The sequence below is a fragment of the Mycobacterium sp. SMC-4 genome (genome assembly GCF_025263265.1).
GTDB lineage: Bacteria > Actinomycetota > Actinomycetes > Mycobacteriales > Mycobacteriaceae > Mycobacterium.
The window spans coordinates 1-56335 of sequence record NZ_CP079871.1 but is presented as its reverse complement, the minus strand read 5'-3'; the positions used below and the strand labels follow the sequence as shown (position 1 = coordinate 56335).

Sequence of the window (56335 nt, the reverse complement as noted above, 5' to 3'; positions counted from 1 at the left end):
GGGGTTGCGATGGGCCGGTGTAGGCCAGCGTGGCGGGGTCTTCGCCGGTCAGGGCGCAGCGAGCAGCGGTGTCGGGCACGAATCGGGCGACCAGTTCGTCGGCCAGGTCGATGACGGCTTGTCGGCTGGTGGTGCACATCGACTCGGGGTGGGCGGCTCTGACCTCGGCGTCGGCCTCGGTCTCGTAGAGGTCGTCGCGGGCGAAGAAGTAGGCGCAGAGCAGTTCGCGCAGGGTGTCGTCGGGGATGGTCGGCAGGGGGAGGGTGGGGGTGGTCATGGCTGGGTTCCTCTGGGCGTCAGGCGGCGTTGATGTAGGCGTGGTCGGTGAACAGTGCGGCTGGGCTGGTGGCCACGGCGCGGCCGGTGGCGGCCAGGTAGAACTCGGGACGTTCATGCGGGCGGTAGACCAGGCGGGCGGGGTGGTCGAGGGTGATGTCGGCCAGGCGGCCGGTCACCCAGGCGTGGACCTCGCGGGCCGCACCGGCGGCGATGCGGGCCTGAGCGGCTCGCCCGACGTGCATTGCACAGTCGAGCAGTCCGACGCGGTCGGCGTGGGCGACGATCTTGCCCTTGTGGGGGCCGTCGAGGGCTTTGATCGACCAGGCGCCCTTGTGCAGGTTCTTGTACACCGCCACGCGGCGGCTGGCGTAGGGATCGCGGCCCTGCACGGGGTGAATGGTGTTGGTGCTCATGGTCGGCTCCTGACTGGTGGCGGTGCTCATGACCCGATGGGGTGCAGTTCGGCAAGGTCGAGGAAGGCTCCCTGTTCACCGGCGGCGGCCTCGGCGATGATGTCGGCCATGGACAGGTCGGCGCGGAAGCGGTGCCCGGTCTGGGTTTCGACTGCGGCGTAGCGGCGGGCCAGTTCGGGGTTCAGCCGGGCTGAGCACACCAGGTCCGCGCGGCTGGCCAGCACGCAAAATCGGCAGGACAGTCGGGACATGCCTTCCAGGTAGGCGGGGTGCGGGCGGGTGCCGGCAGAGCGGACCCGCTGCCAGACCTGGGTGGTCGACAGTTCGTGGATGGGGTACCAGTCATCGACGCGGCGGCGGCCGTTGGAGGCTGAGGGATTCGGGGCGTAGGGCTGGCGGCGGGCGCGGGCGCTGCTCTCCTCGGCGCGCAGCCCCATGACGTTGAGCAGATGCACCGGCCGGCCCACCACCTGGTCGCTGTCGCGCAGTTCTGCGACGAGTTTGGTCATCACTTTGCGGATCGGTCCGCGCTTGAAATCTGAAGTGCACCAACGTTGTTGGCTGCTCGGCCACATGCCGCGCTGCTGGACGTGATCGAGGATGGTGTACAGGGCTCCGTCGCGTTCACGGCGGGCCAGCTCAAAGCGCAGTCCGTAGTGGGCGGCGTGTTCGGCGGCCAGTTCCGGCACGCCGTCCCACTCCGCTTCCCCGAGGTCGGCGTGCACCACCACGACCCGGTCGAGGGCGCCAGCCTGTGAGGCTGCCTCGGCTACGACGTCGAGGGCAGCTTGCGAGTCCTTCCCGGCGCTGGAGGACACCAAAATCCAGTCATAGGAACGCAAGTCGGGGCTGTCGCCTGCGGTGACGGTTCCTCGGTCAGTGGTCGCGCTGGTGGCCATCGCCCCTCCTAAGTGGTTGTTTTTAGTCTACCACTAATGGTGGTGTTTAGACAACCACTTCGGGGCGGGGGTGGGACGCGGGTCTCAGCCCGCGTGTCATATTCTCAGCGGGTTTGTCATGCGGCTGTCGTTTGTCTCAGCGGTTTGTCGTCTGGATTCGTCGCGACGAGGAGCAGAAGCCGTCACCGGGCCTTCAACGCAGACCTGGGCGCTGGCACTCCGGGCGTAGTTCGTTCCCGAAGGGGCGTCGGCAGCACCAGCGCGGGGCGGGGGCGACGCCAGCGGGCGCCTACGTGCATCCTCGCCCCCACCAGGTGGGCGCAACGGTTGCTTGCGCGACTGGGTGCGCCCGGCGGCAGCGCACGTCGAGGCGCGGGGCGCTGCGGGCCGGGCGCGGCTGCTAGCAGTCGTGCGGCTGGTCCTGGTCGGGGTTCTGCGCAGCCAGGTCAACGAGGTGGTGCTGGCCTGTTGTGGTGTCGGTGACAGTGAAGACAGTGGCCGTGGTCTGGGGCCGGGTTTGGGCGTCGCGGGCGAACTGGGCGGCCTCGACCGGGGTTGTCGCATCGAGTGCGTCGATCTGCCAGGTGACGGTATAGCGGCATTCCGGGGTGGCGAATTGGCCCCGCTGGGGGCGTTCTTCGATCTGGTGGAATGTCCATCCCAGTGCGACAAGATGGTAGAGGCCGTCGGCGTCTGGAACCAGCGTGACGGCGTCGGTGTGGCGTCCGGCGGGGTCGCGGTCGGCGACGGTGGCGATGGTTCCGTCGAACTCCAGGGTCAGGCGTTGCCCGAGGGGATCTTCGTTGGCGATCAGGGCGCACAGGGTGGCGCGGCTGACGATGGGTGTGGCCCATCCGTTCCAGGGGATGTCGAATCCCGCCGCGGGGTAGGTGTGCAGCCCGGCGTCGAGAGCAAAGGTGCCGGCAGTGGTCATGGGTGGTCTCCTTATCGGTGGTGATGTGAGGCTCTGGCGGGGGTCGCTGGGCTAGCCGTCGCTGCGGCGGCCGTTGTGGTGAATGGCCAGCAGTCCGGCCTCGGTGGGCCAGTAGCTGCCTTCCTCCGGCGTGGCCGCTGCGGGGCGGCCGTCGTGGATGCAGGTGTCGTTGAGGTTGACTCGGACGGGTCCGACGTTGGCGTCGGTGTCGATCTGGATGACCGTGACACCGTCGGCGGCGACGTACTCAGTGGCGCGAGCCGGGCGGGCCCGGCCGTTGAGGGTCGCCAACACGTCCACGGTGTCGGCCAGCGCTTCGCCGAGGGCGTGCAGGTCAGCGCTGAGGGTTTCGACCGCCCGGCTCAGGACGCGGACATCTAGGACGCCGAGGTCGGCGCGAAGGTCATGGGCCAGAACGAGGGTGGCCCTGGCTTCGTTGAGCTTCTCGCTGGCAGTGGCTACGGCTGCGCGTGCACTGTCGAAGGTGTAGTTGCGGCGCAGTGCGCTCAGGTAGGCCGCTCGGGGGTTGCCGCTGTCGTCGCCATAAGTCATTGGGTCGACCTTCTTCCTCGTGCTCGCCGGGCACCGCCTCACCTCGAGGCCGGTTGTCTTTAGCCTACCAGTTTGGTAGTCTAGAGACAACAGCATCTGATCGATGGGGGGGACAGCATGAGCCGCACGGCCACAACGGAATTGGAGATCCCAGGCATCGTCTCCGGTGAGCACCGCCCGAAAGTTGTGGTCAGTTACGGCCTTGGGCTTGACTCCACTTGCTTGCTGCTGCGGTGGCTGACCGAACCGGAGACTCGGGATTTCGACCTGGCCGACATGGTGGTGCTGACGGCCATGACGGGTGACGAATTCCGTTCCACCTCTAGGGATGTCGAGACGTACATCCTCCCATTGTTCAGGCGGTTCGGTGTTCGCTACATCCAATGTGCCCGCTCTGAGCGCACTCCGACCGCGAACGGCAACGGGGTTGTGGTGCTTGACGATTCGACCTGTCCGCAGAAGTTGTACAGCGACGGCGCGTATCGCCTTTCTACCGAAATGCTTTCTGCTGGAACGGTTCCGCAGCTCGGCGGCAAGCGTGCCTGCTCGATCCACGCCAAGGGCTGGGCACTGGATCCGGTCATCAAGAAAATCACCGATGGTCAACCCTACCGGCACGTGATCGGGTTCGAAGCCGGCGAGCAACGCCGCGCCGCCAAGGACCAACTATTCAATACCGAGCGGCGGCGAGGCTGGTACCCGCTGATCGAGGCCGGGATGGATCGTCAGGCGTGCGCGGACTACGTGTTCACCAAGCTGGGCGTGTCCTGGTCGAAATCCTGCTGCTCATACTGTGTTTTCGCGTTGAGCACCTCCTCGGGACGGGCCAACATGGTCGAGCGCTACCGCCAGGAGCCACAGGCCGGAGCGCAGGCCATGCTCATCGAAGCGACATCGCGGCGGCTCAATGAACGCCAAACCCTGATCGCCGGTGGGAGCGTGGCGCAGATGATCACCGAAGCCGGTCTGGTGGAGGTCGAGGTCGCCTTTCGAGAGATGTTCGATGCCGCGGAGTTCGCTGTCTACGAGGTTCGCCGGGTGACACCTCCGGGGCGGGAGGGCCGGCGGGGGATCACCGCGCGGTCGGTGCGGCGGCTGGCGCGCGGGACGCGAGCCGAGATGGATGCCCACCTGAGCGGACTGCCCGGCCGCCGTGAGGTCGGCGCGGATCACATCGTGCGGCACCACCTTGCGGTGGCCGACAACTGCGAACATTTCTTCGTCGTGGCTCCCGCTGTCGTCGACGACAAGCAACGTCCGGCGTTTGAGACTCACTGGGCTCAGGCCAATGGAGCCGCACTGTTCTAGCCCGGCCCGGCCCGCCCGGCCAGTCCCTGTCCGTGCGTCGTTGTACGGCAGGCAAGCACCACTGTGACTGAGCACAACTGGCGAACCCGCGGGCCGGGCCTGCGTGCAATCAGACCCCTTCACGCACGACCCGATCTGCGGGGGCGGTCGGACCGGCCACGGGCGCGTCGCGCTACCTGTTCCGACACCGCCCGGTCTGGGGAACCCGCACCGTGGCCCACTGCGGGGTGGAGCGGGATGTGACGGGTGACCTGCACCGCGGCGAGCCGGGCACCGCAACGACTGCCGGTGCCGGTGTCACGACATCGTGACGTGGCGGGCAGCTAATATGCTGCCATGCCGGTGGGGGTGGGAGAGCACTTTGCTGGGTACCGCATTGTGCGGCCGCTCGGGTCCGGTGGGATGGGGGAGGTCTACCTCGCCGAGCACCCTCGGTTGCCACGGTATGACGCGCTCAAGTTGCTGCGAGCCGACATCTCGATGGACTCCAGCTACCAGGTCCGGTTCGCGCGCGAAGCGGATCTTGCGGCCAGCTTGTGGCATCCGCATATCGTCAGTGTCCTCGATCGCGGGGAAGCCGACGGCCGGCTGTGGATCGCGATGTGCTACGTCGATGGGCTCAACGCCGGCGAACTGCTGGCACAACGGTATCCCGGTGGGATGCCGACCGACCTGGCGCTGCGGATCATCGGTGCCGTGGGGGAGGCCCTTGATTATGCGCACAGCAAGGGGCTGCTGCACCGCGACGTCAAGCCGGCCAACATCATGGTGTCGCACCCGGATTCGCGGGGCGAATCGCAGGTCATGCTGGCCGACTTCGGCATTGCCCGCAGCCTCGACGACGTCAGCGGCTTGACCACAACGAACATGACCGTCGGCACCGTCGCCTACGCGGCACCCGAGCAACTGCTGGGCCAGGACGCCGACGGCCGCGCCGACCAGTACGCACTCGCTGCCACCGCCTACCACCTACTGACCGGGACTCAGCTGTTCCCGTTCGCCAATCCCGCTGTCGTGATCAGCAGCCACCTCTCCAGTGCGCCTCCCCGCCTGGCTGACACGCGTCCCGACCTGGCTTCGCTGGACTGGCCCCTAGCTGTGGCGCTGGCGAAGAAGCCCGCAGACCGCTTCGCCAGCTGTCGCGACTTCACCCAGGCACTGATCCAGCACGCCGGCCCCCAGATCTCACCGGCCGCACCCACCCAGTCGGCCTCGCTCCCACCGCCGAGCACCTTCGCCCCTGCGCCTTCCGCGCGGCGCGGGCGCCGCATGGCCAGGGTGGCAGGGTTGGCGGCCGCGGCCACCCTGGCTGTGGCCGGGGTGACGGTACTGGCCATCGAGCAACCCTGGGAATCGAGTTCCCCACCCTCCAGCGAGAGTGTCAGCCCTGACGTATCCGTCGCGGAGACTGCACCCGCGCCCAATACCGGTCCGCTGACCGGAACCTACGCGGCGGACTTCGGCCCAGAGACACACATCACCACAGGTGAGGTCTTCGATCCCAAGCGTCGGCAGGGCACACTGGAGATCCGTTCAGCGTGCTCCCCGTCGGGGTGCACCGCGATTGCCGAAGCCGTCGCCGGCCCCACCCTCAATTCCAGTCTTGTTTTCGATGATGTTGGCGGGCAGTGGATTGCGGTGGGGACCGTGCCGACGAGTTCGGCGGCGATCACGCCCGCGCTGCGCGATGATTGTCGTGACCGCGAGTTCGCCCCGGAAACCTGGGAAGTCATCACACTGACACCTCACGACGATGGCACCCTGGCCGGTGAGTACCGGGTGATCAACGGCAGCAACTGCAGCACGTCCTCGACGGTGGCGCTGACCCGTGTCGCTGATACCGACGTCGCGGCCATCGCTGATCCCGCCGCGTTGCCCGCCCGCCAGCCTGTTCCAGCAGAGGGGTTTCGTGGCCGCTACACCATGACGCAGACGCTCTTGAACGGTGCCGGTGGCTCCGTCGAAGTGGACTTCCGAACGTATTGTCTTCGGGCACAGGCGCGGTGCGTAAGTTTGGGGGTGCTTCAGCCGCTCGACGGAAGGGGCGGGGTCTATACCTTCGCCGACGGCCGGTGGACGAGCCGGTTTGAGGGGAACCCGCCGTGCATCGTCGACGACGTTCCAGCACCGCTGAAGCGCAGCGAGGAATTCGACTTGCCTCGGCCGGCGCCGAATCCGATCCCGGTCATTGAGGGCCGCGGCCAGGAGGAGGTCTTGGACGGAAGCTGCGTCAAGCCGCTCACTCCGTACCGGCTCAAGATGGAGCGCACCGGCGACTAGCGTGCTGAGCCCGCGGCGTTCATCCGGTGCGTAGAAGGTCGGTGACGCGCCACTGCACCGCGGCCCAGTCTTCGTCACTGAGGGCGTCGATCGCGGGGGACCAGCCGGTGTCGGCGTCGAGGTGGTAGCGCAGCTCGGTGAAACAGGCAACGGGGCTGACGGCGCCGTCTGCGACCAGGGTGCTGATCTGGGAGACAATCTCGCGCGCATAGCCGTCGATGCGCATCCAGTGCTCCACGGGCTGGCCGGTCTCGCGGTGGACGTCGATGTGCCGCACGGTGTCGCGGCCGACGAAGGTCTTGCCGTTGGTGTAGCGGACCCGCGCCAGCGGTTGGTGGTCGGAGGGCGACACGGCATCGAAGGGTTTGACCGTCGCGATGTACAGCTGGCCGCTGGCGGGTGCATCAGGGGGGTGGTTGTAGTCGAACGGATTCATTGCCCTGCGCCTTCCCGTCGAGGTGTGCGGGTCTGCGGCGATCTATACCAGCTGGGTCCGACAAGCACGGCCACGGTGATGGTCGCGGGCAGCCCGAGCGCAGCCATGCTGTTAGGTCCCTTTGGTCAGCGCCTCGACGGTGGTGTCGAGGGCTTCTGCGATCTTGGCCAGGACGATCACAGTGGGGGCTCGGGTGCCTTGTTCGACTTGGCGGATCCAGATGCGGTCGACGTCGGCATTTTCTGCCAGTGCCCGCTGCGACAGCCGCAGGTCTTCCCGGCGTGCGACGATGTTGGCTCCGATGATCGGGAGAATGCGTTCACCGACGGCGGCGTTGCGACGTTCAAGTTCAAGTTTCCTGGCGGACTTGGCGTCCGTCGTGGTGTCGGACTTGGCGGCCGGCATGGTTCGGTCCCTTCGTTGCCCGGTAGACCTGTAGTGCATAGTCTACCTGAAAGTGGATGGCTAAAAACATCCGAATGACGTGCGAAACGGTGGGACCCGCGCGTATGCTCGAACGTAAGCCATCGGGGGCGTCGTGATGAGACATAAGCGTATTGTGCTGCTGGCAGCGACAATTCTGGTCGCAGGTTGTGGTGGTGACGGTCCAAGCGGATCACTGCCCGGCTTTCCTAGCGCGGCGGAGGTGGTTGAATCCGCTATCGCAGGGACAGGATGTGTCGATTCGGCCGGATCCAATTCCACCCCAGAGCAAATCGCGGACGCCTGGCTGTCGATTCGGCTGCCAAGTCCGTACACCGGTGATCTGCGAACCCAAGATGAAGACCACCTCGCCATGAGCGGACCGGAAGAATTCTTGCCGTCGAAGAACCGCGACTACTTAATCTCTACATTCTACGACCGCGTGCCGAACGGCGGGGACTCTGCATTTGCCTCCGCCGTGTGTGACCTCGAAAAGGGGTGGGCGGATGCCTACATATGGGACCACGGGATCACTACTGATGCGGCAGCCGAAATCATGGCCAAGACACCACACTTCATCCGAGGCCTAGGTGTTCTTCACGGGTAGGTTGTGAACGCGTAGGCGCTCGATTGGTGTCATTCCGCCGATGCCGGTGTGGGGTCGGTGGTGATTGTAGTGATGCAGCCAGTGCTGGTAGGTTCCGGCGCGTTCGGCCTCAGAGCGGTAGGTCTGCGCATAGGCCCATTCGGTGGTCAGGGTGCGGTTGAATCGCTCGACTTTGCCGTTGGTCTGTGGCCGGTAGGGCCGGGTCCTCTTGTGGGTGATGTCGGGGCCGAGCGCTTCAGCGAAATTCTTTGACCGGTAACAGGATCCATTGTCGGTCAACACTCGTTTGACGGTGATGCCGTGGTCGGCGAAGAACGCGTTGGCGCGTTTCCAGAATCCCGCGGCGGTTTCTTTGCGTTCGTCGGTGAGGTCCTCGGAGTAGGCCAGCCGGGAGTGGTCATCAACGGCGTGGTGCAAGAACGTGTATCCCATGCCGCAGCGGTTGCGCCGGCCGGCTTGGCGACCCAGCTTGCGATGGCCGCCCCCGTCGGGGATGCGGCCCAGTTTCTTGACGTCGACATGGACCAAGTCGCCGGGAGCCGGGTGCTCATAGCGGCGGGGTTTGGGCCGGCGTACCGGTAACCCGGTGTTTTGGTCCAGGTGCCGCAGCAATGGCATCCGGTAGCGGCGCAGCACCGCCTCAACGGTCGAGCGTGGCAGGTGCAGGTAAGCGGCGATGCGATGTGGGCCCCAGCGCCGGGTGAAGCGCAGGTTGACGATGCGCCGCTCACGTCGTTTCGGCAACCGCAACGGACTGCGATGCGGCCGGCTGGGCCGGTCTACCATCGCTGCTTCGCCACCGTCGCGATAACGGTCGGCCCATTTCTTGGCTGTGGCCACCGAACATTGGAACCGCTCAGCCGCGCGCCGCAAACTCCAGCCCTGATCAACAACCGCCTGCGCAAGCCGCAACCGCCCACGAGGAGTCAACGAAGCATTAGCGTGGACCATGAGGACCTCTCGGTAATCGGATGTGCGTGTTTGGTAACCACACCGATACCGGAGGTCCTCACCTACTTCCGCTCACCACGCCGTTCACAACCTGTCTGGGAGTTACACCTAGGCCGCCACGTTTGTTGGGCGATGCCCGGCGGCGGCGCTAACAACACAATAGCGCCAATCACACTAAGCGCTCGGGCTAGGAGCATCGAGGACATCAGATCAAATCCCAAGAAATGGAAAAGTCAAGTAATTGCCACAGCCGATTCCGTATACGATGGCATCGCGATAGAAAGTCCTGCGTCAAGGCAAGCGTTCGAATCTCATCAGGCAACGCGGCGAAACGAGATGAATAATACCCCTCCTGAAGCGTTTGTCACCGCCGCAGAGCAATACTACAAACTGCTAGTTGCAGCCCACACGCATCAATGCCCGGAATTGAATGCGGAATAGAACAGAGACAGTAACCGCTCAGCCGGAGGGCATGGCTCGCCGCGGTTGGAGTCCAGGATGAGATAGTCAGAGAATGACCAACGGAGGTGGCGAGGCCTGGAGCGCCCAGCCTCCCGAGACAATCGCCAATGCCGAGCGTGTCCCCTTGCAGCGCAACCACCTGAGTTAGGACATCGATCGGGGATCTGAGGGGTCTTATCGCTGTGACCTGGGGTTTCGTGTGGTGATTTGGGGCACTAGGGGCACTAACGGGGTAGGTTCGGGCGGTGGCGTACGTGCGGAAGGTGCGCACTTCCTCCGGTGCGGTGGCGGTGCAGGTGGCCCGCAAGAACCAGGGCAAACACGAGATCCTGGCTCATCTGGGGTCCGCCCATACCGACGTTGAGCTGGGGGTTCTGCTGGAGCAGGCCCGCCGGATCGCCGATGGTGATCAACAGGGTCTGGATCTGGAGGTAGCCCGCAAGGTCGCCCGTGTCGGCGAGGTCGCCGACTGGCGGCCCGCCGATGAGACCGTGGCGCCGGCGTCGGCCGGCCCGGGTCACATCACGGGCACCTCCTCGCGGTTACTGCGTGAGGTCCTCGGGCACGTGTATGACTGGCTCGGATTCGATGTGGTCGATGACGCGGTGTTCCGGGATCTGGTGAGCGCCCGGATCGTGGAGCCGACCAGCAAGCTCGACTCGATCCGGGTGCTCGAAGACTTGGGCGCTACGACGGTGTCGTATCGGACCATCCAGCGCCATCTGGACGTGATCGGCCCGGGTGGGTATCGGGATGCGATCGCCGCGAAAAGTGCAGTTGAGTCCCGCATAGTGGTGTAGCGCGGTTGCTGGGTTCGTCATCGTGTTGGTGATGGACGTGAAGCGGCCACCGCGTGATCCTTCGAGTCAACCTTCCACAGAATCCTCGAGGAGCATCACGATGACCGCACCCCACATTGTCGACCCTGCCGGCCTTCTTGGCGAGGCCCTGTCAGAAGCGTCACCGGATCTGATGCGCTCGCTGTTGCAGACCGTGATCAACGCCCTGCTGTCGGCGGATGCTGATGCCGTGGTGGGCGCTGAATGGGGCCAGCCCACACCGGGACGCCGTGCCCAGCGCAACGGGTACCGCCACCGCGGACTGGACACCCGGGTCGGGACCATCGATGTCGCGGTTCCCAAGCTGCGCAAGGGAACCTACTTTCCCGACTGGCTGCTGGAGCGACGCAAGCGGGCCGAATCCGCCTTGATCACCGTGGTCGCCGACTGCTACCTGGCCGGGGTGAGCACGCGGCGGATGGACAAACTGGTCAAGACGCTGGGCATCGATTCGCTGAGCAAATCGCAGGTCAGCCGCATGGCCACCGACCTCGACGACCACGTCGAACAGTTCCGCCACCGACCACTCGATTCTGCCGGCCCGTTCACCTTCGTCGCCGCTGATGCGTTGACGATGAAGGTCCGCGAAGGCGGCCGGGTCGTCAACGCGGTGGTGCTTTTGGCCACCGGCGTCAACGGTGACGGACACCGCGAAGTCCTGGGCATGCGCGTGGTCACCAGCGAGACCGGCCCCGCCTGGAACGAGTTCTTCGCCGACCTGGTCGCCCGCGGACTGGCCGGCGCACGACTGGTCACCAGCGACGCCCACGCCGGCCTACGCGAGGCCATCGCGGCCAACCTGCCCGGCGCAGCCTGGCAGCGGTGTCGCACCCACTACGCGGCCAACCTGATGAGCATCTGCCCCAAGAGCATGTGGGAGCAATGATCAGAACCTGTGGATGAGCCTCGGGATGGGGGCGTGAAAGTGGGCGCACCTTCCCGAGGATGATCTGAAAGTCAGTAGGTCCGATCATGAGCCGGCGTTGGCGCGCTGGTTCGGGAAGGTACGCCCATGCTCACCGTAGTTCACGACGCCGAGGACGCCAACGGCCACGAGGCCTCTGGGCGCTCGTTGTTGGACGAGATCGTCCGCGACGGTGCCCGGCAAATGCTGGCCGCGGCGTTGCAGGCCGAGGTCGCCGCGTATGTGGCCCAGTACGCCGATCAGCTCGACGACAACGGGCACCGGCTGGTGGTGCGCAACGGCTACCACCAGCCACGTGAGGTGTTGACCGCAGCCGGTGCGGTGCAGGTGAAAGCTCCACGAGTCAACGACAAACGCGTCGACCCCGACACTGGTGAGCGGAAACGGTTTTCCTCGGCGATCCTGCCGGCGTGGGCGCGCAAGTCACCGCAGATGAGCGAGGTGCTGCCGCTTTTGTATCTGCACGGGCTGTCGACCAGTGATTTCGGGCCGGCCCTGGAGCAGTTTCTGGGCTCGGGTGCCGGGTTGTCGGCCACCACGATCACCCGGCTGACCAGTCAGTGGCAAGATGAGGCCCGCGCGTTCGCCGCCCGGGACCTGTCGGGCACCGATTACGTCTACCTGTGGGTGGACGGCATCCACCTCAAGGTCCGCCTGGACCAGGAAAAGCTGTGCTTGCTGGTGAAGCTGGGTGTGCGCGCTGACGGCCGCAAAGAACTGGTGGCGATCACCGACGGCTACCGCGAATCGACCGAGTCGTGGGCTGATCTGCTGCGCGACTGCAAGCGACGCGGCATGACCGCCCCGGTGCTCGCGGTCGGCGATGGCGCACTCGGGTTCTGGAACGCGGTGCGTGAGGTGTTCCCGGCCACCAAAGAGCAGCGGTGCTGGTTTCATAAGCAGGCTAATGTTCTTGCCGCGCTGCCGAAATCAGCGCACCCGTCGGCGTTGGCGGCGATCAAGGAGATCTACAACGCCGAGGATATCGACAAGGCCCAGCTCGCGGTCAAAGCCTTCGAGGTCGACTTCGGGGCCAAGTATCCTAAAGCGGTCGCCAAGATCACCGACGATCTGGACACCCTGCTGGAGTTCTACCACTACCCGGCCGAACATTGGATTCACCTACGCACCACGAATCCGATCGAAAGCACCTTCGCCACAGTGCGTTTGCGCACCAAGGTCACCAAAGGCCCGGGATCACGCGCGGCCGGACTGGCTATGGCCTACAAGCTCATCGACGCCGCCGCGGCCCGCTGGCGCGCCGTCAACGCCCCACACCTGGTCGCTTTGGTCCGCGCCGGCGCGGTCTTCCACAAGGGAAAGCTGCTCGAACGCCCCACCGAGATCACCCCAACACAGCCGCCCACCGACGGCGCCGAACAACCCGGAACGGAGGTCGCCTGAACAACCCGATCCACAGGTATTGACAATTTCTCCATGTGGCCAGCGGTCAAAGCCATGCTGCACAGCGTCTATGACCAACCGGACGCACCCGCGGTGGCCGCGCAGTTCGACCGGCTCATCGACTACGTCACCGACAAACTGCCCGCCGTGGCCGACCACCTGGCCGCTGCACGCGAAGACATCCTTGCCTTCACCGCATTCCCCAAAGACATCTGGACCCAGATCTGGTCCAACAACCCCGCCGAACGACTCAACAAAGAGATCCGCCGCCGCACCGATGCGGTCGGCATCTTCCCCAACCGCGACGCCATCGTCCGCCTCGTCGGCGCCGTCTTGGCCGAACAGAACGATGAATGGGCCGAAGGCCGCCGCTACCTCGGCCTCGACATCCTGGCCCGCTGCCGCCTAACCACCATCACCAACGACAACCCCGAAATAGGAGCCGACGACATGCCCGCACTCACCGCTTAACACACCGGATCACGCAGCACTACACCACTTCCCGGGACTTGACCCGAAGTGCTTTGACTACTCCCGTGATTGCGGTGGGCTGTCCCTGTTGCTCTATGACGTTACGACCTTGTATATCGAGGCTGAATCGGAGGATGAGCTGCGCAAGGTGGGGTTCAGCAAAGAACGGCGGGTCGACCCTCAAATTGTGGTCGGACCGCTGGTGGATCGCAGTGGTTTCCCTTTGGAGATCGGTTGTTTCGAGGGAAGTACCGCCGAGACGACCACTCTGGTGCCGATTATCGCCGGCTTCGTCGAACGCTGACGAGGCTCAGGGAAACTCCCCAGTTGTGCTCGGCGAAAATCCCCACCTATGAGCGGTCCTCACTGTAGCGGTTGTCGGGTTCCGGTGGTCGTTCTACGCAGTTTTTCTGCTCGGGCGTTGTGGTCGCGTAGGCGGTAGGAATCACCGTCGAGGTTGAGCACGACGGAACGATGCAAGAGGCGATCGAGCATCGCTGCCGCGACGGTGTTATCGCCGAGCACCTCACCCCATGATCCGACGCCTCGATTGGTGGTCATCACGATTGACGTTTTCATATAGCGTTGGGAGACGACCTGAAACAACGCTGCTGCCGCCTCGCCGGGCAGCGGCAGATAGCCCAGTTCGTCAATCACCAGCAACGTAGGACCAGCGTAGAACCGCATCGTGGTCGCCCATCTACCTTCGATCGCGGCGCGATGACACCGGGCAGCGAGGTCGGCAGCAGTGGTGAAATAGGTGCGATACCCGGCATACGCTGCAGCCCTTGCCAATCCGACCGACAGATGGGTCTTGCCGACCCCCGGCGGGCCGATCAGCAACACGTTCGTTGCGGTCTCGAGGTAGCGACCGGTGGCCAGCTCATCGATGACCTTGCGATCAACGCCGACGGCGGCGTCGTAATCGAAATCCTCCAGCGAGGCAGGGGTGGGCAGGCAGGCAAAGCGCAGTCGACCCGCCAGACGTCGCGCTTCGGTGGCCTGCACTTCGATCGAGAGCAGCCGGTCCAGGGCGGCGGTCATCGACAGGTCCTCTGCCGATGCCTGATCCAGCACCGAGGGCAACGCCTCGGCCGCATCGTGCAGTTTCAGCACTGCCAGATGCCCACGCAGACGTTGGTATAGGCTCGCCGATTCCGCGGTATTCGGAGGGGGTAAACGGTCGCCAGATCCGGTTGTGGTGCGTGTGGTCATGACAGGGTGTTCCTTCCGTGGGCGGCGCGCTCGTAAACCGAAAGATCGTAGAGAGCCGCAGGTTCGGTATCGGACTGTGTTGTGCTGGGAGGTGATTGGGCCTCAGAGCTGATGGTGGTGGTGGGGTCTGCGCGGTCGATACGCAGTACCGCGGCCGCGGCAAGAGCCTCGGGTCCTGGTGGGATACGTTCCTTGCGGCGATGCGGCCGTCCGGTTTTCGCCCCCGCCATCGCGGCCTGCTCCAAGGCGTAGACGTGGCCGTGATCGCGCACCATCGCCCCGGTCCCATCGGCGGCCAGACGGTGCCGGGCGATGGTGATCCCCGAAGCGGTGACCACATCGATGACGCCGGCGCCGAGGACCTCGGTGATGTTCACCCGCGCCGAGGCGAGCTCTGGGGGCACCGAGTACCGGTTGCCGCGATAGGAGATCAACGCCTGCCGCGATACCACCCGCTCGCAGGACATGATCGCCGGATAGGCTCGCGCCGGCATCGGATGCAAGCCCTCGCTGCCGGCCACGGTCGCCACAGTGGCTTTCCCGTCGGCGGTGGGCCGCAACCGGGTGTCACCGCGCAGCCGGCAGAACTTGTCGAGACTTTCCTGCGCCTGCTCAACAGTCACATCGTCTGGCAGTGTCCGCCACCAGCGTTGGGCGGCAGTGTGATTGGACTTCTCCACCGCGCCTTTGCGGTTGCCTCGCCGCGGTGGGCAGATCGCGACCGACACCCCGTAATGCTTGGCCACCCCGGCGAAGCTGGCCGTCACCTTCCCCGACTCCGGGTGACAGACCGTGGCCATCCGATCAAAACGCCACACCCGGCTCACCCCGCCCAAGCCGCGGCAGACCCGGTCCAGGCCCTCGATGACCCTGGGCTGGGTCATCTCCGGGGCCAGCACGCCGCGCCACTTGCCCGAGCACGCCAGGGTGCCGACGAACAAGTGCGCCATCGACCCCCATCCCCACGCCGCCGGAGGAATTGTCAATACCTGTGGATCGGCGTGTTTCAGGCGACCTCCGTTCCGGCTTGCTGATCGCCGTCTGAGGGCGGTGTCGGTGGGGTGATTTCGGTGGGGCGTTCGAGCAGTTTGCCCTTGTGGAAGACCGCGCCGGCGCGGACCAGGGCGACCAGGTGTGGTGCGTTGACGGCACGCCAGCGGGCCGCGGCGGCGTCGATGAGCTTGTAGGCCATGGCCAGACCAGCCGCACGTGATCCCGGCCCCTTGGTGACCTTGGTTCTCAAACGTACTGTGGCAAAGGTGCTTTCGATCGGATTTGTCGTGCGTAGGTGGATCCAGTGCTCGGCGGGATAGTGGTAGAACTCCAGTAGGGTGTCCAGATCGTCGGTGATCTTGGCGACCGCCTTGGGGTACTTGGCCCCGAAGTCGACCGTGAAGGCCTTGACCGCGACCTGGGCCTTGTCGATATCCTCGGCGTTGTAGATCTCCTTGAGCGCCGACAACGCCGACGCGTGCGCTGATTTCGGCAGGGCGGCAAGCACATTGGCTTGCTTATGAAACCAGCACCGCTGTTCTTTGGTGGCCGGGAACACCTCGCGTACCGCTTTCCAGAAGCCGAGTGCGCCATCGCCGACGGCGAGCACGGGTGCGGTCATGCCGCGTCGTTTACAGTCGCGCAGCAGATCAGCCCACGACTCGGTCGATTCCCGGTAGCCGTCGGTGATCGCCACGAGCTCTTTGCGGCCGTCCGCGCGCACGCCGAGCATCACCAGCAGACACAGCTTTTCCTGGTCCAGGCGGACCTTGAGGTGGATGCCGTCGACCCACAGGTAGACGTAATCGGTGCCCGACAGGTCCCGGGCGGCGAACGCGCGGGCCTCGTCCTGCCACTGGCTGGTCAGCCGGGTGATCGTGGTGGCCGAGAGCCCGGCACCCGAGCCCAGGAACTGCTCCAGAGCGGGGGTGAAGTCGCTGGTGGACAGCCCGTGCAGGTACAGCAGCGGCAGCACTTCGCTCATCTGCGGTGACTTGCGTGCCCAGGCCGGCAGGATCGCCGAGGAAAACCGTTTCCGCTCACCGGTGTCGGGGTCGACGCGTTTGTCGTTGACTCGCGGTGCTTTCACCTCAACTGCCCCGGCTGCCGTCAGCACCTCGCGGGCCTGGTGATAGCCGTTGCGGACCACCAGCCGATGCCCCTTCTCATCGAGCTGATCGGCGAACTGGGCCACGTAGGCGGCGACCTCAGCCTTCAACGCGGCGGCCAGCATCTGACGGGCGCCGTCGCGGACGATCTCGTCCAACAACGACCGACCAGCACCGCCAGTGCTTTCGTTGGCCTCGATGGCATCGTGAACTACGGTGAGCATGGGCGTACCTTCCCGAACCAGCGCGCCAACGCCGGCTCATGATCGGACCTTCGGATATTCAGATCATCCTCGGGAAGGTGCGCCCACTTTCACGCCCCCTCACCGAGGCTCATCCACAGGTTCTGATCATTGCTCCGACGCCGCCGGTGGGTTCGGTAGATCCAGCCAATCCCATTGTGTCTCTTCACCGGGCGGATGTTCGATGACGGCGTTAGGTCGCTCGGTCGCGGTCAGGCAGGCCTGGCACACCGGGCGCAGCTTGCGGTCGCGGATCTGGCGGGTCACCGTCTGATACGACATCGTGTACCCGAGCTCTTCGAGTTCATCGCACAGCGTGCGCACCCAGAGGTGCGGATCGTCGAGCAAACGTGCGGTGATGTAAGCGACGAACACCTCGAACGCGTCCACCGCGGAGCGTTTGCGCACTCCAGGGGTGCTGGTGCCGTTCAGATACGCCCGGACGGTCTTGCGGTCACGCTTGGTATGCCTGGCGATCGCCGAGATCGTCCAGCCTCGTTTGCGCAGGGCATGTACTTCCACATCTTCCTCCCATGTCAGCATGAGAAAGCGGGTCTCCTTTGATAGCAGATGCGTGGTCAGAGACCATCAGCATCAAGGGAGACCCGCCCTCATTGGCGGTGCCACACAGGTGGGGAATTTCAATGAGCGTTACTGGGGAATTTCAGCGAGCGCCGTCAACGCCACGGCCTCGCCGGCACACCGCTGGTGGTGGCTGCTGATGCCGGGATGCTCTCCGCGGCGAACCTCACAGCCCTCGATGAGCTGGGGCTGTTGTTCATCGTCGGCTCCCGAGTGACCAAGGCGCCCAAAGACTTAGAGTCCCACTTCCAGAGCAATGATCAGAACCTGTGGATGAGCCTCGGGATGGGGGCGTGAAAGTGGGCGCACCTTCCCGAGGACGGTATGAAGGCCTCTGGGAAAAACTCCACGCCACGCTGCCGAAACTTCCTCCGTCGAGATTCAGATCGTCAAATCTTGGCGGAGGATCGACGAGAGTGCCTCGAGAGGGATATGGGTTTGAACGGCCCCGCCGTCCATCGACCACACCAACTGGTTGTGTGGCATCGGGTTCTCGCGCGACATCGGTCGATCAGGCATGAAAAGAATCAGTTCACTCGATGTCAACGCAAATGCTCGGTAATTCTCTGAGTAGCCTGAGCCATCAACCTGCGGTTCGAACCGGTCGACGATGAAAGGGTATGCGCCGACAACGTGTGGCGGCCGTGCCGTGGCGAGCGATTCTTCGAGAAACGGCCGGGCCAGGGGCGGTAAGGCCGTGAGCGGGTCGATTCCGGGCTTGAACAGGTCGGCAAGCGATAGTTGATTGCCGGTGCCGAGGTCAAAAACGAAACTCCTGACAGCATTGTTTGCGTTGTTGCCTACGGTCTGCTGAGTCTCGCGAAATACGACGGACCTCAGAGCTCGATGGGAGTGCGCGCTGTAGTCTATTGAGACATCGCTAGCACGAACCATGCTCGAACCCGCTGTGCGCCAGGACAAGACGCGATCACGCAAATACTCTACGATTGGTGGCCCCATGTGCGGATGGCCGACCAGGTCTTGTGGAACCACAACTTTCAGAGCGAGGACAGCTTCCCGTTGCGAACGAATGAAGGTCGTACAGTTGTCGTCCTGCGCTTCCCATTGGCCTCCGAACACCGCGTTGCACAGGGTGTCGGCGTGAGCTGATGATGCGCCGGCAACCGCAGTGACGCATGCAATAGCGAGCGCGATCCGTAAGCCAGTTGTACCCATTGCGCTACTTGATATCCACTTTACTTGCGAGCCAGCGGTTATCGATGCGTTCGAGAACGATCGTAACCCGGCTACGGTCGATCCGCGGCTCTGGGTTGACTGCATTGCTTATTGATTGATCTATGAAGAGGAGCACTTCCACCTTGTCAGGGGTGACTGACTTGACCGCTGAATCCACGACCACGCCGTGGCTTACAGCTTTGTTGTCGATAAGCAACTGCCGAAGTTGGGCAGCCGACTGGGTGTAAAGATCCTTGAACTCGCCAGTTGCACCCTGGAGTACCTTCGCGTAGTTCTCATCGACCTTGGCGCTGTCGATACTCGTCAGGGTAACCCCATAATCATTGGCAACTGCGAGTGCTTCACGACCCGTCGCGACTAGATCGTGTTGGCGTTTGACCTGCCACCCAAAGAAAGCCGCCGTGCCCACTGCGAGGAGCAGCGCCACTAGCAACACGGCGCCGATGAGGGTCGTCCGGGAACCCCGACCAAGCCGACTCTCGGTAGCAGGGTCGTCTAGGTCGACAGATTGGTGTTGATCATCGGGATCGTCCGTGGGATCAACGCCTGTCACCTCACCTGCATCGTGGTTCTCGGGTGATTGATCGACGTCCTTGTCGCCGGAACTATGCTCATTCTCGTCACAGTCGTTGCTCCCGTTGATCTGATCGAACACATCCTTGGTTCTGGTCCGGCTGAACATCGTGCCTCCTATGCGTTTTACTTCGGCGGTGGCGCCAGGTTCTTGGGCGGCCCCCCATAGGGTGTCGGGATAGTGTTGGGCCCCACGGGTGCTGGGTCGGTGGTTGCGAGGGGATCGTGGCCTGGCGGTGGCCGATCAGTGTCGTCGCCGGGAGGCCGCGGCGCATTGCGCGCGCCCCGAATAAGTACCGCGGGATCAGGATTATTGCAGTACGTATACCTGTACGGCTCGGGAAAGTCCGCCTGTGATGGGGGACGTCGCGGCAGGTTGTAGTCGCAGGAATAGCGTGGGTAGGGGTCGACGATCTCCCAGACTCCTCCATCGCGGAAAGTCGACGCTACCGCATCGATCACCGAACCCCGTTGCTCCAGTGGCGGGAACAGAGCTTTGAGCGCAGGTACCCTCACATAGGACAACTGCGCGATGGTGGTCAGGTTGCCGAGCAACTGGACCATGGTTTCGGAGTTGTCCGCAATGACAGCGTCCAGAGCGGTGAGTGGCCGACTTCCCGTACCGACCAATTGACGGTAGCCCCCCTCCATCCGGTTGGCTCCCGCTACGATTTCACGGACGTCCGTCGCCGTTTCGAGCAGCTCGGAATTGGCGTCGGACACCATCGTGAAAATCGTACGGCTATTGCGAATGACCCGAACGGTTTCTGGGAGGACAGAATCCAGTGTCGAAATGAGGAAAATTCCGCCATCGAAGATGGCCGAAAGCTTCTCCGGTCCTGCCGCCCCTACGCCCATCTCCTTCGTCATTGCTGAGAGCTTCGCTGGATCAAGCTGTGCAAGAAGGCCTTCAGCGTCTGTCACCAGACGATGAAACTGCACGGGGATGTCAGTCTGAGTTGCGCTGACCGTGTCGCCGTCACGAAGGAACGGCCCGGTACCGTTTGCGGGCCGGATGTCTAGGTACTGCTCGCCGGCGGGAGAAAGGCCGGAGACCCGGAACGCCGCGTCCTTGGGAATCTGGAGGTCTGGGTCGATCTCGATCTCGGCTACCACTCCATCGCCATCGACTTGTACAGCAAGGACTTTGCCAATCTGGACGCCTCGCAGTGTCACATCTTGACTGGCGAGGAGCCCGCCTGACTCTGACAGCTGAATGCGCAGACCAACTGTCGCGCGGACCGGATTGTATCCGAACGTACCCAACGATATGTAGCCGAATGCAGCAGTGAGAGTGAGGAACAGGCCCGCAAGAGCGACCGCTGTACGACGGGCGCGTATGGCTTGCACTGAGTCGACGGCGGCACCGGCGCATCGCTGGAAGATATTCGGCACGCTCATCGCTGAGGCCCGTAAATTCTATTCAGCAAGAGATTCCATTGATACCGCAAACTACCGATCATCGCATGCCAGTCGGTGCCGTCCGGACCGTGCGTCATCGGATCACCTGGATAGTTCATATCTGGTAGAGCGCCAAGTGCGATCTGTTCTACGTCCCCTGCGGCATGGAGGTTGGCGCCGGAGGTCAACTTGAGAAGCCTTGGGACGATTCGATTGATGGTCGTCAGCGACGTGTTGGGGTCGATGCTTGCGTCGTTGAATGCGTCACTCAGCCTATTCAAGTCGGCAATGAGGCTGCGGGAATCAGTGCCTTGTAACGACGGAAATCGCGATAGTTGCCGCGTAGTGCGGGCAACAGAACCGATCAAAGTCACGATCTGATCGCGGTTATCGGAGATCACTGCGATCGCTGGATCTGCAGCTGCGAGCGCAGCATTGATCGTGTGCTGACGTGCGGACAAGCTAGACGCCAGTTCGGATGTGCGGTGCAGGGCCTCTGTGATCTCATCTGAGCGTGCGTTGAGTTGTGCAATCAATCTGTTCGACTGATGGAGCAGGTCGGCGATCTTCGTTCCACTGTCCCCGACGGCCGAGCCGGCGCCGTTGAGGATGTGGGTTAAGCTGCGGATCACCCCGCCATTGACAAGCACAGCAGCTGAACTGAGCAACTCCTCGACGGTGGCACCAGCCGATGTTGCAGCCAAGGGAATGACGTCTCCGTCGGCCAACGGTGTGCTAGCCGACTGTTGGTCCGGATGAGGCTGGACTGCGACGAAGAGATCGCCGAGGGGCGTGGCCGACCTAAGCTCAACGGTTGCGCCGTCGTAGATCGAGACGTCCTCACGTATGCGCATAGTTATCTGTGCGGTGAACTCCTTGGCTTGAATCTTCTCAACCACGCCGATGTCAGCGCCACCGACCTTCACCTTCGCATGAGCCGGCAAGTTTAGTGCATTAGTGAAAACCGCAGTCAACGTGTAGGTCTCGCCACCTACTGAAGGAGAACTCAGCGGGAGGCTTTCTAGTCCGGACGAACAACCGGACAAGACCGCGATCAGCCCGATAGACAGTACGTTGCGATAGCGGCGAGTTACGTGGGTGCCCAGCAGAGACGTCATTTCTCCACTCCCGCCATGAGTTCCAGCATTCCGGTGAGGCCGAAATCGGGTCCGTAGTCGCGGAGTGTGCCTGTGGCGCAGCCGAGCTGTTTGAGGCCGATGAGATTACACATTTCTTTGCTGAGCTGGCTGTCGAAGAGAATCTTGTCGGCGAGGGCGTGCAGTCGGACGGCGCCATTGTCGACGTCGATGGCATTCCAGACGTTGTCGAGTGTCATTGGCGCGAGGTTGAAGAACTCTGCGACCTCACGTTGGTAGTCGACCAGTGCTTGGGTGATGGCCCTTGAGTCGGCGGCAGTCGTCTTCAGTCCGTCACGTCTGGATTCCAGCACCGATGCAACTTGCATCAGAATTTGGTTGATCTTGGAGCCCGTCGTGCCAGTGCCTAGGCTTTCGTCGGCCAGGATGTCGCTGAGCTGGTGCACGTTTGATCCGAACTCTCGGATCGTCTGCTCGTTCTCTGCGGCGGATTGCGTGAGTATGTCGAGGCTGGTGGCAATCGTATTAATGTTCTCTTTGGTGCGGGCCCCGTGATCGGTCTCGAGCCGTAGGGCTGATGACAGTTCGCTCAGCGTGCTCTTGAGATCCTCACCGTTGTCCGTCGCGATCTGCGCGCCGACATTCACCAGATCGGCCAACGGCCCAGAGCCCTCGCCGTTTCCGCGGAGGGCGACTGCTAGCCGGTCGATCATGGCAAGTGTCCTGTCGAATTCCACGGGAGTACGGGTACGCCCGAGGCCGATGACGTCTCCGTCGCCTAGCTTCGGACCTCCGCGATAGGGGGGCGTAAGTTCAACATGTCGGTCTGTGAGAATCGACGTGGACACAGTGACTGCCTGAACATCAGCGGGTATGTCGACCCCGTCGTCGAGCACGAGCGTGACTTCGACGGAATCACCCTTCGTCGTGATGCGGTCAACATGTCCGACCTGCATACCTAGCACAGCAACGGTGTTGCCTTCGTAAAGCCCGATCGCGTCCTCGAAATGAGCAGTCACCGTGATTGGTTGGGTGCCAGCGCGGTTGGTTATCAAAGTCGTGGCAACGGCGAGGGCGGCGGCAATCACGGCAGTGAGCCAGACCAATGTCCTTCTACTCATGCGCAATCCTCGAAATACTCGACCAATCCGAATTGTTCGGCACGGCCGCTGATTGCGCACATCCATGAGTCGATGAGTGGGCCGGATGAAAATGTTCCATCGATTCCGGTGCCACTCCCCGTAGCGTTGGCGATGTTACGCATGGCGATCGGGAGGGCCTGCAGTGTATTGCGGAACAGCGCGTCATGCTCGGCGATCATTCGCGTGAAGTCGCGCACACTGTCTAGCATTTCGTTGAGAGCGTGCTCGTCCGTCAGGATTCGGGATAACGTGTGCGCCAAGGCAGTCGTGCCTTCGAACAGTCGTTCAATGGCCGCGCGACGAGTCGTGATCTCGCCGATCAGGTCTCGACCTTGCAGGACGAGCATCCCCAGGTTGGCTTTCTGGTCCCTGATTGTTGCGGCGAGCTTGTCGGTGCTGGAGAGTAGTGTGCCAATCTGACCCCGCCGATCGGAGATGATGCGGGACAGCGACTTCAGATTCCGCAGTGCGTCAGGCAACGCTTGAGGAAGACCGTCAAGGCTGCGCGACACAGTGGTCAATGAGTTGGCGATTTGATCGGCATCAACCTGATCGAACGTCGTTGTGGCATCGGCTAAGGCAGTCTGTAGGTCATAAGGCGCCGACGTATTGGAGAGAGGGATCGTGTGGCCTTGGAGGCTGCCCGAACGGCCGGGAGTCAACTCGATGTAGCGGGACCCCAGTAGGGTAGTGAGTTTGATAGCCGCCTTCGTATCGCTGCCCAGGTAGACGCCCTTGTCGATCGACAATCTCATCTCAACCCGATCGCCGGCCAACGTGAGGGCATCGACATGGCCGACGGAGATACCGGCGATGGTTACCGGGTCGTCCTCGCGTACAGAGGCTGCTTGAGCGAATTCGGCACGATATATCGTCTTGCCGAGATTCAATGCGCCCGTTAAGGCAACTGCGCCCACTACCGCAACCATGACGACCAGTGCGACCGTGCCGATGGCAATCTTGTTGTAGTCCTCAATGGGGCGCGTGAGGCTTAGGCGCCCGAGTGCTCGTCTGATGATCATTCTGGACCTACCTGCAGATCGGGGTGTTCTTGATGGTGTTGCCGGGGGTCGCAGCTCGCACGATTCGAGGGACGAGCCGACCGAGGAAATCGAAGATCGTTATATTCATGTCGCACGCATACACGTCGACGTAGGCACCGGATTGCATAGAGCGAGCGACACCTTTAAGCATGGCTGGCAAATTTGCGCCGAAGTATGAGAACCGCTCACGAGCGTCGGCGGTGAGGTGTGCGGAGAGGCCGGGCTCTCGTGTCATCATTGCGCTGAGGTCTGGCTGTATGCTGGCCGATATCGCCCCAAGTCTGTTCACAGTTGTGGCGATAGAACCGACCGCTGCAGCCAAATCTGCGCGCCGGTTCCCCAGCCCTACCATCAACTCGCGGGTATGGGTGATGATCGATTGAAGATTGGCGTTTTGGTTCGCCAGCATGGTCATCGTGTTATTCAGATTGGCGATGACCTCGCCCAGGAGCTGATCGGGGCCAGCGAACAGCTCAGCCAGAGCGGATGTCTGCGTGATCAATGCAAGGACCGAGCCACTATCCCCTTGCAAAGCTTGAATAATTCCGTTGGTGAGATTTTCTACTTGACTCGGATCGAGCAGTGCGAAGAGCGGTTCAAATCCACGCAATAGGTGAGTAATGTCAAATGATGGCTCGGTTTGCTCGACGGGTATCTGACCGTGATCACCGAGGATGCGCCGACTAATGTCCTGGCCAGGAGACAGGCCCATATAACGCTGTCCGACGATATTTTGGTAGGTGACGGATGCAACGGTGTCGGTGTAAAGGGTTTGCTCCCGCTGGACGCGGAACGTTACTTTTGCCAGGGCATCTTTCTCCAGTGAGATTTCATCTACACGGCCGACGCGTACACCCGCGACTCGAACGTCATCTCCAGGATGTAGGCCGGCGACATTCGTGAATATCGCCGAATAGGTAGCGACTGGCCCGCTGACCTGGCGCAGCAACGTCACAGATACGAGCCACGTGGCCGATATGCACAAAACCAGAAAGATGACAAGACCGATCGATGACTTTCGGATGCTCAATCTTCTACCTTCCTGTGTCCGGAGTGATGTGTACCGCCGCGCCCCGCAACACCGGTCCGAGTAGAAGTTGAACTGCCGAATCGGCCTCGCGGCCTACTACTTGGCTCAACTGGGAGTTCTCGGCGACGCTGCCGACCGGGCCGACACTCCCTCCGTACTCCTGTTCGTAATTCTGTGGCAGCCCGAACGTTTCGGACGAGGCCTCCTCGGGCTTATCAGAAGGAGTCGTAATCACTGTTTCTGGGGCCGATGCTTCCGTGGGCGCGAGCGAACTGCCGGGATCTGAGATTGGCGGGCCAGGGGTGGGGTGAGCGCTCGGAGGAATCCCGCCAGGTACGTCGCCGGCGTGCCGAACCGAATCACGCGGTGGAGCAAGATTCGGTCGATTCTCCGTGATCCCATTCGGTGGTGGGATTCCCATTGATCCTAATGCCGGCAACAGATCGGGCGCAGTCGGTACCTCTGGCGCTGTTTGACAACTTGGCCCCTCGAGTTCTCCGTAACGGGGGCAATCAGCGCGGACGTATTGTCGGAAAGGCGCCAGACTGACGATTGCCTTGATGACGTAGTTGTGTCTTTCGGTGTCGTAATTGGCCTCGACGCGTTCGGCCATTCTCGTCATCCTGGTTGCGATCGGTGTGAATTCATCGGAGTTGTCGGCGAGCGTGCCGATAACAGGGGTCAACTGGGTGGTAATGGCAATAAGACGGTCGGTGTGGTTATCGAACGCCTCACCAAGTGTTGTAGTCGTATTGGTGCCTGCCGAGATCAAGTTAGTCAACTGAGATCGCGTTTCGGTCAGTGCACGCATGGGTGCGATCGCCTCGTCGAGAGCGTCGCTCAGAACTGGCTCAGCTTGTCGTAGCGCATTGGCCGCAGTCGCGAGTGCCGATATGGTGGTGGGGTCATTGTTATCGCCGACAACATTATTCAGCTGCGTAACAATGTGGTGGAGGTCGCTGCCCGCCGCACGGATGCTACTGCCGCGGCTTTCGGCCGCGCCGCTGAGAGCTGCGAGCACACCGATGGTGTTGTCGTTGTCATCTCGGCTCACTGACTTGAGTAATTCGCGAACTTTGGTTAACAAAGACTGGAACAAAACCGTGGGTAGGGTGTGATCCTCGCGTATCACTGAGCCAGAGCGCAGCGGAGACAGGTCCAGCCCGTTCGAGACCAATTGCACCGACGAAACCGCGAAGACGTTGGACGGAACAACTCGCGCCGTGACCGTGTCGGGGATGCTGGATGCATGATTGGGTTTGAGGTTGATTCGAACAATGTACGGTCGTCCTACGCCGGAAAGCTCGACGTCGCTAACTTCGCCTACAAGTACGCCTCGAAACTTGACATCTGACTTCGCAGGAAGACCGTCGCCCACGTTCATCAGCTCAGCGGTCACACGAACTATGTTGTCGAGCCTTCCTTGAGACTTCATGAGACACAACGCGATGACGCTACCGATGACGGTGAGAAAGCAAACTCCCGCGACGAACAGACGCCGATTGGATGGGCCGCGGGAGTCAGTGTCGAAGGAATTTGTCACGCTACCCTCCGAACCTGGCGCCAGAGTCGACGCTCCAAAGCGCCATAGTGAGAAGCATGTTCACGATGATCACGACAGTGATGCTGGCGCGCATCGCCCTCCCGGCGGCGACACCGACGCCGGCTGGGCCACCGCTCGCGTAGTAGCCGTAGTAGCACTGCATCGTGGATGCTGCGAAGACAAACACCACGGCCTTGACCACGGCAAAGAAGACGTCACGTCCGCTTGCACCCAGACTGAAGTAGTGCATATAGGTACCGACAGAGTGGTCGCTTACCGCCGCCGCAACCATTTCAGCCGAAACGTACGCCGCCGCAAGACATACGAGAAACAGCGGAACGGCGGCTGTGACAGCCGCGGCCACTCGGGTTGTTACCAGGTATGCAACTGAGTTGACGCCAAGGGTGTCAAGGGCATCGATCTCCTCGTTGATGCGCATTGCGCCTAATTGTGCGGTAAATCGACAGCCTGCCTGGGTCGCGAATGCCAACCCAATCATCACAGGCGCCAGCTCACGGGTACCGACAAACGAGGAAATCAGCCCGGTGGCTGGGCCCAGCCCAAGCAGATTCAAGGCGTTGAATCCCTCCACGCTGATCAGCGCGCCCGCTGTGGCGCCCAACACGATCGCAACGCCTATGGTCCCGCCACCAACCACAATCGAGCCGTTGCCCCAGCTGATATCGACCAGTACCCGCGTGAACTCTTTTCGATAGCGGCGCACGACAAGGGGGATCGATAACAGGATGTTGCGGAAGAAGTAGCTGATGTGGCCGGCTTTTGCCACGACCAGTCCTGCGACGAGCGCGGAGCTTGCCACCATCTGCGTCACTGGCGGGCGGAACCGGGTGGGTGCCGTCATGGGCTAGAAACTCGCTTTGGGGAAAACGATGATATACAGCTGGGTCATGACCACGTTGACAGTCATCAGTAGCAGTATCGACTCGACGACTGCTGCGTTCACCGAGTTGGCGACTCCGGCGGGCCCACCGCGAGTGCTCAAGCCTTTGTGGCAACTCACGATCGCCACAATGGCGCCGAAGACCACTGCCTTGGCGAGCGCCAACAGCAAGTCGCCGATCGTTGCGAACGAGGAGAACGTCGCGACAAAAGATCCCGGCGTGCCGTTTTGCATGTAGACGTTGAATGTGTAGCCGGCGAGGAAGCCTACAAAGCTGGTTAAGCCAGTCAGTGCTATTCCCACAATGATCACAGCCGCAAAACGCGGAACTACCAGGCGGTGGATCGGCGAAACTCCCATCACCGTCATCGCGTCGATCTCTTCACGCATCGTTCGGGATCCCAGGTCTGCGCAGACTGCCGAACCTACCGCGGCTGCCAACAAGACAGCTGCAACGAGTGGCGCACCTTGGCGGATGACTGCGAGCCCTGTGGCAGCTCCCGCCAGCGACGTTGCGCCCACTTGTCCTGCCAACAAGCTGAACTGGATCGCCAGTGTTACACCGATCGGAATCGTCACGAATATTGTTGGGACAAAGGCTGTTGAGGCCATGAATGCGGCCTGCTGTATGAACTCTCGGAACTGGAAGCGGCGAGCGAGTGCATCGGTGAACAAGCACTGAACAGTGCGCACCGCTAGTACGGCCTGTCCGCCCAATGTCCCCAACGACATCAACGGGTGGGACGCAATGTACCTGCGCGCCCCATCCGCAACCTCGCCTATGGCATCGCGGGTTCCCGTTGTCGCGGAGCCGGATTCGGAGAATGTCATAGGAAGCCGCAGCGTAGACCAAACGGGGTGGAAGTGAACATTGTTGGATCCTCCTGATTGCTACGCGGGGCATCAATGCCTGCGCGTCGGGGACGTCCGCGAGACCAATTGCCCGAGTACCGACCGTGCGTACGGTTAGTATGCACAGGTGCTGTTGGGCATGCAAGCGTTACGGCAAATATCTACATGCTGGAACCGCCGCGACTTTGATCCGCCTCGGCGGGGGTGAATGCTGTCGACCTCGGAGTGGCGCCGACATTCGGGCTATGCCAAGGAAGGTCTAGAGTTTGGCTTCAGCGGTGACAATTACATTCGAAACGTAGTGTCCCGGGCTCTGTTGCAAAAATCGTGAAGCTTGAGCATGCTTGGCGGAGATTGGACGGACGGAACGATGACGGATTTCAAGTGGCGCCATTTCCAGGGTGATGTGATCCTGTGGGCGGTGCGCTGGTATTGTCGCTATCCGATCAGCTATCGCGACCTTGAGGAAATGCTGGCGGAACGCGGCATTTCGGTCGACCATACGACGATCTATCGCTGGGTCCAGTGCTACGCCCCGGAGATGGAGAAGCGGCTGCGCTGGTTCTGGCGGCGTGGCTTTGATCCGAGCTGGCGCCTGGATGAAACCTACGTCAAGGTGCGGGGCAAGTGGACCTACCTGTACCGGGCAGTCGACAAGCGGGGCGACACGATCGATTTCTACCTGTCGCCGACCCGCAGCGCCAAGGCAGCGAAGCGGTTCCTGGGCAAGGCCCTGCGAGGCCTGAAGCACTGGGAAAAGCCTGCCACGCTCAATACCGACAAAGCGCCGAGCTATGGTGCAGCGATCACCGAATTGAAGCGCGAAGGAAAGCTGGACCGGGAGACGGCCCACCGGCAGGTGAAGTATCTCAATAACGTGATCGAGGCCGATCACGGAAAGCTCAAGATACTGATCAAGCCGGTGCGCGGTTTCAAATCGATCCCCACGGCCTATGCCACGATCAAGGGATTCGAAGTCATGCGAGCCCTGCGCAAAGGACAGGCTCGCCCCTGGTGCCTGCAGCCCGGCATCAGGGGCGAGGTGCGCCTTGTGGAGAGAGCTTTTGGCATTGGGCCCTCGGCGCTGACGGAGGCCATGGGCATGCTCAACCACCATTTCGCAGCAGCCGCCTGATCGGCGCAGAGCGACAGCCTACCTCTGACTGCCGCCAATCTTTGCAACAGAGCCCGCTACGCCGCCAAGCCGACCTTGGCGAAGCTCACGCAGCGCGCAGTGAGATTCCCGCTAGGGAAAGCCCGCCGCCGTCAGCAATCGGCGCGCCTGTTCTCGTGCAGCGGCGGTCTTGTGAGCTTTCTCGGCGAAAGCAATTGGCAACCACCCAGGACCTTTGGGGGCACTCTTGGTTGTCAGAAAATTCTCAAGTACGCCGACTCAGACAGTGACAATGCCCATGATATCCAAAGCATCCAAAAGCCGGGCCGCCGCCGCCTTGTCTGCCTTGAATGAATCGCCCTGGAAATGGTGGAGGCCTCCGGGAAACCCAGGGCGATTCACTCTTCCTCTGAGCGCATCGCAATGTCCTCATGCCGTCAACCAGCACCACAGCCGAATCAAAGTCGCGTGTTTCGACGTACGCGACCGTCACCTGCTAACCGATGTAGGGTCGCGGATGCCAATGCGGTTCGCACTTCGGCACGAGTTGCATACAAAACCTCCAACTCCGCGCAGAGTCCCCATAACTCCTCGACGCGCTGAACTATGCGGTGCTGTTCCTGCAGGGGAGGAATTGGGATCAACCAGCCGCGCATGTTCGTACTGTTGATATTCGGCTGCGCTGAGCCGGTCGTGATACTCCTTACCTGAGTCCAGTAGAACTCTGACCCCACTAGAATCGGCCACCATTTCGAGAGCCATGCTTCAACGGGAACGATTCGGATTAGATACGAAGCAAACACAGCCGCTCGCGGCAGTTCCCGGACTACGGCTGAGACTCCGACCGTCGCTCCGGAGCGCGCGACTAGAACGTCGCCTGCGGCGAGCCTGAATCGAGCAATGATCAGAACCTGTGGATCCCGGGCGGGCGTGCCTTCCCGGAAGATGATCTGCAAGGAATCCGAATTCTGATCAAGACCAGCGTTGGCGCGCTGGCGGGAAGGCACGCCCGTGCTCACGGTAGTAGACAACAACGACGACTCCAACGAGACCCGCAATGCGGCCGGTGCGGGCCGGTCGTTGCTCGACCAGATCGTCCGCGACGGTGCCCGGCAGATGCTGGCCGCGGCGTTGCAGGCCGAGGTCGCCGACTATGTAGCCCGGTATGCCGGTGAGGTCGACGAACACGGCCACCGACTGGTGGTCCGCAACGGATACCACGCCGAACGTGAGGTCGTGACCTCGGCGGGTGCGGTGGCGGTGAAGGCGCCCCGCGTGAACGACAAGCGGATCGACCCCGATACCGGCGAGCGCAAGCGGTTCTCCTCGGCGATCCTGCCCGCCTGGGCTCGCAAGTCCGAGCAGGTATCGGAGGTGCTGCCGCTGCTGTACCTGCACGGCCTGTCAACCAGTGACTTCGGGCCGGCGCTCGAACAGTTCCTCGGCACCGGCGCCGGACTGTCCGCATCCTCGATCACCCGGCTCACGGCCCAGTGGCAGGACGAGGCGAAGGCCTTCGGCACCAGGGACCTCTCGCAGGTCGACTACGTGTACCTGTGGGTCGACGGCATCCACCTGAAAGTCCGGCTCGAGCAGGAAAAGCTCTGCCTGTTGGTGATGCTCGGGGTGCGGGCGGACGGCCGCAAGGAACTCGTCGCCCTGGCCGACGGCTACCGAGAGTCCACCGAGTCCTGGGCGGACCTGCTGCGGGATTGCCGCCGCCGCGGGATGCGCGCGCCGGCGCTCGCGGTCGGGGACGGAGCTTTGGGATTCTGGCGGGCACTGCGGGAGGTGTTCCCCGCCACCCGCGAACAACGCTGCTGGTTCCACAAACAAGCCAACGTTCTTGCTGCACTCCCGAAATCGGCGCATCCGGGTGCGTTGGCGGCGATGAAGGAGATCATCGGGGCCGAGGACATCGACAAGGCGCAGTTGGCGATCGCAGCGTTCGAACGTGACTACAGCGCGAAGTACCCGAAAGCGGTGAAGAAAATCGTCGATGACGCCGACGTGCTGCTCGAGTACTTCCGGTATCCCGCCGAGCACTGGGTGCATCTACGCACCACGAACCCGATCGAATCGACCTTCGCGACGGTTCGGCTTCGGACCAGGGTGACCAAGGGCCCGGGATCACGGGCGGCGGGCATGGCGATGGCCTACAAGCTGATCGAAGCAGCGCAGTCGCGGTGGCGGGCGGTCAACGCACCACACCTGGTGGCGTTGGTGCGGGCCGGCGCAGTGTTCCACCAGGGCAAGCTCCTCGAACGTCCGGTCGACATCACCCCGGAACCATCGCCCGACACCCCAGTGTCCGAGGTCGCCTGACGACCCTCGATCCACAGGATTTGACTATTTCTCGAAAGAGCGGTTTCGCGACCAGTAGGGAGGAAAGCGAAGAAGGTGTCGCATCCGTTGCTGTCGCCATACCTGCAAGAGGTCCCGACGTGAGGCTGGCACTAAATGCATCAGCGCCGAGCTATCGGTTACGGCCATCACATGTCCGCAAAGTAGCTGGCATCATCGGCGAAGCTGCCGCAGAGCTTGCTACTAAGCTGGTCTAACTACATTGGCAAAGGAGATGTTCTGTGTCGAGTACCCCCGACCTGCCGGCGTTCGTTTCGACGATCGATGACTACCTGCGCTTAGAACAGCGCCACTCGCCGGCCGAGCAAATGTTCGCAACCGTCCTCACAGACGACTTCGAAATCGGCTTTCGCGGCGGCCACCAATGGAAGGGACTCAATGGTCTGCGGTTGTATCTCACGCAGCGGGACGGGATTTTCGACGAACGCCTCGAACTGCGTCAAGTACTTTCCTACGTTCCGGTGCAGGAGGATGTCATCGAGCTGACGACACGACTCGAGTTCTTCTTCCGTCGCTGGAGAGCTCCTTCGCCGGTCAGCGAAGAATTCACCGGTGCGGCCTTTCACACGTGGCTGATCCGCATTGTCGACCATGAGACCCGCGTGGCCCGGGTGGTTATCGATGGATTTGCAAATCTCAACGACAACGCCAGGGCGGCGTTTGCTATCCCAGATGAAGGGTTCGACGAATAACGCATGTGACCGCATCGTGATCACTTTGCGCTTTACTCGCACAACCCGTGGGCCGACAACACGGGTGCAGATCAGGCCGCCTGCTTCGCCGGGAGACGCCGCGGCCACGAAAGTTGCAGGGCGGCTGGACATTAGCGCCGTGGATGGGTTGACCGGCCGCCGTGTGTTTGACCGCCGTCGTCAAGCGCCCTTCGAAGCGATTACCTTGACAATTTCTCCACTGCTTACGTGTCGCCGACGCCGAAAGCCTCGGCGAAGCTAACGTTGCCCCTGGTTTCCCTCTGGGTTGCGTCCACGGCAGCCAGGAGGCGGGAGTTCTCGATGACTATCATCTCGACGTCCTGTTGGTCATCTGCATAGTGGCGATGCCATACCCACGGCGGCGTATACACGAAGTCGCCTGCGCTCCACGTTACGCGTTGATCGCCAATCTCCGACCAGCCCGAGCCATGTCGCACGAAGTGAACTGACTCGTGTACGTGTCGATGAAGGTCACTGCCCGCACCGGCGGGGATCTTCTGCAGGAAGAACTCAATGGAGCGGGCGGGTATCCGCAGAAGCAATCCAATTTCTGATGGGCTTCCGGTCTGGATCCAGTGTGCCTCGGTGGAGTTCACGACGAGGTGCTCCTCGGTCACGTGCTGGGTGTCGCGATCCCCTGCGCGCGCCATACTTTCGGCGAAATCGGCTAGCTCGTCACGGGATAGGGTCATCAATCCACTCCTCTGGGAATTTCGTCGCTGAGCGAGCATGGAGTCACTTTTCGGCGACCCAAGCGCCAGGGTCACGACAGAGCTATGTGCAAGCGCTTCTCGAGCGCGGCGATACTGATGGCGAAGGTCTCGAGTACGCGCACGCGTCCGTCTCCGGCGTTGTCGATGTCGAAGATCGCGTACTCGGTATACAGCCGGCTGACGCACCGAAGCCCGGTCAGCGGGTAACTGCACTCCGGAACCAACTTCGCGGTCCTGTCCTTGCCGAACAGCGTCATCATCACGAATACGCGCTTCGCTCCGATGGCGAGATCCATCGCACCCCCGACCGCGGGAATGGCGTCCGGTGCTCCGGTGTGCCAGTTGGCGAGGTCTCCACGCTCGCTGACCTGAAACGCCCCGAGCACACACACGTCGAGATGGCCGCCGCGCATCATGGCGAAGGAGTCGGCGTGGTGGAAGTAGGACGCCCCAGGGGTTTCGGTGACCGGAACCTTGCCTGCATTGGTGAGATCCGGGTCAATGGCGTCTCCTGTCGCGGCGCCTCCCATGCCGAGCATGCCGTTCTCGGTGTGCAGCACCACCTCGGCGGCGGGGTCGAGGTAGTCGGCGACCATCGTGGGCTGGCCGATGCCGAGATTGACGTACGACCCAGGTGCGATGTCGCGGGCGATCATCGCGGCGATCTCCCCGCGGTCCAACGGGCCACGGTCGAGATGCTCGACACGACGCCGTGTCCTTGCATCGAGCGTTCCCGTCACGAGGCGGCCTCGGTGCGGGCGGCGGGAATCGAGGACAGGTCGAGGATGCGGTCGACGAAGATACCCGGCGTCACGACCGTCTCGGGGTCGATGCCTCCGGTCTCGACGACGCGGGAGACCTCAACGACGGTCAGCGTGGCGGCGGTCGCCATGACCGGACCGAAGTTGCGAGCAGTCTTGCGGTACAACAGGTTTCCGGCCCGGTCGGCCAGGTGTGCTGCGATGAGTGCGACGTCGCCGCGGATCGGATACTCCAGCACGTAGTCGCGGCCGTCGATCGTGCGGATCTCCTTGCCCGAGGCGAGCGGGGTGCCGACACCGGTCGGGCAGAAGAACGCGCCAATGCCCGCGCCTGCCGCTCTGATCCGCTCGGCCAGGTTGCCCTGCGGGACCACTTCGAGGTCGACCATGCCGTCCCGGTAGAGCCTGTCGAACACGTACGAATCGGCCTGTCGGGGGAAGGAACAAATGACCTTCGCGACCCGACCGGCAGCCAGCAGCGCGGCCAGACCGGTGTCGCCGTTGCCCGCGTTGTTGCTGACGATGGTGAGCTCGGCGGCGCCCTGTTCGATGATCGCATCGATGAGTGTGGTGGGCATGCCCGCCATGCCGAATCCGCCGACGAGAATTGTGGCGCCGTCAGCGATTCCGGCGACGGCTTCGTGGGCGGCGGCGCAGACGGCGGTGCGGCTCATGACGACGCCCGCTCGTCCTCGTCGAATTCCGGCAATACCTCGGCGGCGATGCGAAACGCGGAGTTGGCGTCGGGGACGCCACAGTAGATGGCAGTCTGCATCAGCAGCTCCTTGATCTCGTCGTTGCTCAAACCGTTCCGGCGGGCCGCTCGCAGGTGCATCGCCAGTTCCTCGCGGTGCCCGCGCGCGACCAGCGCCGTCAGGGTGATCATCGAGCGGCTGCGAAGGTCTAGACCTGGGCGTGTCCAGATGGTTCCCCAGGCGTACTGGGTGATCAGGTGCTGGAAATCGGCGGTCATGTCGGTGGTACCGGCGATTGCCCGGTCGACGTGCCCGTCGCCGAGCACCTGGCGCCGTATCGCCATTCCCGCGCGACACACATCCTCGACGGTCCTAGTCGCAGGCTGCGGAATACCCACCTGCTCTGCGATGAGGCCGGCGACCCGGTCCGGGGCTTCGGCGGGTGCCAGGTGGCCGACACCGTCGAGCACTACGAGGTCACCGTCCTGGACACCGGAGGCGATGCGCCGCAATGACTCCGGCGGTGTGGGCACGTCGGCGCTGCCTGCCACGGCCAGGACGGGAGTGACGATCTCGCGCAATCGGTCGGAGACGTCGAATGCCGCGAGGGCCTCGCAGGCCTGCGCATAGGACTCCGGATCGGTGTGGCTGAGGGTGTCCAGCAGCGCCGCGCCGACACCTGGTTGCCGGTCGACGAAGCCCGGCGCGAACCACCGCTGGGCCGCGCCCGAGAGTAAGGTTTCGACGCCCTCGGCGCGGACGGTGGCGGCGCGCTCGAGCCAGCCAGCTGGGGTGCCGATCAACGCACCGGTGCCCAGTAGGGTCGCCGAGTCCACCCGTTGCGGCGCGTCGAGCATCAGCTGCAGACCGACACAGCCACCGAGCGAATCACCGGCGTAGTGGAAGGTCTCGGCGTGCATGTCGTCGGCGAGTGCCAGCACGGCGACCGCGAGTTCGGCGATCGTGAAGGGCTCGCCAGGACCGCCTCGACCGTGACCGGGTAGGTCCCACCCGACGACGCGGGCGTGCGCACTCAGCCATCCAGCCGCAGCGCTCCACAGCGTGGCTGCCGAGGTACCCAGTGAAGGCCCCAGCACGAGGACAGGCGCACCGTCGGGTCCGCCGAAGTCGATTGTGGCCAAGGCCGGAATGGTCATGACGCAGACTTGATGAAGCGGCGGGCCCGACTCAAGGTCGAATCGATCAGCCGATCGGCGGCACCGGTGTAGTCGGGCCGTGCTGGGCTACCGGTCAACTCGGTCATTGCACGTTGTTCGGTGAGCAGCCCGCCCGCGTCGGCCAGGTTCGCGGCCGCCCGCGCCGTGTCCACCTGCAACCCGGAGAGCAGTTCGGAGGCTTGGATGGCCGCCACGACGGTGTGGCGGGCGAGCGTGCGCAGTGTGGCCCATTCGGCGTGCCACGCGCCGTCGGAGCGCTCGTCGACACTCGCTCCTGCGGCCAGGTGCAGGGTGGCGCCCAAGGTGCCCGCGGTGAGCGCGGTGCGCCGGATCAACACAGAGCGGACGGGATTGTTCTTGTGCGGCATCGTCGATGAGCCGCCACCAGTCCCCTCGGCCAGCTCGCCGACCTCGGGCCGGCTACCGGTCGCGATGTCGGCGGCGATGTGCCCCCAGGCGTCGCAGCAGCTCACCAACGCATCCCCGATGCGGGTGATCGCCGAGCGGGTGGTGTGCCAGGGCGGAGCCGGCGCCAGCCGCAGTGCGCCGGCGAGCGCGTCGCTCAACGCGATGGCGCCGTCCACCGAACCGGTCAATTCGGTAGCCGCCGCCAGCGTTCCCACCGCGCCACCGACCTGCACCGGCAGCGAGGGCAGCAGCCCGGTCAGCGGTTCGGCGGCGTCCAGTATGCCGGTAAGCCAACGTGCCATCTTGGCGCCGAAGGTGCTTGGTAGGGCGGCCTGGGTCAGGGTACGCGCGAGTGTTGGTGTGCTCCGGTGCCTCTCAGCGAGCTCGGACAGCGCCCGGACTTGGACGGTGAACTCGTCGCCGATGCGCATGAGGACATCACGGGCGCAGATGACGAGCGCTGTGTCGACGACGTCCTGACTGGTTAGCCCGCGGTGTAACCAGCGGGCTGTCGCCGCCGTTGAGCGCTCACGCAACAACGTGACCAGAGCGCTGACGGGGCTGCCGTCGGTGGCGGCGCGGCGGGCGATCGACTCGGTGTCGGCGTCGGCGATGAGGTCTGCCAAGCTGGCACGCGCCTCTTGCGGTGCGATACCGGCGTCGACGAGGCTGTCCAGCCACGCCCGTTCCACGGCCACCATGGCCTCGAGGAATGCGGGGCCGCTCATCAGGTCGCCTGCGAGGTCGTCGCCCGGCCAGAAGAGGTCAGTCATCGCTGGTGTCCCGCGTAGCGCAGGAAGACCGTCTCGGGTTTGCCTGGCGCGTCCTGCAATTGGATGTCGAAGCGTAGTCCGGCGCCCTCGCGGGTGGCGATGAGCGTGTCGCGACGCTCGGGCGGCAGGGACGCCAGCAGTGGATCGCCGGCCAGCTGCCCCCCGGGCACGTAGGCGCGGGTGAACAGCCGGTTGAGCAGCCCGCGGGCGAACACGGTGATCAGAAAGAACGGTGCCGCACCGGGATCGCAGGGACCTGGGATGACGGTGGAAAAGTTGTACCGTCCGCCATCGTCGGTGCCGGCGCGGCCCCACCCAGTGAAGGTCCAGCCGTCCCGGTGTAGCGAGCCGGTGGACGTGGGGATGGTGCCGTCGGCGTTTGCCTGCCAGATCTCAAGTAGGGCGTCGGGAACAGGCTGGCCGTCACCATCGAGGACCAAGCCGGAAAGCTGGACGGCACCCGGTGAGCCGGCCGGAACCAGCTGGTCGCACCGGTCGAACGGGAGTGCGTAACCGAAAAAGGGTCCGACGGTCTGCCCCGGGGTGGCGGTGAGCAGGGTATTCATCAGTGTTCGCTTCCGCGGTGGGGATCCTCGGTCGGAGTGCGCGTCGCGCCGGTGAGGATGATGTCCCACCGGTATCCGGTGGCCCATTCGTGGGTGGTGACGTCGTGGTCGTAGTTGGCAATCAGTCGGTCTCGGGCCTTTCGGTCGGTGATCGACTGATAGATCGGGTCCAGCGCGAACAACGGGTCGCCGGGGAAGTACATCTGGGTGATCAGCCGTTGCGTGAATTCCGTTCCGAACACCGAGAAGTGGATGTGGGCTGGGCGCCAAGCGTTGCGGTGGTTCCTCCACGGATACGGCCCTGGCTTGATCGTGGTGAAGCGGTAGCTTCCGTCGTCATCGGTCAGGCAGCGGCCGACGCCGGTGAAGTTGGGGTCGATCGCGGACGGGTGCTGATCACGCTTGTGGATGTAGCGACCGCCGGCGTTGGCCTGCCAGATCTCGACGAGTTGACGTCGCACCGGCCGTCCGTCGCCGTCGACCACCCGGCCGGTCACCACTATCCGTTCGCCGATGGGTTCGCCTGAGTGCTGGATGGTGAGGTCCGATTCAAGCGGATGCACGTCGCGTTCGGAAAAGCAGGGCGTCCACAGCTCGACGCCCTCCGGGTCAGCGTGGTGTAGGTCCTTCGTGGGATGACGCAGCAGGCTGCTGCGGTAGGGCGCGTAGCCGAGCCGCGGCTGCGTCTCCTCGATGCCAGCGCGCTGATACTCGGACTCGATCGCCTCGATCTCCGCGCTGATCGCCTGCTGCCTCGGCAACCCGCCGTCGGGATCGGGGTCGATCACTGCTGTCATAGCCTTGACACTATTGGCTCCTCGGCGACTGACCTACGCTAGATTACCACTGAGCGGAAAGGATCCGTGAGTGGCGGGAAATACCTCAACGCCCGGCACCAGCGTCGCTTCTCGTTTGCTGCGCATGGTCGCCGCCTTCGATGAGTGGCACCGGACACTGACGCTGTCCGAACTGGCGGGTAGGGCCAGCCTGCCGATGGCCACGGCCCACCGGCTGGCTGCCGAACTGGTTGCGGGCGGGGCGTTGCAGCGCCGCACGGACGGTCGTTTCGAGGTCGGCCGACTGATGTGGAGCGCTGGGCTGCTCGCCCCGGTCGGAGGCGGATTACGGCAGGTCGCAGAGCCGTTCTTGCACGATGTCTACGCGGCAACGCTCGCCACCGTGCACCTCGCGGTACGCGACGGCAACGAAGTATTGTACCTCGAGCGGATGATGGGTAGGGCATCCGTGCCGATCGTTAGCACCGTCGGCAGCAGGTTGCCGATGCACTGCACCGGCGTCGGCAAGGTGCTGTTGGCGCACGCGCCACGCGAAGTCCAGGATCAGGTGTTTGCCAATCTGACTCCGATTACTCCCTACACAATCACCCAGCCTGCGGTGCTGTCCCGACAGTTGGAGGGGGTGCGGCGCGAGGGGTTGGCTACCACCGTGGAAGAGATGTCGCTAGGCGCCTGTTCACTGGCCGTGCCGATCGTCCGGCAGTCCGACGACGCTGTGGTGGCCGCGATCGCCGTCGTAGTTCCGTCGTTGAAGCGAGGTCGCCAGCGACTGCTCGGCGCCCTGCAGGTGGCTGCCCGCGGCATCGTCCGGCTGCTGTGACCCACGGGCCGCCGCAGCAGCGATCGCTGTGCTGTCGGGCGGCTTCTGACAAAACGCGACACCGTCGCTAGCCGTCGAAAAAGTGGTGACTGCCATGACATCTGGCGCGAATCGGAGTCCGCGCCGCGGTGGAGGGATAGACGCGACCGATCCCCCAGTTGAAGCTGAGAAAGCATCAGCAAAGGGTCCGCCGTTCAACGATCAGCGGCGGAATCCATCCTGCCCACCTCGCACTCTCACCTCGCGAATCGTCACTTGGAGGAATTGTCAATACCTGTGGATCGGGGTGTTTCAGGCGACCTCCGTTCCGGCGTCCTGATCGTCGTCTGAGGGCGGTGTTGGTGGGGTGATGTCGGTGGGGCGTTCGAGCAGTTTGCCTTTGTGGAAGACCGCGCCGGCGCGGACCAGGGCGACCAGGTGCGGGGCGTTGACGGCGCGCCAGCGGGCCGAGGCGGCGTCGATCAGCTTGTAGGCCATCGCTAGTCCGGCCGTTCGCGATCCCGGGCCTTTTGTCACCTTGGTCCGAAGTCGCACTGTGGCGAAGGTGCTTTCGATCGGGTTCGTCGTGCGCAGGTGGATCCAATGTTCGGCCGGGTACTTGAAGAACTCCAGCAGCACATCGAGGTCGTCGGTGATCTTGGCGACCGCCTTGGGGTACTTGGCGCCGAAATCGACCTCGAAGGCCTTGACCGCGAGCTGGGCCTTGTCGATATCCTCGGCGTTGTAGATCTCCTTGAGTGCCGCCAGGGCCGACGGGTGTGCTGATTTCGGCAGTGCGGCAAGAACATTGGCTTGCTTGTGGAACCAGCAGCGCTGCTCTTTGGTGGCCGGGAACACCTCACGGACCGCTTTCCAGAACCCGAGTGCACCGTCACCGACGGCGAGCACGGGGCGGTCATGCCGCGCCGTTTGCAGTCGCGCAGCAGATCGGCCCACGACTCGGCCGATTCACGGTAGCCGTCGCTGATCGCCACCAGCTCCTTGCGGCCGTCAGCGCGCACACCGAGCATCACCAGCAGACACAGCTTTTCCTGGTCCAGGCGGACCTTGAGGGGGATGCCGTCGACCCACAGGTAGACATAGTCGCTGCCCGACAGATCGCGACGACCGAACGCGGCGGCCTCATCTTGCCACTGCGACGTGAGCCGGGTGATCGTCGATGCCGACAACCCGGCACCGGAGCCGAGGAACTGCTCCAGGGCCGGGGTGAAATCGCTGCTCGACAACCCGTGCAGGTACAACAGCGGCAACACCTCGGACATCTGCGGGGACTTGCGCGCCCAGGCCGGCAGGATCGCCGAGGAGAACCGCTTGCGTTCACCAGTGTCGGGATCGACACGTTTGTCGTTGACCCGCGGGGCCCTCACCTGCACCGCACCGGCTGCGGTCAGCACCTCGCGCGGCTGGTGGTAGCCGTTGCGGACCACCAATCGGTGGCCGTTGTCATCGCGCTGGTCAGCGAACTGCGCCACGTAGGCGGCGACCTCGGCCTGCAACGCCGCGGCCAGCATCTGCCGAGCGCCATCACGGACAATCTCATCCAACAACGACCGACCAGCACCACTGTCGGTGTTGTCGTTGGCCTCCGCGCCGTCGTGAACTACGGTGAGCATGGGCGTACCTTCCCAACCAGCGCGCCAACGCCGGTCTTGATCGAATACCTGATTCCGTGATGATCATCCTCGGGAAGGTGCGCTCATTTTCACGCCCCCACGCCGAGGCTCATCCACAGGTTCTGATCATTCCTCTCACTAAGCCTGATTCCACCGACCGACGGTGTGGTGGCCGGTTGAGCTGATGGTCTTGATCCGGGCTGGTGGTGGGCATGACGAGGCCGCTGGTCTGTCCAGCTTTTCCTGTCGGGTTCCTGGTTGTCGGGTCGGGTGGTCGGTGGTTCAGGCGCTGGATCGGTGGCCGATGGTGTTGTGCCACAGGGTCATCCATGCTGGTTCGGCGGGCCAGTGCCGGGGTAGGTGCAGGATCGGTCGTCGTTGGGGTCGGGCCAGACGAGCCGGGATATTGACCAGGTGACGGCGCAGGGTCGCCCCGCGCGCGGTGCGGTGACGGGTCCCGGCCAGGGTCGCGGTGGCGCGCAGCAGATTGTGGGCGATCGCGGCGCAGACGGCCCAGGCACTGTTGGCGCCGAAGCGCCCGGAGGGAATGTGGGCCAAGGGGCCGTCGATGAGGTCGGCGAAGGTGGTTTCGATGATGGCGTGGCGGCGGTGGGTGATGTCGGCGTCGGTGGCCGACTCGGTGGTGTTGGTGAAAAACGGGTGATACCGCCAGATCGGGAACAGCCCGTCTTGGGGTTGGTTGGCGTCTTTGACCCGGCGCACGATCAGCCGGGCGGTGACCGCCTCATAGGTGCCGGTTTTGGCCATGGTGTAGACGGCTTCAGCGACTTCGGCATCAGAGATCCAGGCCCCGGTCTCGCGATCGAGCACCGCACCCGGGTATTTCACCGGGGTCCAGGCGTTCTCGGGAATGCTGTCGATGGCGCGTTGCACCGCGGCGTTGCGGGTCAGCACCAGCGAGAACACCGCCCCGTAGCGGCGGCATACCCGGATCACCGCCCGCGATCCATAGGCGCTGTCACCGCGCACGATGATCTGCCCGGTGACGCCGGGGTCCCGGCAGTAATGGCGCAAAAAACAACGAGGTTCGCGTAGCGCCTGGTCCGGGTAGACGGACGAGTCGTTGTTGGTGGCCGCTATCGGTGGCCGCGGTCGGGACCGAGGAGGCTGGTGATGCCGCGCATGGCCGCCGGTGAGGGTTTGAAGTAGCGGCGCAGGTTGTCGGGTTTGCGGTGGCGGGACTTGGCCATTAGCTCGAGCAGGCTGGCTCCGGCCTCGCCGAGATGCGTCAGGCCAGAATGCCGGAGTTCGTGCAGGTCCCAGCCGGTGCCGGGTCCGTTGGTGGCGGTGGCGGCATCGAGCAGGGCGCGGGCCTGGCCGTAGGACAACCTGGCCAGGCCGGTGTCGGGGCAGATGTCGCGGTCGGCGACGGCTTTGCGGGGTCCGGGTCGGCGGTGGGTGACGAACAGCGGTCCGCGGGTGCGGCCCTTGGTGAGGCGTGGCAGGAGCCGGGCGGTACCCGCGTCCCAGTACACGAGCTCGTGCGCGTACTCGTGATGGGCGGCGCCGCGGCGGCGGGTGCGGGGCTTGGCGCCCTTGGACTTCACCGGGCAGCACCGCCCGGCCAGGTCGAGGTCTTCGATGTTGACCTGGAGCAGTTCCTCGGTGCGGGCGCATGTTTCGTAGAGCATCCGCCACAGCGTCTTATCCCGCAGGTCGATGTCGCGGCGGGTGATGAGCCGGTCGATCGCGGTGCGCGAGCGCACCGGGGTGGCCGAGTCCGGCGGGGTGGAGCGTTTCACCCACGCGGGGACCGCCGGGGCGAGGTGTCCGTGCTCGCGGCACCACGCCAGCCAAGACGCGACCGCGGCGCGGCGGGCGTTCCAGGTGTTGACCGCCGCCTCGCCCCACAAAGTTTCCAGGGTTTCGCCGATCTCGTCGTCGGCGACATTGGCCAGCGGCCGGGCCTCGCCGAGCCTGGCGGTGGTCTTATCGACGGCGATGGCGTAGGAGCGGCGGGTGTTCGGGGAGCGGATCGAGTCGAGGAAGCCGTCGCCGGCGGCGCGGACGGTGATCCCGGACGACAACATTGTGACCTCCCTGGCCTGCTTGCCACAGATAACAGGGCCGCTTCGCGCACCGCCGGAGCGGAGTCGTCGCAGGCCGGGTTTCATGGTGCCACAGATAACAGGGTGTTATCTGTGGGATCAGTCGGCGGCGGGTCGGTGGACGCCGCCGGCGGCGGCGTTGACGGCTTCGGCGAGGGTGGGGTGGATGTGGATGGCGGCGGCGAGTTGGCCGTAGGTGGCGCCGCAGGTCATGGCGATGACGGCTTCGTGGACGAGGTCGCCGCCGTCGGGTCCGGCGATGTGGCAGCCGAGGATCCGGTCGGTGGCGGCGTCGGCGACGAATTTGACCAGGCCGCGGGTGTTGCCGATGGCGCGTGCTTTGGCAACGCCGGTGAAGTTCTGGCGGCCGATGATCACGTCGTAGCCGGCTGCGCGGGCGGCGGGTTCGGTCAGGCCGACGGCTCCGACTTCGGGGTCGGTGAACACCGCGTGCGGCACGACACGTCCGGTGGTGGTGCGGTCCTGGTCGCGGTAGACGGTGCGGTAGACGATGTCGGCGTCGTCGCGGGCGGTGTGGGTGAACATCGGCCCGCCCCGCAGGTCGCCGATCGCCCACACGTTGTCGGCGGAGGTGTTCAGGGTGTCGCCGACGGTGAGGAAGCCGTGCGGGTCGGGTTGCAGGTCGAGGTGTTCCAGGCCCAGGGCGTCGGTGTTGGGGGTGCGCCCGGTGGCGAGCAGCAGGTGGCTGCCGGTGATCTCGGCGGTCTCGGTGCCGGTGCAGCCGATCCGGATGTTGCCGGCCGTCCCGGCGGCGTGAGTACAGGTGGTGGCGGTCGCGACAGTGATGCCGTCGGCAGTCATGCCGTCGGCGACGGCGGCGCTGATGTCGGGGTCTTCCCCGGGCAGCAGCCGGTCGGCGCGCTGGACGATGGTGACCTCGGCGCCGAATCGCCGGAACATCTGCGCGAATTCGCAGCCGACGTAGCCGCCGCCGACGACGAGCAGGTGGGCGGGTAGTTCGGTGAGGTCGAGCAGCGTGCGGGAGGTGTAGTAGGGCACGGCATCCAAGCCGTCGATGGCCGGGAGGGTGGTGCGGGTGCCGGTCGCGAGGATGATCCGGTCCGCGGTCAGGGTGGTGCCGTCGACGGTGAGGCGCCGGTTACCGGTGAATTGTCCTGCGGCGTGGTAGAAGTCGAGGTCGGCGGATTTTTCGACGGCCCGATACGATCCGGCCCGGATGGAATCGACGAGGGTGTTCTTACGCTCCACCACGGCGGCCAGGTCGACGGTGACCGGACCGCCGACGCGGACGCCGAACTCGGCGGCGCGGCGGGCCTGATGGGCGACGGCGGCGGAGGCGATCATCGTCTTGGTGGGGATGCAGCCCCGGTTCAGGCAGGTCCCGCCGAGCAGTTCCTTCTCGACGAAGGCGACCCGGCCGTGGCGGGCGGCGCGCAGCGCCAGTGGCAGCCCGGACATTCCGCCGCCGAGCACGAGGGTGTCGTAGCGTTCGGTCATTGCGGGCGCCCTTCCTCGATGACGGTCGTCGGGGTGCAGCAGTCGACGGGTGCGGCATCGGTAACGCGGCGCCGGATCATGCGGTGAGCGAGGACGGTGACGGCGGCGGTGAGCACGGTCAGTGCCGCGATCGTCGCCATCAGTGGTGTGTGGTTCTGCAGCCAGGTGCTGGCGGTGGTGGACAGGGCCGCGAATCCGTTGGTGCCGGTGGTGTCGCCGGTGACGGCGGGCAGCCAGTACCAGGCCAGGTAGGCGCCGGTGAGGATGAGCACGGTCGCGGTGATGCGGGTGCCGTGCCGGGCGAGGGCGGCGAGATGGTGGGTGAGCGCGGTACCGGCGGCCGCGGCGGCGAGGCTGACCAGCAGCAGGATCGTCGCGGCGCCGAGGGTGTAGGCGACGAACACCGCGAGCAGCGCACCCCAGCCCGCGGTGGCCTGGGCCTGGGCGATGACGGCCAGCAGCACCCCGAACGTGCACGACAGCGACGCCGCGGCGTAGCCGATCCCGGCGAGGACGATCCCGGTTGTGCCGCCCGGCCCGGTGGCCGGGCGCAGCGCTCGGGTGGGCAGTCGCAGACCGAGCACGCGGCCGGTGAACATGACGACACCGAGCAATACCAGGGCGACACCGACGACCAGACCGAGCCACGGCGCGGCGCTGATCAGCGCGCGGGCACCGGCGCTGATGGCCAGCCCCGCCACGGCCAGGGTGCCCGCGAACCCGAGGGTAAAAGCGACGCCGGTTCGCAGCGCCCGCGCCGTGCGTACCCCGAGCGGTTCGGTGGCGGTGTCGCCGAGGGTGTGGGTGATCCAGGCCGGCAGCAGCGCGAAACCGCACGGATTGACCGGGGCGAGCATGCCCGCGGTGAACGCCAAGGCCAGCAGCCCGTTCACCGGTCCCCGGCCTTCGCCAGCGCGGCGGTGATCTGATCGGCGGACGGGTCGGCGGCCCGGTAGGCGACCGCACCGCCGGGGTCGACGACGAGCAGGGTCGACAGGGCGGCCACGGAGTACCGCTTGGTCAGGGTCGCATCGGTGTCGATGACCGCGGGCACGGTGTCGGTCCCGGTTTGCTGCTGGAAGTCGGTGACGACCTGGGCAGGTTCGGCCGGATCCATGTCGACCAGGACGAAAGCGGCGGTGTCACCGAGTTGTCGCGCAGCCTGCGACAGCGACTTCGCGCCGCCCACGCATTCACCGCAGCCGACCGAAAAGAAGAACATCGCCGTCGGCTTGCCGCTGGGCACGGTCACCGGCGCCCCGGACAGCGCGGTGACCGTGACGGGGTCGGTGGCGGCGCGGGGCGAGGCGGTGTCGGTGCCGCAGGCAGCCAGCACCGTGACCGCCAGGGCGGCGAGCGCCGCGCTCACCGTGCGTCGGGTGATCGGCGTGGTCACGGCTGGGAACTCCGATCGGTCGACGCGTTGGGCTGATGCGATCGGCGGGTGCCCAGCAGTCCGCGGACTGTCCCTCGCTGCGGCGGCTTACGACGGCGCGCGGTGTAGCCGACGGCGGCGAGGACCATCACCGCGGCGGCCACGATCGGTCCCCAACTGCGCAGCGCACCGCCGAGGGCGGTGAGCGCACCGGCCGCGATCAAGGCCGGTCCGGCGCAGCACACGATCATGGCCACGGCGGCACCCACCACCGCGAGCGGGCCGCCGATCCCCGTGGAGTTGTTGCGTACGTTCATCAATGTCCTGCTCCGTTCACACGAGCGGTGTCGATGCGGGTGCAGCAGGTCAGCGCGGCGGCGTTGTCGGCGGCGAGGGAGCGGGCCAGCATCACCAGGTCCGCGACGCGTGGGTCGCCGACGGAGTAGCGCAGCTTCTTGCCGTCACGGCGCGCGGTCACATAACCGCAGTCGGCCAGGCAGGACAGGTGCACCGACACCCGCGGCTGGGAGATCCCGGCATGCTCGACACACTCCGCGGAGGTGCGCTCGGCGGCCAAGATGAACTCCAGCAGCTTCAACCGCGTCGGATCCGACAGCGCGCGAAAGAACTTCGCCGTCGCATCCAGGTGCGTGCAGGCCGTCTCGCCACCGGGCGCGGTGACGGCGGCGGTCGTGGACCGGGGCAAGGGGATCGCCTCCACAAGAAGAAAGTTGAACTATTCGGATAAGCGCATAGTATGATGTCCGGAGATATTCGTCAACGCGAATAGCAACCTGTTCCGTGACCGGAGTCCCCCAGCAAGGAGAACCCGCCGTGACCACGACATCCCCGCGCGCCGATCTGGCGATCATCGGTTCCGGTTCGGCGGCGTTCGCCGCCGCCATCGCCGCGGTCAACCTCGGCAAACGGGTGGTGATGGTCGAGCGCGCCGCGATCGGCGGCACCTGCGTGAACGTGGGCTGCGTGCCGTCGAAGGCGCTGCTGGCCGCCGCGGAGGCCCGGCACACCGCGGCGAGCGCCGACCGGTTCCCGGGGCTGGCGGCGACCGGGGCACCGGTGGACTTCGCCGAGCTGATCGCGGGCAAGAACGCGCTGGTCGACCGGCTTCGCGGCGAGAAGTACCTCGACCTGGCCGCCGACTACGGCTGGGAGATCGTCTCGGGAACCGCCGTCTTCACCGGTACCACCGACGCACCGGTGCTGCGGGTCGAGCAGGGGGCCGATGGCCCGCGGGTGATCGACGCCGATCAGTACCTGATCGCGACCGGCGCCGCGCCGTGGGCGCCGCCGACCGACGGGCTCGCCGAGGCGGGGTATCTGACCTCGACCACCGCGATGGAGCTCGACGTCCTGCCGGGGTCGCTGATCGTGGTGGGCGGCAACGCCATCGGTCTCGAACAGGCACAGTTGTTCGCCCGGCTCGGCACCCGGGTCACGGTGATCGAGGCCCTGGATCGGCTGGCGCCGTTCGAGGAACCCGAGATCTCCCGGGCCATCGCGCAGGTGTTCGCCGACGAAGCCATCACCGTGCTCACCGGCGCCACCCTCGACAAGGCACTGGCCGAGGGCGGCGAGAAACTCGTCACCGTCCGCACCGCCGACGGGGCCACCACCGAACTGCGGGCCGCCCAGCTGCTCATCGCCACCGGCCGCCGCCCCGACACCCCCGGATTGAATCTGGCGGCGGTCGGGGTACGCACCGACGACCGCGGCGCCGTCGTCGTCGACGCCCACCAGCGCAGCAGCAACCCGCGGATCTGGGCCGCGGGCGACGTGGCCGGCGGCCCCCAATTCGTGTACGTCGCGGCGGCGCAGGGCACACTCGCCGCCGGCAACGCCCTCGGGCACGCCGGCCGCACCCTGGACTACACGGCGCTGCCGCGGGTGACATTCACCAGCCCGGCCATCGCCGCGGTCGGCCACACCGACAGCCAAGCCGCCGCAGCCGGATTACGGACCGAGTCGCGGCTGCTCACCGGTGCGAACGTGCCGCGTGCCCTGGTCAACCGGGACACCCGTGGTGTGGTCAAACTCGTCGCCGAGGCCGGGACCGGGCGGGTGCTAGGCGTGCACGCCGTCGCCGAGGGTGCCGGGGATCTGATCACCGCCGCCGGGTACGCGATCACCGCGGGCATGACCGTCGACCAGCTCGCCCGCACCTGGGCGCCGTATCTGACCATGGCCGAAGCGCTGAAACTCACCGCCCAAACCTTCACCGCCGATGTCGCCAAGCTGTCCTGCTGCGCGGGCTGAGGACCGGATCGAGCCGTCATGAACACACCGGTGATGACCATCGGAGACCTGGCCCGCCGCACCGGAGTGCCGGCGAAAGTACTACGCCGCCACCACGACCTGGGCCTGATCTACAGCCTCGGCCGCAGCCGGGCCGGATACCGGCTCTTCGACGAACACGCGCTGTGGTGCGTCGAGGTCATCGCCACCCTGCGCGGCCTCGGCCTCACGGAGGCCGAAATCCGTCAGCTCGCCGCCACCTGCGACGACAGCGCCCGGCCGGTCGGACCGCAGCTGGCCGAACTACTGGCCCGCTCCCGGACCCGGATCGAGGACCGCATCCGCGACCTCGACGAGCAGCGCCGCCGCATCGACGAGTTCGAACACCACCACCACGACGCGTTGACCCGGGCGACCAGCCACGACCGAGCCGCCGCCCCGCCGTGGGTGCCGGATCCGAGGACATGCGGCTGCGGCGCTTGACCTTCCCTGCGGTGGCAAGCCCGACACTCGATCCCACACCCGTGACTACACGCTCCGAGGGGACACCAGCGATGACGACCAACCCGTTCGCCACCACCATCGTCGACACACTGTTCGACTCCACCGCCAATACGGGAACGAACCTGATGGGCACCGCGATGCGGCTGCTCGCGGCCGGTGAACCGATCACCATCGAACAGCTCGCTACCGCCGCCGGCGCCAGCGTCGCCGACGTCGAGAACGCGCCCGCCGCCGCGGACATCGAATACGACGACCGGCACCGCATCCTCGGCTGGGGCCTGACCCTCAATCCCACCCCGCACCGGTTCACCGTCGACGGCCACCAGCTCTACACCTGGTGCGCCGCCGACACCCTGCTGTTCCCCGCCATCATCGGTCGCCCCGCCACCGTCGAATCCACCTGCGCCGCAACCGGAACCACCATCCGACTGTCCGTTGACCCGGCCTCCGGGGTCAGCGGCCTCGACCCGGCCACCGCGGTCATCTCTGTACCCGGCCCCGACGAACTCGACCCGACCCGGGTCCGCGCCACCACCTGCAACCCCGGCCGCTACTTCGCCACCGCCGTGGCGGCCGCCGACTGGCAGAGCCGGCACCCCACCGGGCTCGTGCTGCCCGTCGCCGACGCCTACGCCCAGCTGCGCCCGATCAGCGACCGCGTCCTCACCGCCACCGAACCACCACGCTGTCGCTGACCCAACCCAGGCCACCGATGTGCCCAGCTACGCCCCAGCACCCTCTCCCGGAAGGTGGTAGCCGGCGGTCAGAAGAGGGTGTCGCGGACCCGCAGCGGCCGGTACCCGGTGGGGCCGAGCTGGGCCAGTTCGGCGTCGATGTCGACCTCGATGGCGCCGAAGAAGTTGATGTTCTCGCTGTGCGCCGGAGAAATGTGCGCCAGCACCTCGTCATCGATGCGCCGCCCGGCCCGCCGCATCTGTTCGGTCGCCAGACCGTAATACTCCGTGGTCCAGGCGATGACGGCGTTGGTCGCCAACGTGAGGCACCATGCCTGTTCGGTCTGTCCCTCCAGGTGCCTCGCGCGCACGGTTCCTTCATGCGCGTAGAGCAGGTCGCGGCGGAGCGCGTGCAGGGATTCGCCCTTGTTGAGCTGGCGGGAGATCTTGCGTCGATAGCCCGGGTCGGACAGATACCGGGCGGCGTAGATCGTGCGCCGCAGCGCCCCGTACTCCTTGAGCGCCGCCGCGAGGGCGTTCTGCCGGCCCGACGCCGACAGCTTGCCGACCAGCAGCGACGCGGTGGCGTGCCCGAACTTCAGCGACCCGGCCAGCCGGAGCAGGTCGTCGTAGTGCTCGGCGATCAGATCGAGATTGCACCGCCGGGTCAAAAGCGGGCCCGCGTGCGGGAACGCGGACTCGACCTGGGCTCGCGGCGCCGCCCGGTACAGGGTGATCCGGCCCAGGTCCCGGATGCGGGGCGAGAGCTGCAACCCGAGCAGGTCGAACAGCCCGAAGTTCACCAGGGTGACGCCGTGCGTGTCGGTCGCATGCTCGGTGATCGGCAGATCCGTTGCATTGCCGAGGATTTCGTCCAGCACGTAGTGAGCTTCACGTCTCGTCGCGACGATGACCTTCGTGCCGTAGGTGGCGTGCTGATCGGTGACATGGGTATACGTGCTCAGTCCTTCGTTCGCGAAATAGCGGCTCAACGCTCTGGCAGTGACCGATTTGCCACGGGTCGGGAACCGCTGCCCATCACTGGAGGACAGGGTGCCGGCCCCGAAGATCGGGGTCAGCGGCAGGCGTTGGTGGTAGTCGATGATCGTCAGGTTCGCCGCCCGCAGCGTCTCCTCCCGCACATACCACTCCGAAGTCCAGGCCAGGATGTCGTAGGAGATGCCGGAGGCCTCCGCCATACGGGTGAGACCCAGGTTGGTGGAGTAGGCCAGCAGCACCGCGATGAGGTTGCGCTTCAACTCCGGGGTGCGGGACTGCTTACCGCCGGCGTGGGTGAAGCAGTCCAGGTAGCCGGTGCGTTTGTCCAGCTCGATCAACAGCGACACGATCGGCGCGAACGGCAGCATCTCCGTCAACTCCTGCTTCAACGCCACCGCTTCGGCCGGAACGTCTTCTGCCGACAGCGGCGAGACCACCAGGTCACCGGCCTCATCGAGACGGACCGGGCCGTCGCCGTCGGCGAGCACCTTCTCCAACTCGCTCATAGCGTCGTGCAGCTCGTCGGTGGCGGTCGCCAGGGCGCGGGCCGGATCAGCGGACTTGCCGACCAGGCGGCAGAACTCGTCACGCTGCGGCTCCCACGCCTGCGGGGTCAGCAGGTAAGCGGCCGGGTCGGCGTAGCGGCGCGACCCCGGCACGAACACGTCGCCGCTGCGCAACCCGTCCCGCAGCCCCAGCAGCACGCACAGCTCCCAGTAGTGCCGATAGGCGGTGGTGTTGCCGGCTTTGCGGGCCTCGTCGAGGTAGCCGCGCCACTTCGTCGGCACGAACCCCGTCGGCGCGTCGTCGGGCACCTTGCGGGTACCGGTCGCATTCAGCTCCCGCAGCATGTGCACCCCGATCAGCAGCTCGATCGCCGCGGTGCCGCCGGCGAACCGGACTGTCGACAGCACCTGCGGGGTGAACTGCCGCAGATAGGAGTACGAGCTGTCCAGAGCGGCCAGGTGCCCGTGATCGCGCGGCAGCCGAGGTTTGGCCTGCGCGACCGCGGCCCGCAACCGCTCCCATCCGATCCGATCGCCCCGGATCAGGCCGCCGATCTCCTCGTCAGGGATCTGCGTGTCGGTGATGATGGCCAGCAAGTCGTCGAGCAACCCCTGCCGATCCTCTCCGGCCTTACCGCGCTCGGCGAGCTCGTCGCGCATCCGGCGTTCGGCTTTGCTCAACCTGGCCGAGATCGCCTGATCGAACAGCTGCACCACCTCGTCGAGCACATCGGTGGCCGACTGAGCCAACACCGTGAGCAGGATCGGGTAGCGGCGTTGCGGATCCCGGCGTTCCAAGGCTTGGCCCGTCAAGCGTCGGCCCACAGTCGCCAGGAACCGCCGCCGCTCCGCCGGCAGCACCGACATATCCAGCTCATCCGCGCCCAGGTTGCGCAGGAACACCAGCTTCTCGACCTCGGCCTTCACCGCGGTCGCCGACGCCTCCACCGGGCCGGTCGACAACCACCGCAACCGCGACATCCCGATAGACGGGTCGGCGACCAGCAACGCATCCAGTTCCTTACACCGCTGCGGCGTGAACTCGCGCGCCAACCGGTCATAGGTCTCCCGCTGCGCCTGCGTGCGAGCATGCGCGACCCGGCGGACCACCGTGTCCGGGCCCGGCCGGATCACCCGCGCCGAGATCAGGTACTCACACGCCAGCCGGAACAACAGCGTCGGCGAATCGTGCTCCATCGCCCGCGCCAGAAGGAACTCATCCAGCTCCTTCAACTCCATCGACCCGGCAGGCCGCCACCCCAGATACTGGGCCACCAGCCGCACATGCTCGGTCCGCGTCTGCGCCCGCTTGCCATACGAACGAAGCTGCACCGCATCGACATTCAGCTGATCCGCCAACCGGGCCACCGCCACCGGCGGCGCCGACGACACCTTGTCCGGCACGAACCCCAGCCACGGCAAGGTGCACAACGCCACCGCCAGGCCCAGACGGACCGCAGGGCCCCTGCCCTGCGGAGCAACGAACGCCAGATCCGCCGGGGTCAGCGTGAAGTACCGGAACAACTCCTCACGACTGATCTCCGGGAACTCCCGCAGGCGCTGCAACTCCTCGTCCGCGAATACCCGCGTCGCCACGAACCCCAGCCTCCAAAACGCCGACCAACCTCATCGGCAGCCAAGCCAAGCACCAACCACCCCGGCCCGCAGCCCGAACCGAGAAATCACCGCCGACCAGGCGCTACGCGAACCTCGTTGTTTTTTGCGCCATTACTACCGGGACCCCATGTGGGCCCCAGCGCCGGGTGAAGCGCAGGTTGACGATGCGCCGCTCACGTCGTTTCGGCAACCGCAACGGACTGCGATGCGGCCGGCTGGGCCGGTCTACCATCGCTGCTTCGCCACCGTCGCGATAACGGTCGGCCCATTTCTTGGCTGTGGCCACCGAACATTGGAACCGCTCAGCCGCGCGCCGCAAACTCCAGCCCTGATCAACAACCGCCTGCGCAAGCCGCAACCGCCCACGAGGAGTCAACGAAGCATTAGCGTGGACCATGAGGACCTCTCGGTAATCGGATGTGCGTGTTTGGTAACCACACCGATACCGGAGGTCCTCACCTACTTCCGCTCACCACGCCGTTCACAACCTGTCTGGGAGTTACACCTAGGGCGCTCACGACGGCGTCGTAGTCCGGCGCCAGGTCGTACTTGCTCTTGGCTGTCTCGACGTTCGCCGCGTGGCCGTCGCCGAAATAGAGCGGCCCGGCGATCCGTACGCCTTTGCGCCAAGCGTCGAAAAAGGCTTCTTCGTTGTAATACACAGTGCTCACGGGGCGTCCTCCCTGATGGTGACGGCGATGCGGGCGGCGGTCACACTTCACGGACCTCGATCAGGTTTCCGAGTCCTGCGAAGTCGTCGATATTGCGCGTGTAGAGCGTGGCCGAGTGCGCGTGTGCGGTGGCCGCGATGAGTAAATCCATCGACCGGGCACGGGGTCGGCGTCCCGCGTCGACTACGGCAGCCGCGATCTGGCCGTAGCTGGCGGCTACCGCTTCATCGAGCGGGAGTGCGTCAAATGTGCGTTGCAGCAGCAGGAGTCGGCGGAGGCGCTCGGCCCGGTCATCGAGGTTCTTGGCCACGAGAACCCCGAAATGCAGCTCAGCCAGGGTCACGCAGCTGATTGCGAGCTCGCCGTCGATCGGGCCGACGTCGGTGGCGATCACCACGCTCGTATCGAGCACCGCCCTCACGCGGACGCCCAAGGGTCACGCACGTCCTGAGCGATGCGGTCACGGTCGGACTCCCACGTAGAGTCCGCCGGCCCAGCAAACAGATCCGTGATATCGGCCCATTGGCGCCAGGCTCGTGGCCTGGCCGTTACCAGCCGGGCCGCTGGTCTGCCCGCCACGGTGATGGTGATTTCCTCGCCCTCTTCCACGCGGCGCACGAGGTCGGATGCGTCCTGGCGTAGTTCACGCAGGCCTACGGTGTTCACCACACAAGGGTAGCACAAGTGCTACGTCGCGATTTGGCTCCGGCGGGAATGGCCAACAATTCAAATCCATCAAACCGAACAACCGAATGCGGATGGGCTACAGACTCGCGTATGGCAAGTCCCCGGAGAATCGCAGGACAGGGCACAGAATGGGGTCATGCGGGCCGAGTGGGAACACGACGATGGGGCGGGACGGGTTGTCGCACACCATGAAGACGAGGTCTTGGTGCTGACGTGGTGGCCGGCAAATCACACCTCAAAGTCCAAGGGCGGCATTGAGATGGTGAGGTTCGATCCCACTGCTGAGATGCTGCGCATCTTCCCAAAGACGTTCTTCTTGGGTAACGAGGGTCAGCAATTCCAGCAAGTCAGCGAGGTCCAGATCGACACCGGGGTGTGGGCCTGGGAGCCCTATGATCCGGTCAGCGAAAACGTGTACCGAGGGGAAGCGGAACTCGTTGGCCTACCGGATGGCTTTGGGAAGATTTTCCAGTACGGGCTAGGTTTCCCCCGACAATATCGCGGCATCATTTATGCAATCGAGGACCACACAGAGTGTGATGTTGTCCGATTCGGTGCGTCCGATTGCGAGGGGTCGAATGGCAACGTTTTTTGCCTTGGACTTGATCGATTCGCTGAATATAAGCACACCGTGGACCTCACTATCCGCCGAGCGCGAGTTGTCGCCACCCGCATAATCGAGACGGAGTCTTTCAACTCGATAGCCGGTACGCTGGGTAAAGCCCGCGTGGCACCCACACTCGGCAGGCATCCGACAATTCAAGCGATTACCCGTGCGCTCACCGACGATGTCCCACTCGATACTGACGACCGGGCGGCTCTCGTCGGGCGCATGTCAGCGGAGTCGCGGACAGTGGCTCGGGAGGATCCGCCGGCCTTCGGGAGGCTGCGTCAAGACATTGATCTAGTGACCCTCGAAGTCCTGATCGAACAGTTCCGTGGTGGGCTGGAAGGCAAGGCGGCAGGTAGCGAGTCGTGGTGGCAAAAGTTCTTCAAAACCAACACCTTTGCTCTACAACAGCTGTTCGCCGCACCGGTTGCCCTGTATAAGGACCAAGCTCATGTACGAGTAACGAACGCGGGTGGCGGAGGAGGTCGAATCGCAGATTTCGTCCTCGTCAACACGGTTGCGAGGAGTGTCGTTGCGGTCGAGATCAAAACCCCTGGCACTAAACTCATCGGGCCCATATATCGTGGTACGGGCGGCGGTGAAGTATATCTTCCGCATAAAGAGCTTTCAGGTGCTGTTGCGCAAATTCAAGCGCAACTAGAGTCCGTCATCACAGATTTTCCAGAAATAGTCAAGCATTCGCCCGATTTAGAGTCGGTTGATACCACAAACGTTCGTGGAGCAGTCATAATCGGCAAACTCGATTCCCTCGCCGAAGAAGAACAACGAGAGTCCTTCGCCCGGTATCGCACACGGCTTCTTGGCGTAGATGTACTCACCTTCGACGAGATATACCACCGACTGTGCGGATTGCACGCGATGCTCAGTAATGAGCAAAGTGGAGTCCAAGATGCCTCTCATAATTCGTAGCTCCTGGGACTCAATCGTATGACGTACGCGAGTTCCCTCAGGAGCCCAGTTTCCCCTGGTGCTGCGCCCAGGTGAGGCGATCGAGGGGGGTGCCCGGCAGACTTGCCGGGGTAGGCGTGGTGGTAAGTGCTTTTTCGATCGCTCCTTCGATAGGCGTTCGAGGGTCTTGCGGCGGGGCGTGCTTGTCGAGATCACCTGACACAGCTTCCCTGGGGGCGCGGTTGATGGTGATTTTGACGGGTACCGCGAGCTCTAAGGCAGCTAGCTGCACTTCAATAGCTTCGGTCAGTCGCCCGGCATACTCGGCGTACTCGCGGCGTTGCTGTTCTTCGAGCGCGTCGATCATCGCTGAGATGTCTTGCATTGCTTGCTCATATGCGATTTCGCCGCTGGTGAGGTCGCGGCGGTTGGCCTCTGCGGCGAGCTCAGTCAGCAGAGCCTCGTCGGTGGGGTCGCCGGTCCAGCCACGGTAGTCGATGGCCAGGTAACCGTTGTCGTCCACGTTGATCCACTTCACGGAGGCGATACGTGGGTCGTCGGGAGAGAAGGGACCAGGTGGTAGGTCGGTCGGTAGGGGCACCTGGTTGGTTCGGCTATCCACTTCCGTGATCGCGTCGCTGTAGTCGTCGTCGCTGCTGTCGTTGAGATAGATCAGAATGCTCTCTACCCACAAATCGATGGCCACCGGTTCGGTGCGGTGCCTCAGCAGGTCTTTGTCGTCGAATGCTGTGGCCTGCAGCATTTGCCGAACCCGGTCGGCCTCCCACGATCCTGGTCTGCCGGCGAGCGCTTCTTCGGCGCTGCCCACGTTGGCCGCCGCGCCCGCGACGGCGAGCGTCACGAATTCAGCCCAGTCGATGGGCACTGACGCGCTCGGGTCTGGATCGGTCTCCCATTGACCGGTGTCGTTACGCCGCGAGAGCTGGTTGGTCAGCCGGGTCGCTTCGGTCAATACGGCGATGGCGTCAGCGAGGACCTCGTTGTAGGGACGGGGCGCGTCAGCCGACCCGTCGAGGTATCCGGTGTCAAACAGTGCGGCCGACAGGACTTCACGGTACGGGCGGCCGATAACCCGTGCTGTCGCAACAAGATTGGCATGATCTGGCAGTCGCCGTGTCCCATGCGTCCGCCACTTGCGTAAGTTCTCCCGCGTGACCCCGATGCGGCGGGCGAGCTCAGACTCGCTAGCCCCGTGAGCAGCGCGGTATCGGTCGATCAGCGCGCCAAGACGCGAAGTTGCCATGCCACCAAGTGTCGCGCGGACCGCCAGCCCGAGTCAACTATGAGTTATCAGACCTGCCAACTGTTACTGGTAACCCTCAGTATTCGATTCAGCCGTAATC

General features: G+C 64.4%; 52 protein-coding genes and 10 pseudogenes (1 of these 62 cut by a window edge). 18 read left to right on the top strand and 44 right to left on the bottom strand.

The window, feature by feature from the left end; all coding sequences use genetic code 11:
• The 5 genes from KXD98_RS27635 to KXD98_RS27615 form a co-directional block, all read right to left on the bottom strand.
• Positions 1–277: the 5' portion of a hypothetical protein gene (locus KXD98_RS27635; RefSeq protein ID WP_236442195.1), read on the bottom strand. 179 nt of this gene lie to the left of the window's left edge; 277 of the gene's 456 nt are visible here — the first part of the coding sequence; it begins with the start codon at positions 275–277; the stop codon falls past the left edge of the window.
• A 19-nt stretch (positions 278–296) separates the two neighbouring features.
• Entirely contained in the window at positions 297–692 is a 396-nt protein-coding gene (locus KXD98_RS27630) for a hypothetical protein (RefSeq protein ID WP_131815058.1), read from the bottom strand.
• Positions 693–718: 26 nt separating this feature from the next.
• On the bottom strand, positions 719–1591 hold the full coding sequence (locus KXD98_RS27625) for a phosphoadenosine phosphosulfate reductase family protein (RefSeq protein ID WP_069404045.1): 873 nt from the start codon (positions 1589–1591) through the stop codon (positions 719–721).
• Between the two features lie 400 nt (positions 1592–1991).
• Positions 1992–2525: a hypothetical protein gene (locus tag KXD98_RS27620; protein ID WP_064896561.1), complete on the bottom strand. Its 534-nt coding sequence runs from the start codon at positions 2523–2525 to the stop codon at positions 1992–1994.
• 51 nt (positions 2526–2576) lie between these two features.
• A complete protein-coding gene (locus KXD98_RS27615) occupies positions 2577–3077 on the bottom strand; it encodes a hypothetical protein (protein WP_064896559.1) in 501 nt (166 codons plus the stop codon).
• Between the two features lie 117 nt (positions 3078–3194).
• Between KXD98_RS27615 and KXD98_RS27610 the strand changes: the two genes are divergently transcribed.
• Positions 3195–4385: a hypothetical protein gene (locus KXD98_RS27610; protein ID WP_081281804.1), complete on the top strand. Its 1191-nt coding sequence runs from the start codon at positions 3195–3197 to the stop codon at positions 4383–4385.
• Positions 4386–4721: 336 nt separating this feature from the next.
• Positions 4722–6665 carry a serine/threonine-protein kinase gene (locus KXD98_RS27605; RefSeq protein WP_081281805.1) on the top strand — a complete coding sequence of 648 codons (1944 nt, stop codon included), beginning with the start codon at positions 4722–4724 and terminating at the stop codon, positions 6663–6665.
• Between the two features lie 19 nt (positions 6666–6684).
• Here KXD98_RS27605 and KXD98_RS27600 read toward each other — a convergent pair whose 3' ends face one another.
• The 3 genes from KXD98_RS27600 to KXD98_RS27590 form a co-directional block, all read right to left on the bottom strand.
• Positions 6685–7101: a hypothetical protein gene (locus KXD98_RS27600; RefSeq protein ID WP_064896555.1), complete on the bottom strand. Its 417-nt coding sequence runs from the start codon at positions 7099–7101 to the stop codon at positions 6685–6687.
• 111 nt (positions 7102–7212) lie between these two features.
• Positions 7213–7506 carry a helix-turn-helix domain-containing protein gene (locus KXD98_RS27595; protein WP_064896553.1) on the bottom strand — a complete coding sequence of 98 codons (294 nt, stop codon included), beginning with the start codon at positions 7504–7506 and terminating at the stop codon, positions 7213–7215.
• Positions 7507–8110: 604 nt separating this feature from the next.
• A complete protein-coding gene (locus KXD98_RS27590) occupies positions 8111–9082 on the bottom strand; it encodes an IS481 family transposase (RefSeq protein ID WP_043988055.1) in 972 nt (323 codons plus the stop codon).
• Between the two features lie 707 nt (positions 9083–9789).
• Here KXD98_RS27590 and KXD98_RS27585 point away from each other — a divergent pair.
• The 5 genes and pseudogenes from KXD98_RS27585 to KXD98_RS27565 form a co-directional block, all read left to right on the top strand.
• A pseudogene (locus tag KXD98_RS27585) lies at positions 9790–10314 on the top strand (IS1634 family transposase); the annotation flags it as partial.
• Positions 10315–10444: 130 nt separating this feature from the next.
• Positions 10445–11260, top strand: a pseudogene (locus KXD98_RS27580) (IS256-like element IS1601 family transposase); the annotation flags it as partial.
• A gap of 135 nt (positions 11261–11395) precedes the next feature.
• The gene (locus KXD98_RS27575) at positions 11396–12712 is read left to right on the top strand and encodes an IS256 family transposase (RefSeq protein ID WP_064917742.1); all 1317 of its coding nucleotides are present in this window, start codon (positions 11396–11398) and stop codon (positions 12710–12712) included.
• A 15-nt stretch (positions 12713–12727) separates the two neighbouring features.
• Positions 12728–13183: pseudogene (locus KXD98_RS27570) on the top strand (transposase); the annotation flags it as partial.
• Positions 13184–13229: 46 nt separating this feature from the next.
• Positions 13230–13484 (top strand): annotated as a pseudogene (locus KXD98_RS27565) (IS1634 family transposase); the annotation flags it as partial.
• Positions 13485–13546: 62 nt separating this feature from the next.
• Here the strand turns inward: KXD98_RS27565 and istB are convergent.
• The 4 genes and pseudogenes from istB to KXD98_RS27545 all read right to left on the bottom strand — a co-directional run.
• Positions 13547–14398, bottom strand: a complete 852-nt coding sequence (gene istB / locus KXD98_RS27560) for an IS21-like element helper ATPase IstB (protein ID WP_064899591.1) — start codon at positions 14396–14398, stop codon at positions 13547–13549.
• Positions 14395–15375: pseudogene (locus tag KXD98_RS27555) on the bottom strand (Mu transposase domain-containing protein); the annotation flags it as partial. The pseudogene KXD98_RS27555 and the gene istB, both read right to left, overlap by 4 nt.
• Before the next feature lie 29 nt (positions 15376–15404).
• Positions 15405–16724, bottom strand: a complete 1320-nt coding sequence (locus KXD98_RS27550; RefSeq protein ID WP_064961518.1) for an IS256 family transposase — start codon at positions 16722–16724, stop codon at positions 15405–15407.
• 138 nt (positions 16725–16862) lie between these two features.
• Positions 16863–17285, bottom strand: a pseudogene (locus tag KXD98_RS27545) (IS21 family transposase); the annotation flags it as partial.
• Between the two features lie 135 nt (positions 17286–17420).
• Here KXD98_RS27545 and KXD98_RS27540 point away from each other — a divergent pair.
• Positions 17421–17582 (top strand): annotated as a pseudogene (locus KXD98_RS27540) (IS1634 family transposase); the annotation flags it as partial.
• 123 nt (positions 17583–17705) lie between these two features.
• Here KXD98_RS27540 and KXD98_RS27535 read toward each other — a convergent pair.
• The 10 genes from KXD98_RS27535 to KXD98_RS27490 form a co-directional block, all read right to left on the bottom strand.
• Complete coding sequence (locus KXD98_RS27535) at positions 17706–18500, bottom strand: RsiV family protein (protein WP_064895154.1); 795 nt, start codon at positions 18498–18500, stop codon at positions 17706–17708.
• Positions 18501–18504: 4 nt separating this feature from the next.
• Positions 18505–19203: a hypothetical protein gene (locus tag KXD98_RS27530; protein ID WP_064895156.1), complete on the bottom strand. Its 699-nt coding sequence runs from the start codon at positions 19201–19203 to the stop codon at positions 18505–18507.
• A 17-nt stretch (positions 19204–19220) separates the two neighbouring features.
• Positions 19221–20495 (bottom strand): MlaD family protein, encoded by a 1275-nt coding sequence (locus KXD98_RS27525; protein ID WP_081281629.1) that lies wholly within the window; start codon positions 20493–20495, stop codon positions 19221–19223.
• On the bottom strand, positions 20492–21613 hold the full coding sequence (locus tag KXD98_RS27520; protein WP_064895159.1) for an MCE family protein: 1122 nt from the start codon (positions 21611–21613) through the stop codon (positions 20492–20494). The genes KXD98_RS27525 and KXD98_RS27520 overlap by 4 nt, the downstream gene beginning before the upstream one ends.
• Complete coding sequence (locus KXD98_RS27515) at positions 21610–22713, bottom strand: MCE family protein (RefSeq protein WP_064895162.1); 1104 nt, start codon at positions 22711–22713, stop codon at positions 21610–21612. The genes KXD98_RS27520 and KXD98_RS27515 overlap by 4 nt, the downstream gene beginning before the upstream one ends.
• A complete protein-coding gene (locus KXD98_RS27510) occupies positions 22710–23756 on the bottom strand; it encodes an MCE family protein (RefSeq protein ID WP_064895163.1) in 1047 nt (348 codons plus the stop codon). The genes KXD98_RS27515 and KXD98_RS27510 overlap by 4 nt, the downstream gene beginning before the upstream one ends.
• 7 nt (positions 23757–23763) lie before the next feature.
• On the bottom strand, positions 23764–24807 hold the full coding sequence (locus KXD98_RS27505) for an MCE family protein (RefSeq protein WP_064895165.1): 1044 nt from the start codon (positions 24805–24807) through the stop codon (positions 23764–23766).
• 4 nt (positions 24808–24811) lie between these two features.
• On the bottom strand, positions 24812–26206 hold the full coding sequence (locus KXD98_RS27500) for an MlaD family protein (protein WP_234788453.1): 1395 nt from the start codon (positions 26204–26206) through the stop codon (positions 24812–24814).
• 145 nt (positions 26207–26351) lie between these two features.
• Positions 26352–27212 (bottom strand): ABC transporter permease, encoded by an 861-nt coding sequence (locus KXD98_RS27495; protein ID WP_064895167.1) that lies wholly within the window; start codon positions 27210–27212, stop codon positions 26352–26354.
• A 3-nt stretch (positions 27213–27215) separates the two neighbouring features.
• Positions 27216–28082, bottom strand: coding sequence for an ABC transporter permease (locus KXD98_RS27490; protein ID WP_064895169.1), 867 nt, complete (start codon positions 28080–28082; stop codon positions 27216–27218).
• Positions 28083–28473: 391 nt separating this feature from the next.
• On the opposite strand from KXD98_RS27490, the gene KXD98_RS27485 reads away from it, so the two are divergent.
• A complete protein-coding gene (locus KXD98_RS27485) occupies positions 28474–29238 on the top strand; it encodes an IS6-like element IS6100 family transposase (RefSeq protein WP_001389365.1) in 765 nt (254 codons plus the stop codon).
• Positions 29239–29675: 437 nt separating this feature from the next.
• Here KXD98_RS27485 and KXD98_RS28635 read toward each other — a convergent pair whose 3' ends face one another.
• Positions 29676–29951 (bottom strand): restriction endonuclease subunit S, encoded by a 276-nt coding sequence (locus KXD98_RS28635; protein WP_396883462.1) that lies wholly within the window; start codon positions 29949–29951, stop codon positions 29676–29678.
• A 277-nt stretch (positions 29952–30228) separates the two neighbouring features.
• Here KXD98_RS28635 and KXD98_RS27480 point away from each other — a divergent pair, with 277 nt between their 5' ends.
• From KXD98_RS27480 to KXD98_RS27470, 3 genes are read left to right on the top strand one after another with little or no spacing between them, the layout of a single operon-like run.
• A complete protein-coding gene (locus KXD98_RS27480; RefSeq protein WP_019344575.1) occupies positions 30229–31542 on the top strand; it encodes an IS256 family transposase in 1314 nt (437 codons plus the stop codon).
• Positions 31543–31562: 20 nt separating this feature from the next.
• Complete coding sequence (locus KXD98_RS27475) at positions 31563–31778, top strand: IclR family transcriptional regulator C-terminal domain-containing protein (protein WP_074414912.1); 216 nt, start codon at positions 31563–31565, stop codon at positions 31776–31778.
• A gap of 24 nt (positions 31779–31802) precedes the next feature.
• Positions 31803–32273: a hypothetical protein gene (locus KXD98_RS27470; RefSeq protein WP_047040856.1), complete on the top strand. Its 471-nt coding sequence runs from the start codon at positions 31803–31805 to the stop codon at positions 32271–32273.
• A 224-nt stretch (positions 32274–32497) separates the two neighbouring features.
• On the opposite strand, the gene KXD98_RS27465 is transcribed toward KXD98_RS27470, so the two are convergent.
• The 7 genes from KXD98_RS27465 to pcaH form a co-directional block, all read right to left on the bottom strand.
• A complete protein-coding gene (locus tag KXD98_RS27465) occupies positions 32498–32986 on the bottom strand; it encodes a cupin domain-containing protein (RefSeq protein WP_047040871.1) in 489 nt (162 codons plus the stop codon).
• Between the two features lie 71 nt (positions 32987–33057).
• Positions 33058–33747, bottom strand: a complete 690-nt coding sequence (locus KXD98_RS27460; protein WP_047040853.1) for a 3-oxoacid CoA-transferase subunit B — start codon at positions 33745–33747, stop codon at positions 33058–33060.
• Positions 33744–34442 (bottom strand): 3-oxoacid CoA-transferase subunit A, encoded by a 699-nt coding sequence (locus KXD98_RS27455; protein WP_047040851.1) that lies wholly within the window; start codon positions 34440–34442, stop codon positions 33744–33746. The genes KXD98_RS27460 and KXD98_RS27455 overlap by 4 nt, the downstream gene beginning before the upstream one ends.
• The gene (gene pcaC, locus KXD98_RS27450; protein WP_047040849.1) at positions 34439–35620 is read right to left on the bottom strand and encodes a 4-carboxymuconolactone decarboxylase; all 1182 of its coding nucleotides are present in this window, start codon (positions 35618–35620) and stop codon (positions 34439–34441) included. Before pcaC ends, KXD98_RS27455 begins: the two co-directional genes overlap by 4 nt.
• Entirely contained in the window at positions 35617–36822 is a 1206-nt protein-coding gene (locus KXD98_RS27445) for a lyase family protein (protein ID WP_043416463.1), read from the bottom strand. The genes pcaC and KXD98_RS27445 overlap by 4 nt, the downstream gene beginning before the upstream one ends.
• Positions 36819–37388 (bottom strand): protocatechuate 3,4-dioxygenase subunit alpha, encoded by a 570-nt coding sequence (pcaG, locus tag KXD98_RS27440; RefSeq protein WP_043416462.1) that lies wholly within the window; start codon positions 37386–37388, stop codon positions 36819–36821. Before pcaG ends, KXD98_RS27445 begins: the two co-directional genes overlap by 4 nt.
• On the bottom strand, positions 37388–38185 hold the full coding sequence (gene pcaH, locus KXD98_RS27435; RefSeq protein ID WP_043416460.1) for a protocatechuate 3,4-dioxygenase subunit beta: 798 nt from the start codon (positions 38183–38185) through the stop codon (positions 37388–37390). The genes pcaG and pcaH overlap by 1 nt, the downstream gene beginning before the upstream one ends.
• Positions 38186–38255: 70 nt before the next feature.
• Between pcaH and KXD98_RS27430 the strand changes: the two genes are divergently transcribed.
• Entirely contained in the window at positions 38256–39005 is a 750-nt protein-coding gene (locus tag KXD98_RS27430; RefSeq protein WP_047040843.1) for an IclR family transcriptional regulator, read from the top strand.
• A 291-nt stretch (positions 39006–39296) separates the two neighbouring features.
• Here KXD98_RS27430 and KXD98_RS27425 read toward each other — a convergent pair.
• Positions 39297–40516 (bottom strand): annotated as a pseudogene (locus KXD98_RS27425) (IS256 family transposase).
• Here KXD98_RS27425 and KXD98_RS27420 point away from each other — a divergent pair.
• On the top strand, positions 40439–40678 hold the full coding sequence (locus tag KXD98_RS27420; protein WP_224866092.1) for a hypothetical protein: 240 nt from the start codon (positions 40439–40441) through the stop codon (positions 40676–40678). The pseudogene KXD98_RS27425 and the gene KXD98_RS27420 overlap by 78 nt on opposite strands.
• 222 nt (positions 40679–40900) lie before the next feature.
• Here KXD98_RS27420 and KXD98_RS27415 read toward each other — a convergent pair.
• From KXD98_RS27415 to KXD98_RS27385, 7 genes and pseudogenes are all read right to left on the bottom strand, one after another.
• Positions 40901–41638: pseudogene (locus KXD98_RS27415) on the bottom strand (transposase); the annotation flags it as partial.
• Between the two features lie 77 nt (positions 41639–41715).
• Positions 41716–42669 (bottom strand): site-specific integrase, encoded by a 954-nt coding sequence (locus KXD98_RS27410; RefSeq protein WP_017682183.1) that lies wholly within the window; start codon positions 42667–42669, stop codon positions 41716–41718.
• A gap of 117 nt (positions 42670–42786) precedes the next feature.
• Entirely contained in the window at positions 42787–44166 is a 1380-nt protein-coding gene (locus tag KXD98_RS27405) for an NAD(P)/FAD-dependent oxidoreductase (RefSeq protein ID WP_010596918.1), read from the bottom strand.
• On the bottom strand, positions 44163–45059 hold the full coding sequence (locus KXD98_RS27400; RefSeq protein ID WP_010596917.1) for a cytochrome c biogenesis CcdA family protein: 897 nt from the start codon (positions 45057–45059) through the stop codon (positions 44163–44165). Before KXD98_RS27400 ends, KXD98_RS27405 begins: the two co-directional genes overlap by 4 nt.
• A complete protein-coding gene (locus tag KXD98_RS27395) occupies positions 45056–45562 on the bottom strand; it encodes a TlpA disulfide reductase family protein (RefSeq protein ID WP_010596916.1) in 507 nt (168 codons plus the stop codon). Before KXD98_RS27395 ends, KXD98_RS27400 begins: the two co-directional genes overlap by 4 nt.
• Positions 45559–45858, bottom strand: coding sequence for a hypothetical protein (locus tag KXD98_RS27390; RefSeq protein ID WP_010596915.1), 300 nt, complete (start codon positions 45856–45858; stop codon positions 45559–45561). The genes KXD98_RS27395 and KXD98_RS27390 overlap by 4 nt, the downstream gene beginning before the upstream one ends.
• A complete protein-coding gene (locus KXD98_RS27385) occupies positions 45858–46247 on the bottom strand; it encodes a helix-turn-helix transcriptional regulator (RefSeq protein ID WP_026138108.1) in 390 nt (129 codons plus the stop codon). Before KXD98_RS27385 ends, KXD98_RS27390 begins: the two co-directional genes overlap by 1 nt.
• Before the next feature lie 128 nt (positions 46248–46375).
• Here KXD98_RS27385 and merA point away from each other — a divergent pair, with 128 nt between their 5' ends.
• The 3 genes from merA (at position 46376) to merB (ending at position 48993) form a co-directional block, all read left to right on the top strand.
• Complete coding sequence (gene merA, locus KXD98_RS27380) at positions 46376–47815, top strand: mercury(II) reductase (RefSeq protein ID WP_010596913.1); 1440 nt, start codon at positions 46376–46378, stop codon at positions 47813–47815.
• A gap of 18 nt (positions 47816–47833) precedes the next feature.
• Entirely contained in the window at positions 47834–48277 is a 444-nt protein-coding gene (locus KXD98_RS27375) for a MerR family transcriptional regulator (RefSeq protein WP_010596912.1), read from the top strand.
• Between the two features lie 71 nt (positions 48278–48348).
• Positions 48349–48993, top strand: a complete 645-nt coding sequence (gene merB / locus KXD98_RS27370) for an organomercurial lyase MerB (protein ID WP_010596911.1) — start codon at positions 48349–48351, stop codon at positions 48991–48993.
• 68 nt (positions 48994–49061) lie between these two features.
• Here merB and KXD98_RS27365 read toward each other — a convergent pair whose 3' ends face one another.
• The 5 genes and pseudogenes from KXD98_RS27365 to KXD98_RS27345 form a co-directional block, all read right to left on the bottom strand.
• Positions 49062–52073, bottom strand: coding sequence for a Tn3 family transposase (locus tag KXD98_RS27365; protein ID WP_017682184.1), 3012 nt, complete (start codon positions 52071–52073; stop codon positions 49062–49064).
• A 142-nt stretch (positions 52074–52215) separates the two neighbouring features.
• A pseudogene (locus tag KXD98_RS27360) lies at positions 52216–52491 on the bottom strand (leucine zipper domain-containing protein); the annotation flags it as partial.
• Positions 52492–52549: 58 nt separating this feature from the next.
• On the bottom strand, positions 52550–52765 hold the full coding sequence (locus tag KXD98_RS27355) for a hypothetical protein (RefSeq protein ID WP_064895183.1): 216 nt from the start codon (positions 52763–52765) through the stop codon (positions 52550–52552).
• 40 nt (positions 52766–52805) lie between these two features.
• Entirely contained in the window at positions 52806–53186 is a 381-nt protein-coding gene (locus KXD98_RS27350; RefSeq protein WP_016895287.1) for a PIN domain-containing protein, read from the bottom strand.
• Positions 53183–53431 (bottom strand): type II toxin-antitoxin system Phd/YefM family antitoxin, encoded by a 249-nt coding sequence (locus KXD98_RS27345; protein ID WP_025997238.1) that lies wholly within the window; start codon positions 53429–53431, stop codon positions 53183–53185. Before KXD98_RS27345 ends, KXD98_RS27350 begins: the two co-directional genes overlap by 4 nt.
• A 157-nt stretch (positions 53432–53588) precedes the next feature.
• On the opposite strand from KXD98_RS27345, the gene KXD98_RS27340 reads away from it, so the two are divergent.
• Positions 53589–54992 (top strand): Shedu immune nuclease family protein, encoded by a 1404-nt coding sequence (locus KXD98_RS27340; RefSeq protein WP_016895289.1) that lies wholly within the window; start codon positions 53589–53591, stop codon positions 54990–54992.
• 37 nt (positions 54993–55029) lie between these two features.
• Here KXD98_RS27340 and KXD98_RS27335 read toward each other — a convergent pair whose 3' ends face one another.
• The gene (locus tag KXD98_RS27335) at positions 55030–56235 is read right to left on the bottom strand and encodes a helix-turn-helix domain-containing protein (protein WP_016895290.1); all 1206 of its coding nucleotides are present in this window, start codon (positions 56233–56235) and stop codon (positions 55030–55032) included.
• Positions 56236–56335 lie beyond the last annotated feature (100 nt).

What these genes read in the sequence shown, in the direction of transcription:
- KXD98_RS27630 (WP_131815058.1), bottom strand. Translation starts at nt 692, where the DNA reads ATGAGCACCAACACCATTCACCCCGTGCAGGGCCGCGATCCCTACGCC.
- KXD98_RS27625 (WP_069404045.1), bottom strand. Translation starts at nt 1,591, where the DNA reads ATGGCCACCAGCGCGACCACTGACCGAGGAACCGTCACCGCAGGCGAC.
- KXD98_RS27620 (WP_064896561.1), bottom strand. Translation starts at nt 2,525, where the DNA reads ATGACCACTGCCGGCACCTTTGCTCTCGACGCCGGGCTGCACACCTAC.
- KXD98_RS27615 (WP_064896559.1), bottom strand. Translation starts at nt 3,077, where the DNA reads ATGACTTATGGCGACGACAGCGGCAACCCCCGAGCGGCCTACCTGAGC.
- KXD98_RS27610 (WP_081281804.1), top strand. Translation starts at nt 3,195, where the DNA reads ATGAGCCGCACGGCCACAACGGAATTGGAGATCCCAGGCATCGTCTCC.
- KXD98_RS27605 (WP_081281805.1), top strand. Translation starts at nt 4,722, where the DNA reads ATGCCGGTGGGGGTGGGAGAGCACTTTGCTGGGTACCGCATTGTGCGG.
- KXD98_RS27600 (WP_064896555.1), bottom strand. Translation starts at nt 7,101, where the DNA reads ATGAATCCGTTCGACTACAACCACCCCCCTGATGCACCCGCCAGCGGC.
- KXD98_RS27595 (WP_064896553.1), bottom strand. Translation starts at nt 7,506, where the DNA reads ATGCCGGCCGCCAAGTCCGACACCACGACGGACGCCAAGTCCGCCAGG.
- KXD98_RS27590 (WP_043988055.1), bottom strand. Translation starts at nt 9,082, where the DNA reads ATGGTCCACGCTAATGCTTCGTTGACTCCTCGTGGGCGGTTGCGGCTT.
- KXD98_RS27575 (WP_064917742.1), top strand. Translation starts at nt 11,396, where the DNA reads ATGCTCACCGTAGTTCACGACGCCGAGGACGCCAACGGCCACGAGGCC.
- istB (WP_064899591.1), bottom strand. Translation starts at nt 14,398, where the DNA reads ATGACCACACGCACCACAACCGGATCTGGCGACCGTTTACCCCCTCCG.
- KXD98_RS27550 (WP_064961518.1), bottom strand. Translation starts at nt 16,724, where the DNA reads ATGCTCACCGTAGTTCACGATGCCATCGAGGCCAACGAAAGCACTGGC.
- KXD98_RS27535 (WP_064895154.1), bottom strand. Translation starts at nt 18,500, where the DNA reads ATGGGTACAACTGGCTTACGGATCGCGCTCGCTATTGCATGCGTCACT.
- KXD98_RS27530 (WP_064895156.1), bottom strand. Translation starts at nt 19,203, where the DNA reads ATGTTCAGCCGGACCAGAACCAAGGATGTGTTCGATCAGATCAACGGG.
- KXD98_RS27525 (WP_081281629.1), bottom strand. Translation starts at nt 20,495, where the DNA reads ATGAGCGTGCCGAATATCTTCCAGCGATGCGCCGGTGCCGCCGTCGAC.
- KXD98_RS27520 (WP_064895159.1), bottom strand. Translation starts at nt 21,613, where the DNA reads ATGACGTCTCTGCTGGGCACCCACGTAACTCGCCGCTATCGCAACGTA.
- KXD98_RS27515 (WP_064895162.1), bottom strand. Translation starts at nt 22,713, where the DNA reads ATGAGTAGAAGGACATTGGTCTGGCTCACTGCCGTGATTGCCGCCGCC.
- KXD98_RS27510 (WP_064895163.1), bottom strand. Translation starts at nt 23,756, where the DNA reads ATGATCATCAGACGAGCACTCGGGCGCCTAAGCCTCACGCGCCCCATT.
- KXD98_RS27495 (WP_064895167.1), bottom strand. Translation starts at nt 27,212, where the DNA reads ATGACGGCACCCACCCGGTTCCGCCCGCCAGTGACGCAGATGGTGGCA.
- KXD98_RS27490 (WP_064895169.1), bottom strand. Translation starts at nt 28,082, where the DNA reads ATGACATTCTCCGAATCCGGCTCCGCGACAACGGGAACCCGCGATGCC.
- KXD98_RS27485 (WP_001389365.1), top strand. Translation starts at nt 28,474, where the DNA reads ATGACGGATTTCAAGTGGCGCCATTTCCAGGGTGATGTGATCCTGTGG.
- KXD98_RS27465 (WP_047040871.1), bottom strand. Translation starts at nt 32,986, where the DNA reads ATGACCCTATCCCGTGACGAGCTAGCCGATTTCGCCGAAAGTATGGCG.
- KXD98_RS27455 (WP_047040851.1), bottom strand. Translation starts at nt 34,442, where the DNA reads ATGAGCCGCACCGCCGTCTGCGCCGCCGCCCACGAAGCCGTCGCCGGA.
- pcaC (WP_047040849.1), bottom strand. Translation starts at nt 35,620, where the DNA reads ATGACCATTCCGGCCTTGGCCACAATCGACTTCGGCGGACCCGACGGT.
- KXD98_RS27445 (WP_043416463.1), bottom strand. Translation starts at nt 36,822, where the DNA reads ATGACTGACCTCTTCTGGCCGGGCGACGACCTCGCAGGCGACCTGATG.
- pcaG (WP_043416462.1), bottom strand. Translation starts at nt 37,388, where the DNA reads ATGAATACCCTGCTCACCGCCACCCCGGGGCAGACCGTCGGACCCTTT.
- pcaH (WP_043416460.1), bottom strand. Translation starts at nt 38,185, where the DNA reads ATGACAGCAGTGATCGACCCCGATCCCGACGGCGGGTTGCCGAGGCAG.
- KXD98_RS27410 (WP_017682183.1), bottom strand. Translation starts at nt 42,669, where the DNA reads ATGTTGTCGTCCGGGATCACCGTCCGCGCCGCCGGCGACGGCTTCCTC.
- KXD98_RS27405 (WP_010596918.1), bottom strand. Translation starts at nt 44,166, where the DNA reads ATGACCGAACGCTACGACACCCTCGTGCTCGGCGGCGGAATGTCCGGG.
- KXD98_RS27390 (WP_010596915.1), bottom strand. Translation starts at nt 45,858, where the DNA reads ATGAACGTACGCAACAACTCCACGGGGATCGGCGGCCCGCTCGCGGTG.
- KXD98_RS27375 (WP_010596912.1), top strand. Translation starts at nt 47,834, where the DNA reads ATGAACACACCGGTGATGACCATCGGAGACCTGGCCCGCCGCACCGGA.
- merB (WP_010596911.1), top strand. Translation starts at nt 48,349, where the DNA reads ATGACGACCAACCCGTTCGCCACCACCATCGTCGACACACTGTTCGAC.
- KXD98_RS27340 (WP_016895289.1), top strand. Translation starts at nt 53,589, where the DNA reads ATGCGGGCCGAGTGGGAACACGACGATGGGGCGGGACGGGTTGTCGCA.
- KXD98_RS27335 (WP_016895290.1), bottom strand. Translation starts at nt 56,235, where the DNA reads ATGGCAACTTCGCGTCTTGGCGCGCTGATCGACCGATACCGCGCTGCT.